This window comes from Paraclostridium dentum, assembly GCF_012922555.1.
Taxonomy (GTDB): domain Bacteria; phylum Bacillota; class Clostridia; order Peptostreptococcales; family Peptostreptococcaceae; genus Paraclostridium; species Paraclostridium dentum.
Map to the genome: position 1 here is coordinate 1 of NZ_WIPK01000015.1, position 46,035 is coordinate 46,035.

General features: G+C 27.0%; 42 protein-coding genes and 1 other annotated feature. Of the genes, 7 read left to right on the forward strand and 35 right to left on the reverse strand.

Going from position 1 to position 46,035, the window contains the following annotated elements:
• From GFJ41_RS15520 to brnQ, 6 genes are all read right to left on the reverse strand, one after another.
• Positions 1-239: hypothetical protein (locus GFJ41_RS15520; protein WP_206001576.1), on the reverse strand; the 239-nt coding region annotated here is incomplete at its 3' end.
• A 198-nt stretch (positions 240-437) separates the two neighbouring features.
• Positions 438-1,112, reverse strand: a complete 675-nt coding sequence (locus tag GFJ41_RS15525; protein ID WP_035118185.1) for a response regulator — start codon at positions 1,110-1,112, stop codon at positions 438-440.
• A 1-nt stretch (position 1,113) separates the two neighbouring features.
• Complete coding sequence (locus GFJ41_RS15530; protein WP_168932595.1) at positions 1,114-2,712, reverse strand: ATP-binding protein; 1,599 nt, start codon at positions 2,710-2,712, stop codon at positions 1,114-1,116.
• Positions 2,713-2,887: 175 nt separating this feature from the next.
• The gene (locus tag GFJ41_RS15535) at positions 2,888-3,859 is read right to left on the reverse strand and encodes a 2-keto-3-deoxygluconate permease (RefSeq protein ID WP_168932596.1); all 972 of its coding nucleotides are present in this window, start codon (positions 3,857-3,859) and stop codon (positions 2,888-2,890) included.
• 12 nt (positions 3,860-3,871) lie between these two features.
• Positions 3,872-5,050 (reverse strand): NAD(P)-dependent malic enzyme, encoded by a 1,179-nt coding sequence (locus tag GFJ41_RS15540; RefSeq protein WP_170075804.1) that lies wholly within the window; start codon positions 5,048-5,050, stop codon positions 3,872-3,874.
• A gap of 279 nt (positions 5,051-5,329) precedes the next feature.
• Entirely contained in the window at positions 5,330-6,622 is a 1,293-nt protein-coding gene (gene brnQ, locus GFJ41_RS15545) for a branched-chain amino acid transport system II carrier protein (protein WP_035118193.1), read from the reverse strand.
• Positions 6,623-6,964: 342 nt separating this feature from the next.
• Here brnQ and GFJ41_RS15550 point away from each other — a divergent pair, with 342 nt between their 5' ends.
• Entirely contained in the window at positions 6,965-8,398 is a 1,434-nt protein-coding gene (locus tag GFJ41_RS15550; RefSeq protein ID WP_170075805.1) for an MDR family MFS transporter, read from the forward strand.
• 115 nt (positions 8,399-8,513) lie between these two features.
• Here GFJ41_RS15550 and GFJ41_RS15555 read toward each other — a convergent pair whose 3' ends face one another.
• The gene (locus GFJ41_RS15555) at positions 8,514-8,942 is read right to left on the reverse strand and encodes a YmaF family protein (protein ID WP_035118210.1); all 429 of its coding nucleotides are present in this window, start codon (positions 8,940-8,942) and stop codon (positions 8,514-8,516) included.
• A 345-nt stretch (positions 8,943-9,287) separates the two neighbouring features.
• Between GFJ41_RS15555 and GFJ41_RS15560 the strand changes: the two genes are divergently transcribed.
• Positions 9,288-10,256: a PQQ-dependent sugar dehydrogenase gene (locus GFJ41_RS15560; RefSeq protein ID WP_332841166.1), complete on the forward strand. Its 969-nt coding sequence runs from the start codon at positions 9,288-9,290 to the stop codon at positions 10,254-10,256.
• A 90-nt stretch (positions 10,257-10,346) separates the two neighbouring features.
• On the opposite strand, the gene GFJ41_RS15565 is transcribed toward GFJ41_RS15560, so the two are convergent.
• From GFJ41_RS15565 to GFJ41_RS15580, 4 genes are all read right to left on the reverse strand, one after another.
• Complete coding sequence (locus GFJ41_RS15565) at positions 10,347-11,279, reverse strand: alpha/beta hydrolase (RefSeq protein ID WP_052169300.1); 933 nt, start codon at positions 11,277-11,279, stop codon at positions 10,347-10,349.
• A 161-nt stretch (positions 11,280-11,440) separates the two neighbouring features.
• The gene (locus GFJ41_RS15570) at positions 11,441-12,277 is read right to left on the reverse strand and encodes an aldo/keto reductase (RefSeq protein WP_170075806.1); all 837 of its coding nucleotides are present in this window, start codon (positions 12,275-12,277) and stop codon (positions 11,441-11,443) included.
• 131 nt (positions 12,278-12,408) lie between these two features.
• The gene (locus tag GFJ41_RS15575) at positions 12,409-12,816 is read right to left on the reverse strand and encodes a bacteriohemerythrin (RefSeq protein WP_170075807.1); all 408 of its coding nucleotides are present in this window, start codon (positions 12,814-12,816) and stop codon (positions 12,409-12,411) included.
• A gap of 182 nt (positions 12,817-12,998) precedes the next feature.
• Positions 12,999-14,054: an ABC transporter substrate-binding protein gene (locus tag GFJ41_RS15580; protein ID WP_170075808.1), complete on the reverse strand. Its 1,056-nt coding sequence runs from the start codon at positions 14,052-14,054 to the stop codon at positions 12,999-13,001.
• Positions 14,055-14,330: 276 nt separating this feature from the next.
• Between GFJ41_RS15580 and GFJ41_RS15585 the strand changes: the two genes are divergently transcribed.
• Positions 14,331-15,005, forward strand: a complete 675-nt coding sequence (locus GFJ41_RS15585; RefSeq protein ID WP_170075809.1) for a zinc-ribbon domain-containing protein — start codon at positions 14,331-14,333, stop codon at positions 15,003-15,005.
• A 141-nt stretch (positions 15,006-15,146) separates the two neighbouring features.
• Here GFJ41_RS15585 and GFJ41_RS15590 read toward each other — a convergent pair whose 3' ends face one another.
• The 4 genes from GFJ41_RS15590 to GFJ41_RS15605 all read right to left on the reverse strand — a co-directional run bounded on the left by GFJ41_RS15590 (position 15,147) and on the right by GFJ41_RS15605 (position 19,001).
• Positions 15,147-16,508, reverse strand: a complete 1,362-nt coding sequence (locus tag GFJ41_RS15590) for an MATE family efflux transporter (protein WP_170075810.1) — start codon at positions 16,506-16,508, stop codon at positions 15,147-15,149.
• A 16-nt stretch (positions 16,509-16,524) separates the two neighbouring features.
• Positions 16,525-16,965, reverse strand: coding sequence for a MarR family winged helix-turn-helix transcriptional regulator (locus GFJ41_RS15595; protein WP_035118223.1), 441 nt, complete (start codon positions 16,963-16,965; stop codon positions 16,525-16,527).
• Positions 16,966-17,122: 157 nt separating this feature from the next.
• Positions 17,123-17,479, reverse strand: a complete 357-nt coding sequence (locus GFJ41_RS15600; protein WP_035118225.1) for a phage holin family protein — start codon at positions 17,477-17,479, stop codon at positions 17,123-17,125.
• Between the two features lie 226 nt (positions 17,480-17,705).
• Positions 17,706-19,001, reverse strand: coding sequence for a WD40/YVTN/BNR-like repeat-containing protein (locus tag GFJ41_RS15605; protein ID WP_226890275.1), 1,296 nt, complete (start codon positions 18,999-19,001; stop codon positions 17,706-17,708).
• A 410-nt stretch (positions 19,002-19,411) separates the two neighbouring features.
• Between GFJ41_RS15605 and GFJ41_RS15610 the strand changes: the two genes are divergently transcribed.
• Complete coding sequence (locus GFJ41_RS15610; protein ID WP_170075812.1) at positions 19,412-20,791, forward strand: GntP family permease; 1,380 nt, start codon at positions 19,412-19,414, stop codon at positions 20,789-20,791.
• A gap of 69 nt (positions 20,792-20,860) precedes the next feature.
• On the opposite strand, the gene GFJ41_RS15615 is transcribed toward GFJ41_RS15610, so the two are convergent.
• The 6 genes from GFJ41_RS15615 to GFJ41_RS15640 all read right to left on the reverse strand — a co-directional run bounded on the left by GFJ41_RS15615 (position 20,861) and on the right by GFJ41_RS15640 (position 27,575).
• Positions 20,861-21,427, reverse strand: coding sequence for a tryptophan transporter (locus GFJ41_RS15615; RefSeq protein WP_170075813.1), 567 nt, complete (start codon positions 21,425-21,427; stop codon positions 20,861-20,863).
• Between the two features lie 145 nt (positions 21,428-21,572).
• Positions 21,573-21,828: a binding site (T-box leader), on the reverse strand.
• A 139-nt stretch (positions 21,829-21,967) separates the two neighbouring features.
• A complete protein-coding gene (locus GFJ41_RS15620; RefSeq protein WP_035118233.1) occupies positions 21,968-23,494 on the reverse strand; it encodes a M4 family metallopeptidase in 1,527 nt (508 codons plus the stop codon).
• Positions 23,495-24,206: 712 nt separating this feature from the next.
• On the reverse strand, positions 24,207-24,959 hold the full coding sequence (locus GFJ41_RS15625; protein WP_035118234.1) for a hypothetical protein: 753 nt from the start codon (positions 24,957-24,959) through the stop codon (positions 24,207-24,209).
• A gap of 249 nt (positions 24,960-25,208) precedes the next feature.
• Complete coding sequence (locus GFJ41_RS15630) at positions 25,209-25,721, reverse strand: DUF3189 family protein (RefSeq protein ID WP_170075814.1); 513 nt, start codon at positions 25,719-25,721, stop codon at positions 25,209-25,211.
• Positions 25,722-25,997: 276 nt separating this feature from the next.
• Entirely contained in the window at positions 25,998-26,633 is a 636-nt protein-coding gene (locus tag GFJ41_RS15635; protein ID WP_170075815.1) for a flavodoxin family protein, read from the reverse strand.
• A gap of 96 nt (positions 26,634-26,729) precedes the next feature.
• On the reverse strand, positions 26,730-27,575 hold the full coding sequence (locus GFJ41_RS15640) for an aldo/keto reductase (RefSeq protein ID WP_170075816.1): 846 nt from the start codon (positions 27,573-27,575) through the stop codon (positions 26,730-26,732).
• Positions 27,576-27,910: 335 nt separating this feature from the next.
• Between GFJ41_RS15640 and GFJ41_RS15645 the strand changes: the two genes are divergently transcribed.
• Positions 27,911-28,333 carry a MerR family transcriptional regulator gene (locus tag GFJ41_RS15645; RefSeq protein ID WP_170075817.1) on the forward strand — a complete coding sequence of 141 codons (423 nt, stop codon included), beginning with the start codon at positions 27,911-27,913 and terminating at the stop codon, positions 28,331-28,333.
• Between the two features lie 258 nt (positions 28,334-28,591).
• Here GFJ41_RS15645 and GFJ41_RS15650 read toward each other — a convergent pair whose 3' ends face one another.
• The 10 genes from GFJ41_RS15650 to GFJ41_RS15695 form a co-directional block, all read right to left on the reverse strand.
• A complete protein-coding gene (locus GFJ41_RS15650; RefSeq protein WP_170075818.1) occupies positions 28,592-29,350 on the reverse strand; it encodes a nitroreductase family protein in 759 nt (252 codons plus the stop codon).
• Between the two features lie 49 nt (positions 29,351-29,399).
• On the reverse strand, positions 29,400-29,846 hold the full coding sequence (locus tag GFJ41_RS15655) for a MarR family winged helix-turn-helix transcriptional regulator (protein ID WP_035118245.1): 447 nt from the start codon (positions 29,844-29,846) through the stop codon (positions 29,400-29,402).
• A gap of 343 nt (positions 29,847-30,189) precedes the next feature.
• Positions 30,190-30,843: an NAD(P)H-dependent oxidoreductase gene (locus GFJ41_RS15660; RefSeq protein ID WP_170075819.1), complete on the reverse strand. Its 654-nt coding sequence runs from the start codon at positions 30,841-30,843 to the stop codon at positions 30,190-30,192.
• 76 nt (positions 30,844-30,919) lie between these two features.
• Positions 30,920-31,669 carry an MBL fold metallo-hydrolase gene (locus GFJ41_RS15665; protein WP_021428014.1) on the reverse strand — a complete coding sequence of 250 codons (750 nt, stop codon included), beginning with the start codon at positions 31,667-31,669 and terminating at the stop codon, positions 30,920-30,922.
• A 134-nt stretch (positions 31,670-31,803) separates the two neighbouring features.
• The gene (locus GFJ41_RS15670) at positions 31,804-32,952 is read right to left on the reverse strand and encodes a toxic anion resistance protein (RefSeq protein WP_170075820.1); all 1,149 of its coding nucleotides are present in this window, start codon (positions 32,950-32,952) and stop codon (positions 31,804-31,806) included.
• Positions 32,953-32,979: 27 nt separating this feature from the next.
• A complete protein-coding gene (locus GFJ41_RS15675) occupies positions 32,980-34,125 on the reverse strand; it encodes a 5-bromo-4-chloroindolyl phosphate hydrolysis family protein (RefSeq protein WP_170075821.1) in 1,146 nt (381 codons plus the stop codon).
• A 272-nt stretch (positions 34,126-34,397) separates the two neighbouring features.
• Positions 34,398-35,168 carry a class I SAM-dependent methyltransferase gene (locus GFJ41_RS15680; protein ID WP_170075822.1) on the reverse strand — a complete coding sequence of 257 codons (771 nt, stop codon included), beginning with the start codon at positions 35,166-35,168 and terminating at the stop codon, positions 34,398-34,400.
• Positions 35,169-35,269: 101 nt separating this feature from the next.
• Positions 35,270-35,749, reverse strand: coding sequence for a 23S rRNA (pseudouridine(1915)-N(3))-methyltransferase RlmH (rlmH, locus tag GFJ41_RS15685; RefSeq protein ID WP_170075823.1), 480 nt, complete (start codon positions 35,747-35,749; stop codon positions 35,270-35,272).
• Positions 35,750-35,764: 15 nt separating this feature from the next.
• The gene (locus tag GFJ41_RS15690) at positions 35,765-36,559 is read right to left on the reverse strand and encodes an MBL fold metallo-hydrolase (RefSeq protein ID WP_021428016.1); all 795 of its coding nucleotides are present in this window, start codon (positions 36,557-36,559) and stop codon (positions 35,765-35,767) included.
• Between the two features lie 86 nt (positions 36,560-36,645).
• On the reverse strand, positions 36,646-38,109 hold the full coding sequence (locus GFJ41_RS15695) for a M1 family metallopeptidase (protein WP_226888296.1): 1,464 nt from the start codon (positions 38,107-38,109) through the stop codon (positions 36,646-36,648).
• A 98-nt stretch (positions 38,110-38,207) separates the two neighbouring features.
• Between GFJ41_RS15695 and GFJ41_RS15700 the strand changes: the two genes are divergently transcribed.
• Complete coding sequence (locus tag GFJ41_RS15700; protein ID WP_170075824.1) at positions 38,208-39,266, forward strand: DnaD domain protein; 1,059 nt, start codon at positions 38,208-38,210, stop codon at positions 39,264-39,266.
• A gap of 25 nt (positions 39,267-39,291) precedes the next feature.
• The gene (locus GFJ41_RS15705) at positions 39,292-40,287 is read left to right on the forward strand and encodes an ATP-binding protein (protein ID WP_170075825.1); all 996 of its coding nucleotides are present in this window, start codon (positions 39,292-39,294) and stop codon (positions 40,285-40,287) included.
• Positions 40,288-40,327: 40 nt separating this feature from the next.
• Here GFJ41_RS15705 and GFJ41_RS15710 read toward each other — a convergent pair whose 3' ends face one another.
• The 4 genes from GFJ41_RS15710 to GFJ41_RS15725 all read right to left on the reverse strand — a co-directional run bounded on the left by GFJ41_RS15710 (position 40,328) and on the right by GFJ41_RS15725 (position 45,786).
• Complete coding sequence (locus tag GFJ41_RS15710; RefSeq protein ID WP_170075826.1) at positions 40,328-41,032, reverse strand: ABC transporter ATP-binding protein; 705 nt, start codon at positions 41,030-41,032, stop codon at positions 40,328-40,330.
• On the reverse strand, positions 41,025-43,589 hold the full coding sequence (locus GFJ41_RS15715) for an ABC transporter permease (RefSeq protein WP_170075827.1): 2,565 nt from the start codon (positions 43,587-43,589) through the stop codon (positions 41,025-41,027). Before GFJ41_RS15715 ends, GFJ41_RS15710 begins: the two co-directional genes overlap by 8 nt.
• Positions 43,590-43,696: 107 nt before the next feature.
• Positions 43,697-45,076: a sensor histidine kinase gene (locus tag GFJ41_RS15720; RefSeq protein ID WP_170075828.1), complete on the reverse strand. Its 1,380-nt coding sequence runs from the start codon at positions 45,074-45,076 to the stop codon at positions 43,697-43,699.
• The gene (locus tag GFJ41_RS15725) at positions 45,070-45,786 is read right to left on the reverse strand and encodes a LytR/AlgR family response regulator transcription factor (RefSeq protein WP_170075829.1); all 717 of its coding nucleotides are present in this window, start codon (positions 45,784-45,786) and stop codon (positions 45,070-45,072) included. Before GFJ41_RS15725 ends, GFJ41_RS15720 begins: the two co-directional genes overlap by 7 nt.
• Positions 45,787-46,035 lie beyond the last annotated feature (249 nt).

Sequence of the window (46,035 nt, forward strand, 5' to 3'; positions counted from 1 at the left end):
CAATTTTTATGATCATTGCACTTATCATAGTTTTCATATCCATAATACTTGTCACAGTTTTTATGCTCATGACACTTGTCGCAATTCTTATGATCATGGCACTTATCATCGTTTTCATATCCATAACACTTATCACAATTATCCCATTTATAATACTTATTCCATTCGTCCCAGTCATAGCATTTATGACATTTATTCCATTTGTAGTTTTCTTCTTTACATTTATTTGAATAAACCATTTTCATATCTCTCCATTATATAAATATTAAGAAATTCTTATTAAAGAACCTCTAGTCCATAATATGCATCAATGTCGAAATATGTTCTATATTGTCAAAATTTATATTAGCTTAAATATATAAAAATTTTAGTTCATAATCCCCTGTATCTATAATATAGTATTATTTTAATATACTTTATTCATTAAAAATTGTTCTTTATAGTTTTCTAAATTTATGCTGTGGCCTGCCTACTTTTCCATACTCAACCAATTTTTCTAACTGTCCTTCTTTTTCCATATAATCTAAGTACCTTCTAACAGTTACCCTAGCAACTTTTATTCTTTCTGATAATTCTTCAGATGTAAAATATTCACCATCTTCTTTTTCTATTTCTTTCCATATCAACTTATAAGTGTGCCTATTAAACCCTTTTGCAAGACCACCGTATTTTTGAATTCCATTTGCATTTATAATCAATTTATCTAATTCATTTTGCTCTATTTCACATAATTTATTAAGTTCATAATATCTTTCTTTAAATTGTATTAACGAATCTTTAAATCTATCGAAATTAAATGGTTTTATTAAATAATCTATAGCCCCATATCTAAAAGCTTCTTGTACCCTTTCCACCGTTTTATCTGCCGTAATTAATATTACATCAATTGTAATTTCTTCACTCCTCAACCACTTTAAAAAATCTATTCCATTTTCATTAGGTAAAAAAACATCTAATAAAATTAAATCTGGCTTTTTTTTAATAATATAATTTTTAGCTTCGGTAAGATTTCCTACTGCTTTATATAATTCAAATCCTTCTACCCTCTTTAGAAATTTTGAATTTATTTCTCGTACCATTGGATCATCCTCTATTATAATTACTTGAATCAAGTTAATCACACTCCCCCATAGGTATAATAATATTCCAATTGACACCATTATTTACTTTAAGTTCAATCTTTCCATTAGCTCTATCGATTATTTGTTTTACAATATACATCCCATGCCCTCTTTGACCTTCTTTAGTAGTAAAACCTTGCTCATAAATCTTATCCATATATTCATCTTTAATTCCAGGACCATTATCAGAAATTTTTATTTCAATAAGTTCACTATATTGAATTATCTTTATGTAAACTTCTCCACTCCCATCATTATCTACCGCATCCAAAGAATTTTCAATTAAATTTCCTACAATTGAGACTATATCCTCTGAATCCATAAATTTGGGCAACTTGCTAATTTTAGAACTTTCATCTATGTTAAATTTAATCCTATTTTCTTCAGCTTTGTTGTACTTTGAAAACAATATCGCTGATAGTGACGGATCTTTTATTTTTTTAGTTAAAATACTACTTATATTATTTCTGTTTTTAGCTACATTAGATATAAACTGTAAAGCTTCATCATACTCCTCTAACTGTATTAAGCCAGATATAGTATGGAGCTTATTCATAAACTCATGATTTTGAGCTCTTAATGACCATGCCATTTTTTTTACACCTGTAAGTTCTTCAGCTAACCTAGTGACTTCTGTTTTGTCTCTAAAGGTTGCAATTGCTCCTATAACCTTATCTCTATCTTTTATAGGTATTTTATTAGTCATAATTACAGTATTATTTATTTTTTGTTCTTCCTCAAATTTACATTTACCTTCTTCTAATACTTTAATTAAATTTGTAGTAGGAAAAATTTCGTCTATATTTTTTCCAATGATACTATTTTTATCTATTTGATTTTCATAGTGTAATATATTTAATGCAGAATCATTAACAAGAGTTATATTGCCATTGTTATCTATAGCTATAAGTCCTTCATAGATTGCATCTAAAATGCCTATTTTTTCATTATAAAGATTTGTTATTTCTTCTGGTTCAAGGCCTAACAACGTATTTTTTATATTATTAGATAAAATAAACGCTCCAACTATCCCAACAGCTAAACTCCCTATTGAAATTAAAATTATATATAGTATTGCCATATGCTCAGATTGTTCAATACTTTTTGTGAGCATACCTACACATACAAATCCTATCTCTTTATTTTTTTCTACATTATATATTGGTACAAAAGCTCTTAGGGACCTGCCTAAGGTTCCAATAGCTTCAGATATATAAACATCCCCCTCTTTGACTACTCTACTTTCATCTCCACCTACAAATTTTTGCCCTATCATATTTACATTGGGATGGGAATATCTCATTCCTTCATTGTCAACCACAATTATATATTCAATTTCATCTAAACTTTTAAGCTGATTTTCAATATAAGGCCCTATAATTTTATCAGGATCTTTTTTTCCAAGTGCATCTATTACTTCTCTAGAGTTAGCTACCATCTCAGCTACATTCATAACATTAGTCTTAGAGGTGCTTTTAATATTTTTAGTCATCCATGATGCTACAAAAAAAATAATTATAGATATTGAAATAAAAACTACAATAATAATTAATATCGTAAGTTTTGTCTGCAATTTCATCTTTTTTTTCAAACCTAACACCTCACCTTTAAATTTGCAAATTAAAAACACGGAATTATGGGAGGTAATTATACCTAAGTAGAAGCTTTAATATAGGTATATATACTTCAATCCTATTATATAGCACTTCTCTTATTATTACCTATCATTTTTTCCGTGTATTAATTCTAACCAATTATATACTTTATCATGAAATAACTCTATTATTTGAATCCTTAATTTGCTTATTTTTGATTAACTTAAATGTATAAGATACAATAAATGGACAAACTATAGCAGATACTACACAAGCTGCTGCAACTTGTGCTGTAGCAACTGCAGCTATAGATACTACAGTAGGATCTATAGCTGCAACTGCCGCTGGAGTTGCAACTGCATTTCCTGCTGTTGATCCTGTAGCTAAACCAATTATAGGTTCTTCTTTAAATAACTTTAATAATATATAAGCTCCTATTCCAGTTAAAGACGCTATTACTCCTAAAAGTATACCTGGTAATCCTGCTTGAACAATAGTTGATAAATCCATCCCAGCCCCTAAAGGAAATGAAAAGAATGGAATTAAAAGCAATTTACTACTTCCAAGAAAAGCTCTCATGTCGGAATCGATATTTCCTAGAATCATACCTATTAATATAGGAATTACTACTGCTACAAGTGACATTATAGGAATTTGAGCTAACCCTGATGCTCCTAATGCAACTAATGTAAAAAACGGTCCATCTTTTAATGATAATATAGCATATGCACCTACATCAGTTTCATCTCCATACTGTGATGCAAGTGATGCATATAATCCCCCATTACAATTTGTTAATGCTGCTAGAATTGCTAATGGTGATAATCCTAATACCCCTGCTGGCCCAAAGACTTTTCCTACAAATATACCAATTCCAGCACCTACTATAAACTTACCAGTAATTAATAATGCACCCTTTTTTAACGCTTTTGGTGCTAACTTAAAGTTAATTTGCGATCCAATTAAAAACATAAAACATGCTAAAATTGTTGAAGATGCTTTAGGTCCAAACAATGCAGTCGTGAATCCTCCAATTTCTAAAAACTGTGGGAAAAATGTGTTAACTAATACACCTAGAAAAAGAGGAACAACCATCATACCGCCTGGAATTTTATCAATGGTTTTCTTTATTGGTATTTGCATACTTATTTCCTCCTAATTATTTTTTCTCGCTACACCGCTATCTATAGCAGCTTTTTTTATTGCCTCAGCTACATTACTTGCAATAGTTTTATCTAAAGCATATGGAATTACATTATTCTCATTTAATTCCTCATCTTTTATCATAGAAGCTATAGCATAAGCAGCTGCTATTTTCATTTCTTCATTTATTTCTTTTGCCCTAACATCTAAAGCGCCTCTAAATATTCCTGGAAAAGCTAATACATTATTAACTTGATTTGGAAAATCTGAACGTCCTGTTCCTATTACTCTTGCACCTGCTTCTTTAGCTTCATATGGCATAATTTCTGGAGTTGGATTTGCCATTGCAAAGAATATAGAATCTTTGTTCATAGACTTTACCATGTCTTTTGATACAATTCCTGGAGCTGATACTCCTATAAATACATCTGCTCCTATTAATGCATCTGCTAAGTTTCCTTGAATATTATCAAAATTAGTAAGCTTTGCTAGCTCAATTTTAGCTTCATCTATGCCTTTCATATCTTTATGGAGAATACCCACTTTATCGCAGACGATTAAATTTGTAACTCCAGATGATAATAATAATTTTGTTATAGCTGTACCTGCTGCTCCAGCTCCATTTACAACAACTTTTATTTCTTCCATTTTTTTATCAACAACCTTTAGAGCATTTATAATACCTGCTAATACAACTATAGCTGTTCCATGTTGATCATCATGAAAAACAGGTATATCAAGTTCTTTTTTAAGCTTTTCTTCAATTTCAAAACATCGTGGTGCTGAAATATCTTCTAAGTTAATTCCCCCAAATCCAGGAGATATTAGCTTAATAGTATCTACAATTTCTTCTACATTCTTTGTATCTAAACAAATTGGTATTGCATCTACATCTGCAAATTCTTTAAACAATATTGACTTCCCTTCCATTACAGGAAGCCCTGCTTTTGGACCTATATCTCCTAACCCTAAAACAGCACTCCCATCTGTTACTACAGCGACTAAATTGCCCTTAGATGTATACTTGTATACGTTTTCCTCATTTTCAAAAATTTTTCTACACGGTTCTGCAACTCCAGGTGTATAAGCTAAACTTAAATCATCCCTAGTCTCAACTTTTACCTTACTTATAACTTCAATTTTCCCAACCTTTTCTTCATGTAAATCTAAACTTTTTTTAAAATAATCCATATATATCACCCTTTCTTTTTAGTCTAATTTATTATGATTTAATAATATCAACAGTCTTGATATATTGAAATATTTTGAAAATTTAAAATAAATTTTGGTCATAAAGTTTTTTTTGATATATTATTAACATTAAGTTTAAATAAAGATGAATACCTTTAAAATAACTTAAAAATGGCAATAAAAAAGTTAACGATATAAAATAATATCAACTAATCCTTTATTAGTATAATTATTTGTATCGTTAACTTTTATAATATTGTATTTAATTAATAATTAGATCTAAGAATTAACATTAGATTTTGATGGTATGAAATTACCAATTATACCTGCAATTACAACTGGTACTATCCAGTTAAATCCTATTTTTGCAAACGGCAATTCATTTATAAACGGTACATTTATACCTTTACTGCTTAAAACTGTAAGTACACTTACTATTAAAGCTACATAAGTTGCACATTTAAATGCATTATCATTTTTAATTTTATTATTAAATAGTGTCATTAATACTAATACTATTGTTGCTGGGTAAATAATTGATAATATAGGTGCTGAGAATTTTATTATTGTACTAACTCCAAAGTTTGCTACTACTGCACTGAATATACATACTCCAATAACTATAGTTTCATATTTTACTTTTCCATTTGATAGTTTAGTAAAATATTGAGCCGTAGCTGAAACAAGCCCTATAGATGTTGTTAAACAAGCTAATGCTACAATTATTGCTAATACAACTTTACCAGGTTGACCTAATAACTGTTCTGTTATACTTACAATCAAAGCTGTTTGATTTATATCACTTGGATTTACACCTTTAAATTGATGAGCAACTGAAGATCCTAAATAAGTAAGTCCTCCGTATACTATAATTAAAGCCACACCTGCAACTAAACCAGCTCTTAAAGTTAATTTAATTTTATCAGATTCTTCTGTGTATCCTTTTTGAACAAGTGACATTATAACAACTGCTGATAAAGCTATAGCTCCTAGTGGATCCATTGTTTGATATCCTTGACCTATACCCTCTGCAAATATTGCATCTATAGCTGCTGGTTCATTTAAATTTCCAAGAGGAGATACAATCCCTACTATAATTAGAAATATTAAAGCTACTAATAATGCTGGTGTTAAGTACTGCCCTATTATATCTACAACTTTAGATGGTTTTATTGTAAGTACCAGTGTTAACCCGAAAAATATTATAGAAAATAATATCGGGCTAAAGCCTCCAAAAATAGGTTGTATTCCCATTTCAAATGTTGTTGCTCCTGTTCTAGGTATTGCTAAAAGTGGTCCTAAGCAAATCATAATTGCTGTTGCTAGTATTATAGATAATGTTTTCCCACTTCTTGATAAAACCCTACTTATGTCTCCATCACATTTAGCAGCTGCTAATATCGCTAATAAAGCTAATCCTACATCAGCGATAATAAATCCACTGAAACCTAACATCCAGTGCTCTCCAGATACAACTCCTAAATATGGTGGAAATATTAAGTTTCCTGCCCCAAAGAACATGGCAAATAAGGCAAATCCTACAACTACAGTATCTACACTTTGTTTTTTCATAAAAACCCCCTGTATTAATTTTATAGGCAATATCTAATTATTAAATTACTTAATTATATGTTAAACTTACTAAATAAATCAACTATTCTGAAAAATTTAACATAATTTTAGCATTTTGTCCCACTAAGTTAAATTTGTGTTAAATTAATTAACTGCTTGTTTATTTATATTTAACAATATAAATAATAATATTCCTAATTTGTTAAATATAATAATATTTACATTTTTTGTGTTTAATGAAGTTTTTTTGTGTAGTATAATGTAAAGATAAAATACTCAGGTTATATAATCTATAACATGGGTATTTTATCTTTTGTAACAATTGAGAAAGGAGTTTTTTTTATGAGCAAAAAAAAGCGGAATATAATTATCGCAATAATGGTTTCTATGTTTCTTGCTGCATTTGAAGGTACTGTTGTAACTACAGCTATGCCTACAATAGCAAAAAGTTTAAATGGATATAATCTTATGAGCTGGGTTTTTTCTTCATATCTTTTAACCTCAGCTGTCTCCACTCCTATTTATGGAAAAATGTCTGACCTTTATGGAAGAAAAAAAATGCTTTCTATTGGTATAGTAATATTTTTAATAGGTAGTGCCTTATGTGGATTTTCCCAAAGTATGATTCAGTTAATAGCATTTAGAGCAATACAAGGTATAGGTGCCGGTTCTATACTCACAGTAACATACACAATTGTTGGAGATGTATTTGATTTAGAGGAACGTTCTAAGGTTCAAGGATGCCTAAGCACAGTATGGGGTGTTTCTAGTCTACTTGGACCATTTATAGGAGGATTTTTCATAGATTACTTATCTTGGCATTGGATATTTTTTATTAATATACCTTTTGGTATTTTATCTATTTTCCTTCTTAATAAAAATTTCGAGGAAAAATTATCAAATAGTAATCCTAAAATTGATTATCTGGGATCAATATTTTTAACAATATCTATAGTTTCAATATTATTAGGTGTATTTACTACGTCTAGTTCAACAAAAATTATATATGCTATATTAACTATAGTTTCACTTATGATTTTCTACTTAATTGAAAAAAAATCAAAAGAGCCTATTGTTCCTTTTGATATATTTTCGAAAGATACAATTTTACTAAATTTAATAGGTTTCTTTGTAGCTGTTATACTTATGGTTATAGAGGTTTACATGCCGTTATACACTCAAAATGTTATGGGTTATAGCGCAAAAATTTCTGGACTTTTAATGGCTCCAATGTCTATAACTTGGCTTTTAAGTTCTTTTGTTTTAGTAAATTTATTTAAAAAATTTGGAGAGAAAAAAGTTATTCTAGGTTCTATTTTAATCTTAGCAATAACATGTTATTTACTTAGATTTACCACTCCAGATACAAATTTAATTTATCTAATTCTTATAATATTCATAATGGGTGCAGGTTTTGGGGGTGTACTTAATACACTTATAATACTTATCCAAAATGCTGTCACTTACGAAAAAAGAGGAGCTGCTACATCAACAAATGCATTAATCCGTACACTTGGTCAAACAATAGGTGTTAGTGTATTCGGAGGGTTGATGAACTCAAGTATATCTTCTTACTTTAAAAATTCAGATATTTCAAATGTAACTGCAGATAATATATATTCATCTGGAGCTAGTACTCATCAAATAATGGAAGCCTTCTTTAATGGTGTTCATAATATATTTTATGCTTTAGTATTTGTTGCTTTAATTTGTTTTATTGCTGGAATATTTATAAGTAAAAAATCTATATTAGAAAAAGATGATACTGAAATATAAAACTTTATAAATACATAAAAAAATAATTAATAATCTTAAAAAGGGCTATTATATAAAAATTTAATAGCCCTTAAGAAAATTTATTAAGTTTTATATATTAAATTATCTTTTAAATTTATACTAAAGGTGCTTCAATTTGTGTAGTAAAAAGAAATTCATGAAAGTGACCATCAACAATAGTAGTTCTTCCAGATATTAAATGAACGTGTTTATCAGTACCTGGTATTGGTATTGCTGGTCCAGTTGTAATACATATTTGATGAAAATGATCTAAAAAATCTGTATTATTATTTTTTATTTTATGAACATGATTTCTTCCGCCATTTATCGGTATAGCTTGACCTGTAACCCCAGCAGTACGGTGATTATGTCTATCATCGCCTTCTTCTGCTAGCTTAACACTTTCTTCAAATTCATGAACATGTGTCATTTCTTCTTCTTCACAATTCATACACTTACACCAATCGTATTTTTTACATTCATCATTCCAATTTTCATAATTATCCCAATAATCTTTTTTGCACTTATAATTTTGATTTGACATTAAATTACCTCTGTTGTATAAGACATATTAAGAAATCCTATAAAGGACCTCTTCATACATACTATGCATTCATTCCATATTTGTTGTCATTTTTTGTATAATTTTATATTTTTTTGTAAAATACATATTCTATTTAAATTTACATATAACCGTAACTTTAATTTTTAAAAATAATAATATATTAATTATATATATAATTTGGAGGTAAATTATATGAAAAAATTTAAATATAATTTTTTATACAATATAGAATTTGCTAATAATAAAACAAAACAATTTAAATTAAAGTCAGTTATGTCAAGACAATTTCCCTATAAAATAGAAACCGTTGCTGAAAACTTATATGTGCCTTGGTCTATAGATATAAGTGATGAAGGTAAGATATATTTTACAGAACGTTCTGGTACAATTAAAGTTATAGAAAATGGTAAACTCAATCCAGAACCTCTCATCACCTTTGGTGGGACTTTTGTAAGTCAAGGTGAAGGCGGATTACTTGGTATTGCCTTAGATCCAGCTTTTTCAAGAAACCATTATATATATGCTATGCATTCATACTTAGAAAATAACAAAATCTATAATCGTATTGTCAGATTAATTGAAAAAGATAACAAAGCATATATTGATACGATTATAATTGATAGTATTCCTGGAGGTCAGATTCATAATGGAGGAAGGATAAAAATAGGACCAGATAATAAATTATATATAACAACTGGAGATTCTGGAAATCCTGCGTTAGCACAAGATCTAAAAAGCACAGCGGGAAAAATACTCCGAATAGAATTAGATGGTAGTATACCTAAAGATAACCCATTTGTTAATTCACCCGTTTATAGTTTAGGTCATAGAAATCCCCAAGGCTTAGCATGGAATTCAAAAAATATGTTGTATGAATCAGAACATGGACAAATAGGACATGATGAAATAAACATAATACATCCAGGTGCTAACTATGGATGGCCTTTAGTCCAAGGAGATGAAGAATCTATAAATATATTAACACAAAAACCTCTAATCAACAGTGGAGAAAGTACGTGGGCTCCTTCTGGTATAGATTTCGTAAACCAAGGACCATGGAACGGAAATTTACTTATTTCTAATTTACGTGGGCAACAACTATTAGATATTTCTCTAAATGAAGAAGGAACTAAAGTAAATAATATAGATTTTTGGCTGAAAAATGAATATGGACGTTTACGTGAAGTTATTCAATCAAAAGATGGATCAATTTATATTGCAACAAGTAATAGAGATGGTAGGGGCAACCCTGATATAACTGACGATAGAATTATTCGTCTTACCTTAAAATAAAAAATAATTTTTTATACATTCATTTTACTGCTATTAAATATTTTCTAATGACTGATTCATATAAAAACTTAATGAATCAGTCATATTAACTTATTTATAATTCATTTTTTCTAGTAAAAATTTGCCCAATATTTCTATTGCTTCTTTGCTTTCAGAAAGAGTTGAATCTACTGCAAACACATGGTCAAGTTTATCCCATACAATAAAATTTACAGTAGTATTATCAAGAGTTGCTTTTCTAGCTAAATTTATAGAATCACTAAGTAAAATCTCACGCCCTCCTGCCAAAATCATCATAGGAGGACAATTTTTCAAATCAGCAAAAACAGGGGATATTAAAGGGTTTGTCAATTCTTGTTTTTCAGCATAGATTTTAGCTGCCCCCTCTAATTGCCTTTTGCTTAATACATTATCAAAATCTTTTAAAGTTTCTATTGTATCTCCTTTTAATGTTAAATCAACCCAGGGTGAAAATAACCCTAAGGCTGCTGGTAAATCTGCTTTTAAATCTCTTAGCTTTATAACAGTTGCAAGAGCCAATCCTCCTCCGGCTGAATCTCCTACAATAACAATTTGATCAGAAGTATAACCTTCTTCTATCAAATATTCATATATATTTTGTACATCTTCTATAGCCTTCGGAAATGGATTTTCAGGAGCTAGTGAATAATTAACTGATAACACCTTAAGTCCTGTAGTATTTGAAATTTGCACTGGAATAGTACAGTAATTATTTATATTTCCATATATATAACAACCTCCATGAAGATATATTATAACCCCTTTATTTTTAATTGAATTTAAACTTTCTATCCAGGCAGCCTTTATCCCTTTTATATCAACTTCATTTAACGAATAATCTTGTTTTAAATCTTTTAATGACTGATTTAAACTTTCATCCATAAAGTTTCTAAAACATGTTATAAAATCACTATCTGAAAAGTACATATTTTCTAATTCCGAATTATATTTTATATGGCTAAATTTAATATTTTCATCGCTATTATTTCTTTCTTGTTCCATAATATTAGCTCCTTTAACTTTTATATGTTTATTTTTATACCTTACTTAAAATATTGTTTCCCTTGATTTCTATAATGTATACTAAAAAATAAATCATTAGTTTATATTAGAACTTAGTTTAAAAATAAAAAACGTATCATTTAATAATGATACGTTTTTTATTATATTAATTCATCATATGTAGTATTAGCTGGTGGTTTAGATACAGATACGTCATATCCCTCATTCAATAAGTCAATTTTTATAATATCTTCAGTAGAAATTTCAAAATCAAAAACTTCTATATTTTCTTTTATTCTATTTTCATTTGATGATTTTGGAATAGGTATAACGCCTTTTTGAATATGCCATCTCAATACTACTTGTGCTATTGTTTTATTATATTTTTCTGCTAAGTTAATCATTAAATCATTAGAAAATATTCTTCCTCTGCTTATAGGACTCCATGCAATCACTTGAATATCATTTTCTTTACAATATCTAATCATTTCACTTTTAATGCTAAACGGATGCATCTCAACTTGATTTACCATTGGCATTATAGTTGCAATCTTTTTTAACTCTTCTAAGTGATTTATTTTAAAATTACAAACTCCTATAGCTTTAACTTTTCCTATAGAATATAAATATTCAAAAGCTTTCCATGTTTCAGCATTTAATTTATTTGGCCAATGGATTAGATATAAATCTATATAATCTACATCTAAATTTTTCAACGAATTATTAAAAGCTTTAATAGTACTATCATATCCATGATCTTCATTCCAAAGTTTTGTTACTAAAAATATTTCTTCCCTATCTATTTCACTCTCTTTTATGCCTTTACCTATGCCTTTTTCATTCCCATAAAATGAAGCTGTATCTATCATTCTATAGCCTATTTCGAGAGCATTTTTTACTATTTCAGATGTATCTTCATCATTACCTGACTTGTATGTACCAAATCCTACAAGAGGTATCTTTACCCCATTACTTAAGTTCGTAAATTGTTTATCCATAAAATAATCCTCCCTTTTGTTATCTAAATCATTTTTTAATATTATATCACTATATAAACTTACATAATATACACTGCTAAAATAAATGAAAAAGGAGGATGTATGTTTTTAATAATACACCCTCCTTTCAATTATTTAGAATTATTTCTTATATGTGCTGCAACCTTTACATCTTCTCTTTTTATATGACTAATTATCCAATTAGCAACTTTACTATTAATTTCACCTACTAAAACTATACTTGTACCTTCTGATAGAAGTTTTTTTTGTATATTATCAACTGCATCAATAAAATGCTTATGATATTTTTTATGATTTTCGTAATCAGGATAATTATATTTTTTCTGCAAAATTTCTTCATGTCCAAAGTGAGTTCTAGTGTAAGAAGATAAGAACTTTACTGTCTTTTCTAATTCAGCTCTGCCCTTACCTTTACTACAAGCTTCTAGTAAATCATTTATTGCTTTTATTAATTCTTTATGTTCTGTATCAATTTGTGTATTACCAGTTAGTAAATCATCAGTCCATTTATATGCCATTTTGTCTCCTCGCAATCCTTTGCTTATTTTGGTAATTTTTAGTAAATTATATCACTTTTTAATTTTTTAATCTATTAATCTAACTAAAATCACTATAGAAAATATCTATTTTAAGTTTACATAAAATTAAATTTAGCAATAATATAATCATAAAAAAAAGATCTATTAAAGACCTTTTCTTATTAATTATCTGATTTTATATTTATCCATGCATTATCATATATTTTCTTAACATCCATTGGAAAATCTTCATAAATTTCACATCTATCCATTATTTCTTTAGGCATATATGCATTTGGATTATTTTTTACATTATCAGGTTGAGCTAATCTAGCTTCTTTATTTGGAGTAGTGTATCCAATTTCATCCGCTATTCTCAACGCACTTTCTTTATCACTAACAAAGTTTATAAATTTCTCTGCTCCTTCAACATTCTCAGCATTTTTAGGGATGCATAAACTGTCTATCCAGAAATTTGCTCCTTCTTTAGGAACTACATACACTAAATTAGGATTCTCATCTTGAAGATTTAACCCTTCTCCTGACCATATCATATTTATATCAGATTCCCCTGCTGGAATCATTGTCGTTCCATTATCAACACCATATATCGGATTTACTGTTTCTCTTTGTTTTATCAACAATTCTTTAGCTTCTTCTATTTCTTTTGGATTTTTTGAATTTAAAGAGTATCCAAGTTTCTTTAAAGCAGCTCCCATAGTATCTCTATACGTATCAAACATAAATACCTTATCTTTATATTTTTCATCCCATAAAATATCCCAGCTATCTACTTTTTCTTTAACTACATCTTTGTTATAAATAAGTCCTACTGTTCCAAACATATAAGGTACTGAATATTTATTCCCTGGATCTATTTGAAGATTTAAATAATCTTTATCCATTTGAGATATGTTAGGTATATTATCTTTATTTAATTCTTGTATAAGTCCTTTTTTAATCATTCTTGGCATTAAAGCATCAGATACTAAAATAACATCGTATTTAACTCCACCTTTGCTAATTTTTTGATACATTGTTTCCATATCGTCAAATGTCTCAACATTAACCTTTATGCCATATTTTTTCTCAAATTCCTTTAATGTTTCTTTGTCTATATTTTCTCCATAATTAAGAAAACTTATTTGTTCAGATGAATCTTTGCTACATCCAACAAAAAATGCTCCCATCAATAAAATACAAATTGATAAGCTTAATAATTTAAATGTTTTTTTCATACTTTAATCCTTTCCTTTAATATAAGATTATTCTAATACCCCAAACTGTAAATAGTCAATCTTATTTACTTTGTAGTTTTTAATTAAATAATATTCATATTAAATTTATAATTCCATTTTATGGGTATTTATCATTGAAAATAATAAAGTTTTGTATTATAATCTAAACTGTTTTGTTACCATAGGTCTAATAATGTTATTATCCTGTGAAATATATTTTATAGGGGAATTTATTTAATTTTTAGGTCGAAAATAAATTTTATAAGGAGGAGTATAATGGAAAAAAATAATGAAACTGTATTTTGTTCTAAATGTGGACATAAAAATTCATCGTCAGATAAGTTTTGTACGAACTGTGGAAATAGCTTAAAATCTATTGAAGATTCAATAAAAGATGCTACCACAAATATTAAAGATACTATTACTAACAATGAAACTTATAAAAAGTTTACTGACATAAGTGGGGATGGTTCTTTAAAGGCAGATTGGGAAAATGATGATATGATAAATTTCATTCAAAAAAATACTGAGTATTACATACCAAAATTTAAAGAAATGCAAGATTTAGAAAAAAGTACATCTTGGAACTGGGCATCATTCTTTCTTACATCAAATTGGCTATTCTATAGAAAAATGTATGGATATGGAGTTGGGCTAATAATAGCTAACATAATATTTGCCTGTATACCATTCTTAGGCTGGATTTTAAATATAGGAACATATATTGTATGTGGATTATATGGAAACAGTTTATATCTAAAACATGTACAAAAACAATTAAGTTCTGTTGATGGGCTTAAAGAAGATATAAAACATAGAGTACTATTATCTAAAGGTGGAACTAACTTAGTATTGCCAATTGTTTTAACTTTCTTAGTACCTATATTAATATTTATACTAGCATTTTTTGGATTAACATTATCTATAATGTCTAGTCCCTATTATTATTAGTTAATTAAAAAGGTTATGCTATAATTTTTTATAGCATAACCCTTTTTTAAATCTATTTATATTCTTTTATTATCTGTTTAATATTTTTCTTACATCTAATTCCGCAACATATCCCTGTACCTGCTGTGGTATTTTGTTTAATTAAAGCTCTTCTTTTAACTCGTAACTATTATTCTCTTTAGGCATCACCTTAAATAATAAAATAGCTGAGAATGTTAACATAATCATATCAGTTATAGGTTGAGCATAAATAAATCCTGAGAATCCAAACACTTTGTTTAATATAATTAAAAGAGGCATATATAATAATCCTTGTCTTGATATAGATAATATAAATGCTACAACAACTTTACCCATAGATTGAGCTGAAGTTGTAGATATCATCTGACCTCCTACAAAAGGAAGTGATATAATTAGAGCTCTAAGTATTATAGCTCCTTTGTTTATAACCTCAGGTTCACTTGTAAATAATCCTATTAAAGAATTAGCAAATACCCCAAATATTAAAGCTAAACTTAATCCTATTATAGAGGTTATTATTATCCCTTTTTTAATAATCTCTTTAACTCTAGGAATATTATTACATCCATAATTATAACCAACTAATGGTTGGCATCCAGCAGAGAATCCCATAAATACAAATGTTCCTATAGTCATTATCTTCATAGCAACTCCCATACCTGCAACAGTTAATGTTCCATAGCCTACTGCTATATTATTTACAATAACAGTTGCTACACCCATTAACATTTGATTTAGTGATGCAGGAACTCCTATTGTAAATATTTCTTTGAATATATTTTTATCGTATTTAAATTTCTTTAAATTTATTTTTAAAGTAGTTTTTCCTTTTAAAAATGCATACATAAAGTAAAGTAAAGTTGATGTTTGCCCTATTATAGTTGCTATTGCAGCTCCAGTTATCTCCATCTTAAGTCCAAATATAAAAACTGGATCTAAAACTATATTTACAACAGTTCCTAATGTAAGACCTATTACAGATTGCATTATATTTCCTTCTGATCTTAAAAGTTGACCTAATGCATAACTACACATAACAGGAATTGCTCCAATAAACATTATAAATATATACTTATAAGTGTAATTGAAAGTGGCATCGTTTGCTCCTAATCCTTTTGCAATATTAGGAGACATAAATATCCCAACTATCATAACGATTATACTCATAATAACCAAAATACCAGTTGCTATCGATATTGTCTTATTCGCCTCTTCATAATCCTTATTTCCTAAACATCTTGATATATATGAAGATGATCCTGATCCTATAATTCCTGCAATAGCCATAAGCATCATAAATACAGGAAGAGATATATTTGCTGCCGCTAATTGATTTGCATCATTTAGCATCCCTATAAAGTAAGTATCAACTAAATTATATAAAACTTGAATCATCATCCCCATAACCATAGGTATTGATAATTTCAGTATAGCTTTTGAAACTTTTTCATCTCTTAAAAGTCTAATTTTTTTATCTTCCATTTTGTCCTCCTATTTGTCACTTTCTTCTATTTTTTATACAAAATCTTGATAGTGTATTTAAAGCTTCATTTATTTCTTTTTTCTCTTCATTTTCCATATTATCAAACATATCATTAATACTTTTATATAAATTTCCTTCTAACTCAACTGCAATTTGTTCACCTTTTTGAGTTAATTCTAAGTTTGTAAATCTCTTATCTTTTTTTGATTTAACTTTTACTACATATCCGTTATCAATTAAAATATCCACGGATGTTGTGAATGCCCCTTTTTGAATTCCTATAAATTCATTAATTTTACTCATCTGCTTGTGTTCATGTTTATGAACAAACAATAAAATTTTTGCATGTGTTTCATTAAGATTAGAATCTAATTCTTTGATTGCTGAGTATTTAAATACATTTTTTGTAAAATGGTGTATAATCATTAAGTTTTCTATAAAATTTAAATTTTTCATAAGTTCTCCCCTTTTTTAGTTTTAAATAGAACTATCTTACTTTTTATTATATACCACCATAAACAACGTTTAATCAAAAAGTTTTATTTAAAACTATTTATATTAAAATAAAAAGCACTAACTACAGTAGTTAGTGCTTTTTATTTTAATATTTTATTTACATAGCTCTAGCAGGGAATATAGCGTCTAAAATCCCTATAACTACAGCTGCTAATAAAGCACCTATAATAGATACACCCATATTAGGTACTAAAAATTGAGCTGCATATATTATTATTGCTGCTATTAAAAATCCTTTTATTCCTTTTCCAAAAGGAGATGCGTCTACTCCCATAAACATTTCTACTAAATAGTCTAATACTGAAATTACAACAGCAGCTAATAAAAATGACCATATCCCATGTATTGTAAATCCTGGTGTTACAAATGATGTTATAACTAAAATAACTGCAACTAATAGGAATCTTCCTAGCCATCTCATTATGCTACTATCATTACCGTTTTCATGTACCATAAAAGTCACTCCTTTAAATAAAGTAATTTTTTATTTTTTACAAATAATAAAGTAGATATAAATAATTAAATTCCTGCTATTTTTGTTTTCTACTTTATAGTCATATATTAACCACTCTATTTTAAAATATCCCTTATATAATTTTTATCTTTTAAATTTTATTTTTTTTGCATAAAAAACGTACTCATTACTAAGTACGTTTTTCTTAAATTCATAATTTACTTTTTTAATGTAGATTCACAAATTCCCAAGTTTTACCTTGATTTTTTGATTTATAAAGAGCTTCAGTATTTCCTTTATAATCACCATCTGGACCTTGTCCAATTGACATATATAAAACTCCATCCTTCTCATAAGGTATGCCTGGCATATCAAATGGCTTTATAACTCCTCCATTATCTAATGTTACTTCCTGTATAGGATATTCTACAGGCTTAAAGGATGCACCTCCATCATCTGTACGATATAATGATCCCTCAGTACCAGAAGGTCTTATTGTAGTTATAAATCCAATATTATCATTTATAAACTTAATTCCTCCAATACTTCCAATTGTCCCATTAAAAGGATTTCCATTTATTACTTCCCATATTTTACCTGAATCTGTGGTCTTACTAAGTGAATATAAACTACTTCCTAATGCTTTATCTACTAAATTAGCTTTATAGCCTACTTCTTTCGTTAGATAAAATTCTTCTTTACTTTTATCTGATCCTCCCGATTCCTGCTCATAATCTTCTGGCTGAGGAAGTAAACATGATTTACTCCAACTTGAATTGTTTACTAAATTATATCTATCAGGAGTTATACCTTCGTTACCTGGTGTAAACAAAGATACAGTATATCCCACAATTTTAGAATCTGTTTGCGCAACACCTGATAATTCTCCATTTTCATTGATATTAATAATTCCATCCGAATTATATCCCCAATTTCTTTTTCCATAGTAAACTAATCCATAACTACCTTGATTCCACTTATCAACAGTCTCCTTAACCGGAATAACTTTAACTGTTTCGATTAATGGGTTTAATAATTTATCATAGTTATATTTAGGATTAGCATAACCATTTAAAATTAATGTAATATCCTTAGACTTATTTTTATCATAGCTTATTAAATAACTTTTTTCTTTCCCTTTATCATCTTTTCCATATATAAATGTATCAAAAGAGGTAATTGTTCCATCTGGTTTAAATTTTAATGAAAAGTTATCTGACATATACAATTCTTTTGGCAGTTTATATTTTTTATTAATGTCTTCAAATATACCTCCAACACCATCTTCATATATATTATTCTTTTCAAACTTTACTTTTCTTTCACTTTTTAATCGTTCTATAACCCAAGATAACTTTCCTCCATAATTTACTGAGCTCTTGTATATTTTAACTCCGTAAAATGATGTTATAGTTAAAATAATTATAATAAAAATGTATTTAAATTTAATTGTTTTACTGTATTTATAGTATTTGTTTTTTGTGACTTTAAATATAGTAAATAAAACTATACATATTATCAATAATAGGCATATAAAAAAGATATAAATATTATTATTCATCCTTCCATACATACATAATGAAGATAATTCATAACAAAATGCCCAATATAAAAGTATCAATATTGGATTTGTTATTAAAGAAATAAATATTTTTTTAAAATTTTCCCTAAATATAATAATCACCCCTAATCAAAATTTGTAAATTGTTTATATATCTTGCATATAAATTATAGCACTATATTTTCCTTATTTTATGACATTGGCTTAATAGAGTATAAAAGTTGCTTTTTAGATTAATTTTTAAAACTAGAAATCATTATCATTATTATTAATGTTTTATATATTTTTTACCGGGTAAAATAAATAGGTATTCATATACCTTATAAAATAACGAAAGGAGATTGTCATAATTTTTATGACATTGATTAATAATGTTTAGCATCTTAGGATTAATTTTATCATTGATAATTATAATGTACCTTGCTTATAAAGGTTACTCAACAATAATAACTGCACCAATAGTTTCTCTATTAACAATAATTCTTACTACAGGATTTGATAGCCATCTAATGGCAAATTATACAGAAGTATATATGGTGGGGTTTGCAAATTTTATAAAAAACTACTTCCCTCTTTTTATGACCGGTGCAATTTTTGCAAAATTAATGGAGGAAGCTGGATATGCAAAATCTATAGCTCATTTTATAACTAAGAAACTTGGAAAAAATAAATCTGTATTAGCTGTTGTTCTATCTGGATCACTTCTTACATATGGAGGGGTTTCATTATTTGTTGTTGCATTTATACTTTATCCAATTGCATCTATGTTATTTAAAGAAGCTGATATTCCTAAAAGGCTTATTCCTGGAACTATAGCCCTTGGTGCATTTACTTTTACAATGACAGCTATGCCTGGCTCTCCAGAAATTCAAAATGTTATACCCATGAAATACTTTGGTACAGATACATTCGCAGCCCCTATTATAGGAATTTTTGCAAGTGTCTTAATGCTAACACTGGGAATGTTATGGCTTACTAAGCGTGTTAAATCTGCTAGAAAAAATAATGAAGGTTACGGCAAGCATAATGATAGTTCTATCGATGAAAATTATGAAAATTTACCTAATATATTTAGAGCCGTTACCCCTATAATTATAATTTTTATTACTAATTTATTCTTTTCAAAAGTTTATTATGAAAATATAAATGGAGAATATTTAAGTAGTTTTAATACTACTTTAAGTAATGTTTCTGGAACTTGGAGTGTTATAATTGCAATAGTACTAGCTGATTTATTTATAATATTAACTAACTACAAAAACATAAAAAATTTAAAATCAGTTCTAGATATAGGTGTTTCTAATTCCTTCAGACCACTTCTTAATTCAAGTGCAATTGTTGGATATGGAAGTGTTATAAAATCATTGGCAGTATTTAGTGTTATTCAAACATTTATTTTTGGTATTTCATCAAATCCAATAATATCAGAAGCTTTATCAGTAAACTTGATTTGTGGACTTACAGCTTCAGCTTCAGGAGGACTTGGAATATCCCTCGATGCTCTTGCACCTACTTATTTACAAATGAGTCATGCTTTAAATATTTCTCCTGAAATTCTCCATAGAATAGCTTCTCTTTCTTCTGGTGGATTAGATACCCTACCTCACAATGGAGCTGTAATTACCACACTTGCTATTTGTGGATTAACTCACAAAGAATCTTATAAAGATATTTTTGTTACTTCTGTTGTTATACCTATTTTAACAACCGCTATAGTTGTAACATTAATTTCTCTTAAATTTGCAGTTTAATTATATAAGAAGAGATTATTACTTTTAAAACATCTCTTCTTATATAAAAATTTTTTCACATTAAAAAGCTTATCTACTTATACTTTTTAAATCCTTGTATCCTATCCTTTTTACAGAAATACTTACTACCTTTATTAAAAACAATCCACAGACTAAATTAATTAAAACTGCAGGAACTACTGCTACTAAAAATAATGATTTGAACGTCCCAGGTAATCCTACTAAAATTAATGCAGATAATAAAAAAGTTGTTCCACTTACTAATGTTCCTATTGGCAATATTATTAAAGATATTATAAAGTCTTGAGTTTTTTCTTTAAATTTTTTTATAAATGGGAACTTATACATAATAAATACTAAAACATATATTGTGTTTGTTGTAATAACTTTATCTAATATATTCGGCAATTGTCCTCCAGGAAACTTTGTAGTCAATGCTGTAAAAATTCCAGTTATAACTCCACATATAAGTGAAGTTTTATAATCGTCTTTATTTAAAATTATTATAGTAAATAACATTATTAATGTCATATCTGGCTGAATTGGCAATCCGATAGTTGGTGTTATTTGATGCAATAGTAGCCCAATCGCTAATAGTAGAGAATTTAAAACTAATTTTCTTGTATTTGTTTTCATAATTATGTCCTCCTAGTTTTTTTAAATAGTTATTATTTTTCATTGTAAATTTCCAATGATATAAATCGCTGTCTTTTGAGATACCTGTTCACATCATATTTATCACCCCCTTTAATTTTTTGAATTAAAAAACTCCGTCCTATATTAATAGGACGGAGTCTATCCGCGTTGCCACCTAATTTACGTACAAAAAATCATTTGTACATCACTCAATTTCAGGTACTATCATACCCTATTCGCTATAACGTGCGACACACGGTAAAGTCTACTCTCACATACTCATGATTTCAATTTACTCCTCAAAGGCCCATTCACTAAATCACTTCTTGCCAAGATTCCACCACCCTCAGCTCTCTATATTGAACCTAAATTTAGCTACTATCCCTTTTCTTAGGATTTATATTAAAGTTATTTAAAATAATATTCTATACAACTTTATTTGTCAATTTATTTTTTAATAACTACTCATATATAAATTAATATGATTTATTTATATGAGTAATATATTAAAAAGTTTACTAATTTATTTTAAGACTTAGATTATTTTACTCCAACTTGATCCCATGCAGCTTTAACATCATTAGCTACTTGATCGCCATAAAGGTCTTTTGCTGATTGAATTAAAGAACTTTTAGCATCTTTAAATTGTGATTGTCTTGTTAAGTATTGAGTAAGAGCTCTATAATATATTTTCTCTGATTTTTCTTTACCTATTTTAGTTATAGTGTTATATGCTGCTTTATTAGGTATACCACTATTTATATGAACTCCACCTCTATCATAATATATACTATAATTTTTATAGTCTTTCATATTTGCTGGTTGTCCATGTTTTGTAGGATCTTGTAAATCTCTTATAGCTTCACCTGGTGTTTTATATAAATCTTCTCCCATTTGCCAGTCATCACTATCTACAAAATAACCAAATACATCTGAGAAAGATTCATTTAATGCTCCTGGTTGGTATTGGTAAACTAAGTCCGCTGATGATGATGTAACCCCATGTGTTATCTCATGTGCAACAACGTCATTCGCTGCTGTAAAAGCATTTTCTGTTGTTTTATTTCCATCACCATAACTCATCTCTACGCCATTCCAGTAAGCATTACTCATACTACTTCCATCCTCTTCAGGAACATGAACATAAGAATTTATATCTGCACCATTTCCATCATAACTCTCTCTATTATGAGTATCTTTGTAGTAGTTATAAACTTGATTTGTAAAATAGTGAGCATCTACAGCTGCTTTATCTTGATCGAAGAAATTTTTTATATTTGTAATAATATTTCCAACTGTTGTATCACCTTTAAAAGCTTCGAAACTTTTAGTTATTATTTGACCTTTATGAGTAGTATCCACTAATTGATATTTACCATTATCTTCAGTTATATTTAAGTTTTTAACTTGTCCATCTGATCCAATTCCAGTACCTGTTGCTTGAGTTGCTTCTTCTAAAACATTTTGTTTTTCAACTATACTACCATTTTCTGCATCTACTTTAATTAACCAATGAGCAGGCTCTGGAACAGAATATGATAAATCTAAAGCATATACAGCTCTATTAGTTTTTTCATCAACAACAATTTTAGCATCTTGGATTGTATCTTCACCTGATAAGTTTTTAACTTCATCACGTGATTTTTCTATTGATTTAAAAGCTAACTCAATAGCTTTATCTTTATCTATTTTAGTTTCATTTTTAACTTCCAATTTACCTTGATCTAAATCCCCATTTACAAAAACAACTTTTCCATCTTTATCTGTGTGTATCTTAACCTCAGCTTTTTCTGCAAAATAACCATCAGCTTTAGGTTTTAGAGTATAGTGAGTAAATCCTAAGTCGTCTTTTTCTTTTTTAACTAATTCATATTGATCTGCATTTTCTTTTACTTTGTAATCTTCAGATACATTTTTTAATACATCTTTTAAATCTTTATCTGCTGTAACATTGTAAGCTTGAGGCAATTCTTCCTTAGTTTGACTATCTGCAAAACTTACTGTAGGTGCTAAAAACCCGCATGATAACCCTGCAATTGTTAAAATAGCTAAATTTCTTTTAAACATTAAAACCCATCTCCCTTGTTAAATTTTTAATTAATACTTTTGAAAATTTTAACCCTAACTTAAATAACATTAAATTAATGCATAAAAAATATCAGTTAAGCCTTCAGACTGTCAATTTTGAAGTTTTTGTTTTTGTAAAAATTTAAGAGGAATGTTTTTAGAATACAGTTTATAAAAAAATAATATAAATATTGTCTATATTTATTATATAAACAACAAATTAATACTTAAAAAATTATCTATTTTTATTGGTAAAAAATTGAAAATAAAAGATTTGTTTCTTTTTGAAAATGATTTTGTATACAAAATTTTGGTTCTTACTTTAACATAATTATGTTCTTTCTTTCAATATAGATATTATATACGTATAGTTAGATTGTCAACTATTTCCAGAAAAAAAGTATTTAGATTACTAACTTTTGATATAGATAGTTAACCTGAAAATGGCTTATACACTTAAGTACAAGCCATTAAAATCAATTGTTAAATTTTCCAAAATTCCCTATTAAAATTTAATTTTTCATCTTCACCCTTCATAAATTTATTATAAACTCGACCCTAAGGGTGGAGTCAATTTTCATTTTAAAATTACCAATTTATTGGTTGATTTAATTACTATTGTTCAAATTATATATATACTATTAAAAATTTAAAAAGTAGAAGAGTTATTATTATTTGATAACTAGCCTTCTACTTTAAATACTTAAAATTTTTATATTAAATTAAACTCTTTTAAAACTATTTCTTTTTCTTCTCCAAACATTTCTTTCGTCCTTATAAGCGGATATCCTACTTCAAGTATAAGATCAAAATTATTATCAATATTTTTTTTATGAGTAATTAACGCATAGCTATGACTTTCAATCACTTCTTTCACTAGTTTAACAGCACCCCAATGACTATTTTCTAATCGATGTTGGAATCCACATATAAAATCATCTACTGTATATACAAGTGCATAAACTGAAGGAGATGTGTGGAACATATCAGCTAATCTATTCTCATTTGAATCGTATAAATATCCATTTTGACTTAATATACATTGTAGTTCTTCATAATATTTAACCTTACTTAATTCTTCTATATAATTACTAGAAAACATATTATCACTATCGATCCTAATATGATAAATATATTTATATACATCTATTAATTTTTCTATATAACTATCTCCATCATCTGTAAAAATTATATTTTCAGGAAGTTTTGGATATTTAGATAATGCATCAAATATTAAATTTTCACTTTCCTTTGCATATCTCACCACACATTTAAAGTCTTGATTAGTTTGATTCATCAAACTTTTTCCCGTATATTTCATAAATATTTCTATTCGATAATCAATCCATTCTTTTGTTTTTGATTGTTTTTTCACATCAATAAATCTATCATCAAATTCTGGCCAAAACGGATTTGTATCTGTATTAAAGGGTATGTCTACAATCATAGCAGTTTCCATATTCATACTTATTCACTCCTCAACAAAAACATATTTCGCATAATATAAACATTTATTAGTATAGTATGAACTATACTAATAAATGTTTATATATATTATTTTGTTTAATAAAATATCTATAGTTTATTTATGTTATTAAGCTTTTTAACAATAATTATACAAATTTTATTAAATTAAAAAAGTTTAAATTCATTTTAATATTTACAAATATTTTTCATATAAAAATAGCTCTAATCCTTTAAATTCGGATTAAAGCTATTTTTTCTTCATATCTTTATTATCTAAAATAATTACAGTTTCTTTATCTTCATTTGCTATACTCTTTGTATCATTTACAAGTTGTATAACATCTTTATATGATTTTTTTACTCCCTTTATAAGTAAAGGAACTCCTATAAAATCAATTTTTAGCCATCTGGAGAATAACCCTCCAAGTGTCATTGGTAATGGAACTGTTGGTGAAGTGTTAGAAAATATTATTTTTTCGTTTAATAAATTTTGTTTATGTAGCATAGATGCTAAATTATATAATCCAGGAATTAAAATCTTAGAACGCCCTCTTCCCATAGCATAAACTTCATTTCCATCTTTATCACTTCCATAGTGAAAAAGTTCTCCACGATTTCCATATACCAACTTATTAAAGTTAGGTAAATTCAATATTTCCTCCTTAGTTGGTTCTCGATTCTCATCTAACATCTCTAAGTGATACGCAACTGCAATTATAGAGGAATGAGTTCCTCCGTAACAATTATATATGTATATCATTAAAATCACCTATTTTCTTATTTTCTACTCTATTTCAATAAAAGTAGTATGTGGATTAAATGTTAATTTTATACAGTATATAAATAATTTTTTTAATGTTCTTAAACACCTTTACTAATACTCATCCATATACAACTTCTTTTTTTAAAACTCTAACATAATCTCCCAATAACTTTAACTTGAAATTTGAAGGTGCTATAAAATTATTTTACTGGAAACTATTTTTTAATAAATATTAAAAGACCGTATCTATTATTTTGATACGGCCTTTTTTATCTATCTTATAAAGTTTGTAAATACCTTATCTTCTTTTTCATTTTCTTTAATTTGAGATTTTCCGGCTTCAAATACCTTCATCATCCAAGACATATTCTTACCAAGTACTCTCATTATTTGCATACCTTCTTCATCTTGAGTTACTTCTCCAGGCTCAGTTCCATAAGCTACATTCCAATAATTAGATGTAGGCATTATCATTTCTGAGTAATTAATGTAATTATTTAATTGATCAAATACAGGTATTCCTCCTGATCTTCTCACTGCTACTACACTTGCTCCTATTTTATGTCTAAACATTCCTCCATTTGAAGAGGCTACAAAAAATGCACGATCTAAAAATGATTTCATAGTACCAGCTATTGCCGAATAATAAACTGGTGAGCCTAGAATTATTCCATCAGCTTCTTTCATTTTTTGAATCCATTCATTTACCCCATCAGTTTCTATAACACATCTTTCATTTTGATTTCTTGAACATCCACCACAAGCTAGACATCCACGTACTAATTTATTTCCTACGTGAATAATTTCTACTTCTATTCCTTCCTTTTCTAGTTCTGCTGCAACAGTTTCTATAGAATTATAAGTATTTCCCTTTTTATTAGGACTTCCGTTAAATGCAACTACTTTCATATATTTACCTCCAGTCAATAAGTATTTCTATATAATTATTATATTTAAATCCTACATACCTTTATTATTAATAATATCTTATACTATCAGATAACTTTAGAAGTCCACTTCATCAGGATGAAGCCCTGAACTTCCACAATCAGTTAACCTATCAATTTTCTCAACATCTTGTGCTTTAATTTCAAAGTCAAATATATCAAGATTATTTTTAATCCTCTCTGGTGTAACAGACTTTGGTAATGGTATGATACCTTTTTGAATAATCCAACGTAAACTAATCTGAGCCACAGATTTTTTATACTGATCTGCAATTTCCTTTAACACTGGATTATTAAAAATCTGGCCATTTGAAAATGGAGCCCATGCCTCAACTAAAATATTATTTCCCTCACAAAACTTTACAGTTTCTTCCTGCAACATTCCAGGATGGATCTCTATTTGGTTTACCATTGGTTTAATCTTAGCAGTTTTTAGCAATGGATCTAGGTGATGCCCAAGGAAATTACTAACTCCAATTGCTTTAACTTTACCCTGTTTATAAAGCTTTTCTAAAGCTCTCCAACTCTCACTGTTTGCCTCCTGCCAGTTATTTTTTGATGCCTTTGCAATAGGCCAGTGAATAAGATATAAATCTAAATAGTCAAGTTGTAAATCCTCTAATGTTCTATTAAATGCTGCTAAAGTATTTTCATATCCTTTGTCATCATTCCATAGTTTACTTGTTATAAATAATTCTTCTCGTGCTACACCAGATTTACGTATAGCTTCCCCAACACTTTTTTCATTTCCATAAGCAGCAGCGCAGTCAATATGTCTATATCCTGATTTAATTGCATCTATCACAGATTTCTCTGTTTCTTCTCCACTAGGTGTACGAAATGTACCAAATCCTATATTTGGAATCTTATAATTATTGTTTAATAAATAAAATTTTTCGTTCATGTTATTATTTTCCTTTCAGGTTTATTTTTTATAAATTTAATCCAATTATGTTATCCTTTTACAAGAACAAATACTTTCTCTTTTCTTATATAAAGTGTATATGCCATTAACATGGAATATTTTTCACTTGTTTCTTTGCTACAATGCAAGTATAGACCCTACACTTAACTCTAAGTCAATAGCATATATAAAAAAATTTTATATTTATAAATTCATAGCATTTTATATAACTCTACAATAAATGAAATTTTAAACTTAATAATTTGCATAATCATCCTTGACTTAGATTTAAGTGTAAGTTATATAATATATAAAAACTACTTGAGGTGATAAGTATGAACTATTCTATAGCACAAGCTGCTAAAAAAATGAATTTAACAACATATACATTAAGATATTATGATCGTGAAGGATTGCTCTCTAATGTTAAAAGAGATAAATCAGGTAAGCGTATTTTTACTAAAGACGATATGGAAATGCTTTCTCTTATATGCTGTCTTAAAAATACGGGAATGCCCATTAAGGAAATAAAACAATTTATAGATTGGCAAAATGAAGGTAATAATACCCTTCATGACCGTAACAATATGTTAGGAAACCATAAAGAAGATATTTTAAACCAAATAGAAAATTTAAAAAGATATCTTCGTCTAATTGACCGAAAGCTTGATTATTACCATGATGCTTGCGAGGCATATGATACAAACTCCCCAATTCCAACTTGTTGCGAATATACAGATAATGATTCACAATTTTAAGCTTAAATATATAAATTTTCAATTTTATATTACAAGTTTAAATCAAATACAATTAAATCTTAAAGCAGAAAAAAGGAAGGGTATTCGTCTTATTCGTACGACCCTTCCTTTACTAAATATATTATTACATCTTCCTAGTTATTTGAAAACAAAACAAACTGGATGAAGTATTTTTACTTAATCTAACTTTATGATAATTATCCTATATATTTAAAATTCGTTTTTCCCGATGTTTTTATTTACTTAAATTTTTTAATCTTATATATAAATTTTTTCACCATTTATATAGTTCCAATTACCACTATGATTTTGACTTTTTGCACCTAACTCAAAGTGTAACATAGATATTCCTAAATCAATATCTTCATATCCATACTTATTTGATACTTTATAAGCCTTTACTTCATTATCTAAAAAAGAATAGCCTACTGGCTGCTTATTTAATGCAGAAGGTGCTTTTATTATAAACTCAATGCCTTCCTTTATCCAACTTGGTAATAAGTCAGTGTCTTTTTCTAGTAATACTTGATCAAATGATTTTTTACTTTTATTCATTTTAGAAATTAATTTTTCTCTTATACTCTTATCTTCTAAAACTTCACCCACTGCTATCACACAAATTAGCTCTTCATCTTGATTTATATCTATATATTTTTTACATTCATTTTTATCGTAAGTTCCACCTATCCAACAAGTTCCTAAATTCATATAAGTTGATTCTAGTACTAACATTTCTCCATAATATCCAACTTTAGTTTTATAATTATCTATATTTTTATTTCCTACTAAAGCTATACATGAATTTAATCCTTTTATTAATCCATATGATGCTGAAAATCCTTTGAATAACTTTGAACAATCTTCTATAAATTGAAAATTCAATCCAGTTTCTTCATTTATTTTATAAATTAATTCTTTTAATTTATTTATATCTTTTATTTCTAATTGCTTATTTATATATGCTCTTCTTGAGGTTCTATAGTTTACAGCATCTATCCAATTTTTATTAAATTCCATTTTTGACCACCTCTGTATAAGTAATATAATAATACTTATTTACATTTATCTATTTAATATATTTTTCTATACAATCTAATTTTTTTACTAACCCATCAAACTCATGAAGATATTTTATATAGTCCTCTTCTGCTAAATTAAGATTTTCTGCTATTCTTCTTGGAATATCTTTTGCCTTGACTTCAATTTCTAATCCTTTTTTAGTAACAACTATATAAATTTTTCTATCATCATTTTCATCTTTAACTTTTTCTAAATATCCGTTGCTTTCCAACTTATTTAAAATAGGAGTCAATGTACCAGTCTTCATTTTTAACTTAGAACTTATTTCTTTAAAAGGTAATTTTTTATGTTCCCACAGAACCATCATAGTTAGATACTGTGGATATGTTAAATCTATCTCTTTTAATAAAGGTCCATATATTCTAACTATACTCTTAGATACTGAGTATATTTTAAAACAAAGTTGATTTTCTAATTTTAAATTTTCGTGCATGGTACATCCTCCTAAAAAACTATACTATTTTTTATTTTTATAACTTCATCACTCTCTTTTCTTTTAGTGAAGTTATACTTTGTGAACTGTAAATTGATAAATATACAGTCTAATTTTATAAATTATGATACTCTATATATTTTGCCTCAACTGGCACTCCTGTATCCACTAGTATAACTTCTTTTCCAGTATGTATCAAATAATTTTATAGTACTGATTCATAATGTTTTTATAAATTTTCAGTACATTATTTTCAACTTTTGTTATTAAATTTATATAGAAACAAGTAAGCTAGATGAAGTATTTTTTAATCCATCTAGCTTTATTATTTTTATAAAATATATTATTTTACCCAATCAACTACTTGATCCATTGATTGTCTTAGTTTTTCTTCTGGATTATTAACTCTATATCCAAATGCAGCACATAATACAATATTGAACTTGTCTGTGTCTAATAATCCTCTATCCACTAGTATTTTTTCTACTTTATTGTGATCTATACCACCAATAGCGCAAGAGTCTATTCCTTGCATAGCTGCTACACTCATCATATTAGCTAATGCAATATGAACTTGTTCTGAAGAATAATTTTCTAAATCTTTATCATCTCTAAATCTAATTTCCTCTATAGATTTCATTATACCTTTATACTTATTAGCAATATCTTCTGGTAAATGTTTAACGTCTTTTAATAAATAATCTATATAGTTTGAATCAAATCTTAATTCTTTGGTAGTTCTCCCTAAATATACTACTAAGTGGCTACATGTTGGCATTTGTGTTTTTCCACCCCAACAAACTTCCCCTAATTCATTTTTTAATTCTTGGTTTTCTATAACTAAGAATTTCCAAGGTTCGATTCCCATAGAACTTGGAGAAAGTCTTCCTGCTTCAAGTATTACTTCAAATTCATCTTGAGTTATTTTCTTATTAGAATCAAATTCTTTGCATGCGTGTCTAAAATTTAAAACATCTAGTACCTCTTTTTTATTCATTTTAATACCTCCTGTTTTTACCTTATATAGTTTTATATCCTCTATATGATTCTTGATTATATTTATATATACCTCTCTAAAGTTCCATAACTTTATTTTCTTTTAATGATATTAGAGCTTCAGGTGTATGAGTTGATAAATATACAGTCTTGTTTTCTTTTACAAATTCTCTAACATTATTTAAAGTTTGTTTTGCTAACTCTTTATCTTCAAACACTACTGATAATGCATTTTGTCTAAGTGCTTCATCTGTATAAGTTACATCACCATGGAACATATAGTGTAATCCTCCAAACTCTGCTACTACTATAGAATTCCCTTTTGTATGTCCATACGCAGGTAGCATGAATATGTTGTCAGTAATTTTTTGACTTTCTTTAAAGTTTTTGTACTCTCCATCTTCAAAGTTAACTCTTACTATATTGTTACCCTTTAAGTCCATTGCTTGAGCTTCTATTTCTGATATATATATTTTAGAATCATCAAATAATCTAAGTTCTCCTGTATGGTCTTGATGTTTATGTGTAACTATAACTTTATCTATATCTTTTGGTTCATATCCTGCTTTTTTTAATGCATCTACAAAATTATTAACTTTTTCACCAGTGTATATCATTTGTTCAGGTTTTGGTTCTACATCTTTTGTCTCAACTGGTACTCCTGTATCCACTAATATAACTTCTTTTCCAGTATCTATTAAATAATTTTGTAAACTTGATTCGTAATTTTTATTTGGATCTATTTTTTCTTTTTCAACTGATCCTCCAAATGCAAGTGCTTCTTTCATAAATCCATTTTTATAAAATTCTAATGCTATTATTTTCATTTTTAAATTCCTCCATTCTTTTTATCGTATGCGATTAATCTTATACGATTATTATATTCGCATTTTTTTAATATGTCAATTATAATTTTCACAAAAAAATAAAACCGCATCACTTACTTGTGATACGGCTTATATTAATATTTAAATTCTATAAGTTTATTTTTTAATTGATTTTCAATACTTATTAATTCTGCTTCTGCTTCTCTACGTTTTTGACGTCCTTCTGTTTGTATATTAAGTATTTCATCAAGAGTTGAAATTAACGACTCATTTGTAGCTCTAAGCGTTTCAATATCAACAATTCCTCTTTCAGATTCTTTTGCAGTCTCTATAGTTGAAGTTTTTAATATTTCTGCATTTTTTCGTAAAAGTTCATTTGTCATATCTGTTACTTCTCTTTGGACTCTTGCAGCATTAGCAGCATGAGCAACCCCAAGCGCTAAAACCATTTGATTTTTCCAAAGTGGAATAGTATTTATAATTGTAGATTGTATTTTTTCAGACATTAATGAATCATTATTTTGAATTAAACGAATTTGAGGAGCCATTTGTAAAGAAATCATTTTAGTTAATTCCAAATCATGAATTTTCTTTTCAAATCTATTACAAAGAGCAACAAAATCATTTAATTCCTGAGCATCCTGAGGATTACCACTAGTTCTTGCTTTTTCCTGTAGTTTAGGAAGTTCTTCTTTTTCTAATTTTTGAAGCTTCTTTTTACCCGCTAATATATACATATAAAGCTCTTTAAAATATGCTTTATTTATTTCATACATCTTGTCTAACATAGCAATATCTTTTAAAAGCTGTATTTGATGAGCCTCAAGAATATTGCACATTTTCCCTATATTGTTGTCTACACTCTCATATTTTATTTTCATGTAGGAAATCTTATCCTTACCTTTTTTAAAGAAACCTAAAATTCCTTTTTTCTCTTCAGATTCTTCAAATGTCTTTAATTCATGAACTACACTAGATAATATCTCTCCAATTTCACCTAAATCTTTTGTCTTTACATTATTTAATGCTGACTGTGAAAAATCAGAAATTTTCTTTTGAGCACCCGCTCCATATTGTAAAATAGAATTTGAGTTATTTATCTGTATTTTATCTACAAATTGATCAACCATTTTTTGTTCTTCTTCTGTAAGTTGCATTTCATCAACTATTTTCTCTTCTATTTTTTCTTCTTTTACTTTTAAATCAATAATTTCCTCTTGAAATGGTTCAAAAGTTAATTCTGGCTTTATATCAATAGATTGTTCTTTAAATTCATCACTCATTCTTAATACCTCCCTTTTATTTAAAACTTACTTTTTAAAATCCTCTTCTACCAATCCTTCTTGTTTAAATAATGTTTTAAGAACAGAAATATCTGTAGAAACATCTAAAACAACATCTTCAAATAAATCATCTAGTAAGTTTTCAAAAGCACTATTAATAAGATCAATACTTTTTTCAATTTCATTTTTAGCATTTTCTATATTCTCACCTTGAACTACTTGATTATTTATATCTTTGTATGAATTAATTAATTTTATAGTAATAGGAAGGTAATGATTTATAAATTTATTAACTTCTTGTATCTTATTAGGATTCTTTTCAACCTGACTAAGGATTTGGGTTGCAATATTTCCTAACTTATCTAATTTAATAGCTATTTCTTCTTTACAAAGATCATTTCTTATATTTCTTATTTGCTCAATATAACTTCTTCCTATTTTAATTGTAGCTTCTATTTTTTCTTTCTCTAAATCATAGATTTCTTCATTTAATTTTTCATCGTTACTTTCTTTAGCTATTTGCTGATTTTTTAAATTTAAATAGTCGTTATAAACTTCATCATTTATCATGAAGTAAATTTTTTCTTCATCTATGTGTCCTTCTAAAAACATACCTTTATCTATCATTTTGCTTAATTCTTTAACGACAAAGCTATCTTTCTCTTTTGCAAATCTTGCTAAATCACTAATTAAAAAATAACTATTGTTGCCAATAAATCTTACATACTTCTTAAAACGCTTTACTCTTTTTCTTAATGTTATTCCCCTTAATAACAGCCCTAAACTTATTACAGAAAATAAAAGCGCAACTCCAAACATAATATTGCTGCCTGTAATAACAACACCACTAAATAGTATCTTAAATATTAAAAAGGTTGCCACTGATGAACCATAAACTAAGCTTCCACTTACTCCTAAAAATATGTAAATTATTCCGGATATACTTCCAGCTGGTTTTTTACTAATATATGTTGATATATCATTTTTAGGTTTTTTATTTAAATTCATGTACTTTTCACTATATCCATTAAATTTTGATTTAAATTGATTTAATGTATCCTCAGTTTTATCTGTAATATCCTTTTTAACATTAGCAAAATCTATTGCTTTAAGTGTATTGCTAACTGTAGACATAATTTGATCTTCTAAATCAGAAAAATCTTTTTTACTCATTATCTTGCCTCCAGGTTATTTTAATTGTAATTAACATAAATATATATATACTATTATGTTAATATTTTAAGTTTATTATATCTTATAATTTAGCTAATTGTAACCGCTAAGTTATAAGGAAAATAATACATATACTAAATATATTCTTATTTATAAAGATAGCCTTAGGCAATTTTTATAAATGCCTAAGGCTAAAACTACACTTATTTATTATAGTGAATTTCAAACAGTACATCATTGATCACTTTATTATTTTATCATTTGTTCTTACCTTATTTTTTTCCGTAAATAACCATAGCATTCCCTAATACCTTTTTATGTAATAATATCGGTGGCAACTTAATTATATTTTCAAGCTTTTCAACTTTAATTTCTGAAATTCCAAGTGAACTAATTCTATTAAAGAACTCATCATTTTTCCCAAATATTTTTTCATCAAGGAGTAAATCTAGAAATACAAACTCTCCATCTCTTTTAAGAACCCTTAAAGCTTCTTTCAATACTTTGATTTTGTCAGCCTCGTCTTTTACTTCATGAAAAGTTAAACAACTTACTACTATATCAAATTCATTTTCACTAAATGGTAAGTCAGATGCACTTGCTTGTATAAACTTAATTCTATCTGCTACACCTTCATATTTAGCATTAGTTTCACATATTTGTTTTGAATATTCCCAGTCATCTCCCCAATAATCAATTCCTACAAGAGATGCTTTGGTAAATGATTTAGCTAACTTAGTTATAAGTGAAGCACTACCAACACCTATATCTAATATTTTTACATTTTCTTTATAACTAATCTTATTTATAATCAAATAATGTATTTTTGATTGTAAATTTCCACCTCTATCTGAAAATTGATAATAAGAATATGATATTATAAATAAAATATATAAAAATGGTAAAAGTAAAACACTAGCACTAATACGTAAATATAAATTAATTGGTAAAAATGATATCAATATTAACAATATAGAAATTGCTAAAAAAGTCATTATTTTATTTATTCTTATCCATGTTTTATAAATTGGTTTCTTATTCATAACTAACCTTCCTGAGTATAAATTTAGTACTCATAAAAAGTAACCTTAATCAGCTAAATTAAGGTTACTTTTTTATTTTTTTATTTTAAAACCTAACGACTCTACTTGTGATACGGTTCATTATTATTTATTCTATATGCTCTATAAACTTGTTCTAATAATATTAACTTCATCATTTGATGAGGAAATGTCATCTTAGAAAAAGATAACTTATAATCCGCTCTTTTTAAAACATCATCTGCTAGACCTAATGATCCACCTATGATAAAAGTAATATGGCTATTACCTCTAACAGCTAATTTACTCATAGTTTCTGCTAATTCTTCAGATGATAAATTCTTTCCATCTATAGCTAAAGCTATAACATAACTATTACTCTTTACCTTTGATAAAATCTTTTGGCCTTCTTTATTTTTTACAATTTCCATGTCCTTTTCACTTAAACTTTCTGGACACTTTTCATCATCTAGCTCTATCATATCAAGTTTACAATACTTAGATAATCTCTTTTTAAACTCATCTATTCCTAGTTTTAAATACTTCTCTTTAAGCTTTCCAACGCTTATTATAGTTATATTCATAAATGTCTCCTGTTTCTATAGTCTATATATATCTGATGCATCTTCTCTTAAAAGAACATCTAACTTAAGATCTTGTCCAACTATCATGTTGTTTTGTAATAAAATCCCCTTAGTTGTTTCATACGCTAATTCTGGAAAATTATTTTCTTTACTTAAATGTGCAAGTAGTATAGATTCTGTTCCTTGGTTAATTAGTTCCACGCAAAACTTAGCTGCTTCTTCATTTGATAAATGTCCTGTTTCAGACATAACCCTCTTTTTTAAAGCATATGGGTAAGAACCCATCATAAGCATGTTTGGATCATAATTAGATTCCAATACTACTAATTTAGATTTATATAAATGTTTCTTTAAATTTTCTGTTATACACCCTATATCTGTTGCAATAGATATTTTTTCTTGTTTATCATTATAAAAATTATATCCCACAGAATCTGCAGAGTCATGAGATGTTGAAAATGGTCTTATTATTAAATCATCTAATGAATAAGTTTTATCATTTTCAAAAACTTTCATATTTTTATCTTTTATATCCCCTATTTTATCCTTCATTGCACACCATGTTTTTACATTAGCAAATATAGGTATATCAAATTTCCTTGATAATATTCCAGCCCCTTTTATATGGTCTGAATGTTCATGTGTTATAAATATTCCCTTTAATTCATTTGCATCTATATCTAAATCTTTTAAATTAGTTGTTATTCTCTTTCCGCTAAGGCCTGCATCAACTAAAACCTTAGTGTTCTTACATCCAATATAATGACAATTTCCACTACTTCCACTTCCTATAGAACTGTATTCTATCATGTGGCACCTCTTTCTTTTACAATCATAAATTATATTATACCAAAAAAATAGAGCCTTAAAATATTTTTTAAGGCTCTACCTAAATTTTACTTACATTTCTTTATTATATTATCTATATCTACTCCATTTTTTCTCCATAACTCCATAAATTGGGATCCATTTGCATTTTTAAACTTATATGTTTCATAGTATTCTTTTAATACTTTAAAAAATACTTTATCTCCTACTTCTTCTCTTATATTATGGAATACTACTGCACCTTTAGTATATACGTTTAAACTATAATCCATTGAATTTTTATATTTGCTTGAAGGTTTAAACATATCTTGACTAGAGTAAGATTTTGATTGTTTTTCCATAGTGCTCATTAATCTTGTAGCTGTTTCTTTGCCATATTTTTTTTCAAAATAAAGTACTGTAGAATATTCAGTTAAAGCTTCATCTAACCAAGGTTCATTAACTTCATCATTTCCAACTACACTATACCACCATTGATGTGCTGTTTCATGAGCTATTACATATTCTAATAAAAATTTATTTTTAGAATTATATAGGCTTTTATCTATCATAGATAAAGTCGGATATTCCATACCCCCTATGTAAAAATCACTTGCTATAACAGAATATGTATCATATGGATATTTACCAAACATATCGCTAAATATGTCTATAGAATCTTTTGCTATAGTTGTAGATAAATCAGAGAATTTTTTATCTAAATTATAAGTTAATATTTCTGTATCTTTTGTATAATCTTTTTTAACATTAAATTTATCACTTAAAACGAAAGCAAAATCTCTTACTTTATTTGCTTCTATATTGTACATGGATTTTTTATCACTTGATTTTGATTCTATCACCTTTCCAGTAGTCCCAAATTTATATTTAGATGGAGCTAAAAGAGTAACTTTATAATTACTTACATCACTATAGAATGGATCACCTATACTTTCATAGCTTTTTGTGTTCCATCCTCTATCATCATACACACAAGCTATAGGGAACCAATTTGTAACGTTTATAGTATCATTTCCATATCCAAATCTACCAACTGAATTGGGGATCTTTACATTAAATTTCATATCTATAGATACAGATTCATTTTGCTTTAAAGGTTTGTCCAAGCGTACTTCTAATATGTCTTCTTTATTACCATCAATATTAAATTTAACTTTTTCTCCACCGATTAATATATTTTGAATATCTATGTAACCTTCATTAAATCCATTTGGGTATGCTTGTTTCATTTGAGATTTTTCAAATGGAGCAAATTCTTCTTTTGAAAATGCATTTGGGTATATATGAAAGTAAATACTCTTTAATTCATTTTTAGTATTATTAACGTATTGTACATTTTGATTGCACATCAAACGCTTACTTTCATCATCTAATATTACATCCATCTTATAAGAGCTCATATTCTCTGTTTTTATATTTGAAACAGGCTTATCAGCTTCTTTATTAAAGTAAAATAGCCCTCCTAGAAAAATAATACCTATGATCATAAAAGATATAATTTTTCTATTTTTCCTTCTAAAATCAATAATCAATTTTAAATCCCCCTTTGTAGTTAAATGAATATTTTTTTTAATTCTCTACATCATAATTTGTAATAGATTTTATGTTATAATCAATCTGAGGTGATAAAATGTTCTTTAAAGAAGTCAACGAAATAGATTTAGGACAAACTACTATTGATAACATATTTATAGATATATTTATGCCAATGGCTAATGGATTATACGTACAAGTTTATCTTTTAGGCTATAGATATGCATGTGATGAGACTTCTAACCCTAAGTTTAATAATAATTCTATTGCAAAAAATTTAAATGTACCATTATCTGATGTATTGGCAGCTTGGGATTTTTGGGAAGACAAGAATTTAATAAAAAAACATAAAAATGATGGGCTAGATGATTTTAGTTTTTCAATAGAGTTTTTAGATTTGAAAAAAATATATATTGATAATATACTAAACGCAAATAATTCAGTTAAATCTGATGTTAATACTATCGTTACTATAAATGATAATCCTGAAATTAGAAAAATGTTTAATTCTATAAATCAAATTATAGGTAGACATCTTCAATCTAATGAAAAGATTACAATTATGGATATGATAGATAAATATAATATGAGCACAGAAATGATAGTATGCGCTTATGAACACGTTAAAGAACAAACTGGAGTTGCTAAACCTGTTAGTTATGTAGAAGGTATAATTAGAAACTGGTATGATGCTAGTCTTTATACTGTTGAAGATGTTAAAAATAGCTTTGCTCAAAGAAGTAAGCGATTTATGATGTATAAAACAGTATTTAATGAACTCGGATTTTCTAGACAAGCTACAAAAGCTGAAAAGGAAATTATGGATGTATGGTTTGATAAATATAAATTTGATATAGAACTTATTTTAGAAGCATGTTCTAAGTCAAAAAATATTTCTAATCCTTCTATAGCTTATATTAACGGAATTGTTAAGAGTTGGAATGATAAAAATATTAAAACGTTAGAAGACTTAAAAGCGTCAGAAGAAGAATTTAAAAAACAGTCAGAAACTAAAAAAGTTAATTCAAAATCTTCTAATACTGCTCCTAAACAAGTTAAAACTAGATTCCATAATATAAATCAGACTTTTACTAAATATAGTCCTGATGAATTAGAAAAAATACTTCAAGAAAGCCAAAAAGGTAAATTTAGATAAATAATTTTAGGTAGGTGATTAATATATGAAAGAATCAACATTGAGAGATATTCTTACTTCTTATGAGCGAAAAAGAGATCAATCTGAACGTGATTTACAAGAAAGAAAAAAGAAAGTGTACTCTAGAATACCTGAAATTAAACAAATAGATGAGGAAATAGGTAAGATAGGATTAAAACTTGCTAAATTAATTCTTTTAAATCCTAAAGATAAAGAGTCTATATTAAATGAAACTAAAGATCAAATGAACGAATTAAAGAAAAAGAAAGAAAGACTCTTATCAGATAATCGTGTACCTAATGGGTATTTAGAAGTTAAGCATGATTGTTCTATGTGTAAAGATACAGGATTTTTAGGAAATGGACACAAGTGTAATTGCCTTAAGCAAAGAATAATAAATGAGGCTTATCATATGTCTAATTTATCTAGAGTTCTTCATCATCAAAACTTCTCTACTTTTGATGAGTCTATATTCTCTACTCAAAGAGAAGATTCTTCTGGAGTATCTCCTCAAGAAAATATATTAGAGATATTATCTATATGTGAAGGTTTTGTTATGAACTTCGATAAAGATAATGATGAAAATATGCTTTTCTATGGAGACACAGGTTTAGGGAAAAGTTTTATGTGTAACTGTGTTGCAAAAGAACTTTTAGATAAGGGTTACTTAGTTATATATCAGACTGCTTTTAAAATGTTTGAAATCATAGAAGAATATAAGTTTAAAAATTCAGATGATCATATAACAAAAGATAATTATAATAATTTATTTGATTGTGATCTTTTAATAATTGATGATTTAGGAACAGAGCTTACTAACTCTTTTACTAATAGTGAATTATTTAATATTTTAAATACTCGTCTACTATCAGGAAAGAAAACTATAATTTCAACTAACTTATCACCTATGCAATTAGGGGATATATACGCACAAAGAATATTCTCTAGAATATTTGATAGATTTAGAATGGTTAAGTTTATAGGTAATGATTTAAGATGGGAACAAAAAATGACTAAGTAGAAAATCTCCGTATTTTCTAACTTAGTCATTTTTTTAATTACTAGACAATCTTCTTATCCATATATAATTTTCCATCTTTAATTTCAATACAAATATCTGCCATATTAGCAATTTCATTATTATGAGTTATCATAACTAATGTTTGTCCAAAATCTTTCACACAACTTCCTAATAAAGCCATAACTTCTTCTGTTGTTTTACTATCTAAATTTCCTGTTGGTTCATCTGCAAATATTATTTTAGGTTTATTAGCCAAAGCTCTTGCAATAGCTACCCTCTGTTGTTGACCTCCACTTAACTCATTAGGAAATTTATTAATTTTATCTTTAAGACCTAACTTATCAATTATACTGTCTATGTATTTTTTATCTACTTTTTTATCGTCTATAGATATTGGAAGTATTATATTCTGATATACATTTATAACTGGGATTAAGTTAAAACTTTGAAATATAAATCCAAATTCTTCGCTTCTTAATTTAGATAATTTATTTTCATTTAAAGTTGAAATATCTTTACCTTTTAACATTACTTTGCCTGATGATACAGTATCTAGTCCTGCAATACAATTTAAAAGTGTACTTTTACCGCTTCCACTCGGACCTATTATAGCTGTAAATTTGCCTTTTTCTATAGATAAAGTTATATCTTTTAATGCTTGTACTTTATTGTCACCTTTACCATATATCTTATTTAAATTTGTTATCTCTAATATATTTGTCACAAAATCCCCACCTTTATTCATTTGTACTTAACCCCTCTACTATACTCATTTTTTCTATCTTCTTTTTACATAGAAATACTGCTATTAAACACATAATTATAGATACTATTAAAAATTCTACACTTTCAAATATAGGGAATGTAAAGTTCATAGCTTTTTCACTGCCCGATAGTTCTTTACTTATTTCATTTGAAAGTTTTGTAAATTTATAAATACTCTGAGTAGCAATTATACTTGCCAATATAGATGCAAAAACTGCATACATTATATTTTCTTTTACAATCATATTTTTAAGTTTTTTAGGACTCATTCCTATAGCTCTTAATGTTGAAAGTTCATTCATTCTAGTCATTATGTTAGCTTTTATTATGCATAATACATTTATAGATGATATTAATAATATTAAACCTACGATTACTAATGTTTCTTTTGTAGTTCTTTCACTTTGCTTTATGTAGTAATTTTTATAATTGTATTTACTTTCAAATTTTGAAAATGAATTATTTTTTATAACTTTTTCTATTTCACCTTGAGCTTTTTTATCAGTTCCTTTTTCAATTTGAATATTTAGTTTATTATAATTTTCTCGTCCACTTATATTTTTAAAATCATCTTCATTTAATACAATTTTTAACCCAGTTGATAATCCACCTTCTCTTAAAACATAGTCTCCGTTTAAAATTCCAGCAACCTCTATCTTTTCATTTTTATACTCTACTTTATTGTTTTTTGTAACAGGAATTTTTATATTTATTAAATCGCCTACTTTCATATCATTTAATAACTTTGTATTAGGTGATGCATTAGAGTAAAAATAATTCGTTACTAAAGCTTTTGGATACTTACCTTTACTTTTATCATTTATATTTTTCCCTTTTTCAATATATTGGTCTATGTTTTTTAAACTCTCATTGTTATTTCCTTCAATATCTACATATTCTTCTAAGTTTTTATTTTCATCAACTATCCCATTTACACTTTTATACTCTTTGGTTAAATCTTTAGAGTTAGTTATAAAAATTCCATTTAACTCAATAATTGGCTTTACACTTTTTACCTCTTTTATTTTTGATATTTTTTCTATTTCATCTTTACTAAATTTTGTGAAATTAAAATCTGAATTATTAGGATTGTGAGATAATTTTATATTACTATTTCCCATCATCATAAGAGGCATAGTAGTATTATCTAAGCTTTTATCTTCATTTTTTGACATTGCAATCGTATCTATAAAAAGTACTCCTCCCAAACTTATGGATATAATACAAAGTATTGTTCTTATTTTATTTCTCCAAAAGTTTTTGTAAGCCATTTCTCCTGAAAATCCAAAAACCTTTCTTATTAATTTATAATAAAATCTATTTTTCTGTTTTTTATTAAATTTATCACTGCTTCTAATAGCCTCTACAGGAGAAATTTCCCCACTTTTATATATTGGTACTAAACTTGATATAAATACAGCTATAGTAGCCATTAACATAGGCTCATATATACTAGCTTTACTTATGTAAAGATTTACAAACCTCCCATAAATAATGTAAAATCCAGCATATGAAGCTAACGTTCCTATCAAGAATCCAAATATAAGACCTAATGCTAATACGCTAATACTTTCTATCGCAATCATAAATCTTACTTTCTTTTTAGATAAACCAATTGCTCTTAATATACCTATTTGTTTTGTCATATCTATAAGAACTATACTAAATATATTACATATAACTAAAGTTGCCGCTAACATTGGATATAACTTTCGCTTCATTGTGTATGTTGTTCCCTTTGACATTGAATAATCATCTAAAACTTGTGTTAGTGATGCATTTACCATGAAATTTGAATCATTTAATCCATATTTATTTATAATTTCATAAGCTTTTCCAATATCTGGTCTAGATGAGTTTAAATATAAAGTTCCACCATGAGTTACTAAATTGTTTGGTAAAATAGATTCATTGCTATTATCTTTAGTAAAAGCCTTTACTCCATAGTACTCATTTTCACTTGCATAACTACTTGAGTCTTCATAGTAAGCATCTGGCTTTTTTACTACCCCAACAAGTTTGAACTTTTTATCTTTACTAAATATTTGATTTTCATTATTTTTATCAACATAATACTTTACAATTTTAAAATCAATTTCTTGATTTAAATCATCACTTAGGCCCATTTCTTTTAATGCTTTTTGCTCTATAACTATTTCATTTGAATTTTTAGGAGTACTTCCTTTCGATAATTGATATCCATATGAATCTATAAATTTATCGCTATATGAATTTAATTGAATTGATGTTCCGTTTTTTCCTACAATTTTACCTAACCCCAAAATGTCATTAATTTCAGTTACTTCCTTATCTTTTTTTAACTTATTAACTATATCATCGCTTAAGTTACTATATTCAACATGATAGTCACTATAATTTTTATATGCTTCTTTTATTTCTAGTTTACTTTGTGTTTCTGGTATTACATTTAATGAGAATACTAGTATTACAGCTAACGCTATACTTGTTATTAATGCGATAGTCCTTCCTTTTTGCTCTTTCATATAAGCAATTGCTAACTTAAAACTAATCTTCAAAATATACCCTCCCTTTTGTAATTCATATTTATGCCCCTAAAATCAAAAAAATAAGGTGTTATCTTTTACGTTTAAAAGATAACACCTTTGATTTTCACCTTCAATATTTATAGTACAACTGGTACCTTTGTAGCCCCAACTGTCATGTTTTCATCTATAGGTATATAAATTTGTAATAAAAATTTATTTTTAAAATCCTCTATTTCTAAATCTCCATTATATTTTTTAATTGAAGATTTAACACTTTTTAATCCTATCCCATGAATAAATTTATCTTTCTTGCTAGTTATAATTTTACTATTTTTTATTTCTAATTTATTTGTTTTAGAATTTTCACAGCGTATAACATAGTATGATTTAACAAGTGTTCCCCTTATTTTTATATATTTTTTATCCATATAAGTTTTATTGCACGCTTCTATTGCATTATCTAATATATTTGAAAATATGCTACATACATCTGTCATTTCTATAAAATTACATTTAGAAAAATTAACATCACAAGTTAAATCTATATTATTTTCATTACAAATATTTTGTTTTTCGTTTAATATAATATCTAATATCATATTTCCAGTATTATGTATTTCTTTGAACTCGTTTAATTCCTTACTCATTTCATCTATATATTTATTTACATCTTCTTTATCAGAGCTTAAATTTTTTATACAAAATATATGATTATTTATATCATGATAAAGCTTTTTTACCTTATTTTGAGATTCTTGAAGACTTAAATAATACTTGTACTGCATATCTATTTTTTCTTTTAATAGACGTTCTTCACTTTTTTCTTTAATATCTTTAATAGTTTTAAAAACTATCATCAAAAGTAAAAAGCTACTTGTAAAAGACAGTTTAGGAGTTACATTTATATTAAATACATTAAGATGATCATAAGAATAGTTCATTCTAAACATATATGTCCATGTAGGCAGGCTGTTCATAATAGCTACTGTAAAATTACTTATTACACATCCTATTATAATTATTACACTTACTTTTTCTTTCTCTATATATTTAAATCTTTTAATTATATTAATGTAACTTATATTAATACATATAGTGATTGAACTTCCTATAATAGATATTACACTATAGTTATATTCCGATGTAGTTGAAGCATACTGAGAATGTCCTGTTACAAAAAAGAAAACTATATAATATACCCATTGCCAAATCACATATTGTACTGTATTATAAGTTAAATAATATAACAATACTTTATAATTACTTATTTTATAATTTAACTTTATAAGTAAAATAAAAGATATCCATTTTAAATTATTTATAAAACCATAATATTGTGTTTCTCTACTGAATAAAATTATAGAGTCTAAAAATCCAATTAACAAAAATACTATATCCAAATATCTCTTTTCATATCTTCTTTCTTCTAAACAATTTAATATTTTTATAAAAATAAAATATTCAACAAACGTAGATATCCCTATAGTTAGCCTTGACATTAATTCACTTATTAACATAATTTTTCTCCTAAAGAACTTAAAAATTTATGCTTGAAATCTTTAAATCTATGCCTACTAACTAAAATCTCTTCTTTATTATCTAATATAGCTACATATTGTTTTATATTTTCTACATAATTTATATTTACTAAAAAACTTTTATGACATCTATAAAATTTATGATTTTTTAATTCCTTTTCAATTTTATCCATGGTCATTTTAGTTTCATAAATTTTATTTTCTGTGTGTATAGTCATATCTTTTCTTTGAATTTCAATATAAGTTATATCTTCTATATTTATTTTGTAAGTTTCATTTTTATTTTCAACTAACACAAATTTATCTCTTTTATTTATAACTTCATCTATACAACTCAAAATATGTTTCTTAAAATCATCATATTTTATAGGTTTTAGTAAATATCTATAAGCCCTTACTTCGTATCCTTCTTGTATGTATTCAATAAGTGATGTTGTAAAAATTATTTCTGGTTTATTTTTATCTATTTCTCTTATCTTTCTAGCTACATCCATTCCAGTTATCTCGTCCATCTGAATGTCTAGTATAAATATATCCGCACCTTGATTATAATTCTTAAGTAATTCTTCCCCAGTTGAATATATGTTTAAATTGTAATCAATATTTTTTTCACATAATATATTTTTTAAATTTCTTTCTATATTTTTTTGATGTTCTATTTGATCTTCGCATAAAATTATTTCTATCATAATATCCCCTGTATATATTTTTTATATGTTTATATAACTATTATACATAATTTGTAAATACTTCTTAAGTTATAATACATTTTTATACTAAAAACTCGGTTTTCTCTGAATTCATTATGTATATATAGCTTTTTTGAACACAAAAAAACTCTTAGATAAAATCCAAGAGTTTACTGGTGGGATTAACAGGGCTCGAACCTGTGACCCCCTGCTTGTAAGGCAGGTGCTCTCCCAGCTGAGCTATAATCC

What these genes read in the sequence shown, in the direction of transcription:
- GFJ41_RS15535 (WP_168932596.1), bottom strand. Translation starts at nt 3,859, where the DNA reads ATGCAAATACCAATAAAGAAAACCATTGATAAAATTCCAGGCGGTATG.
- GFJ41_RS15635 (WP_170075815.1), bottom strand. Translation starts at nt 26,633, where the DNA reads ATGAAAGTAGTTGCATTTAACGGAAGTCCTAATAAAAAGGGAAATACT.
- GFJ41_RS15675 (WP_170075821.1), bottom strand. Translation starts at nt 34,125, where the DNA reads ATGAGTAAAAAAGATTTTTCTGATTTAGAAGATCAAATTATGTCTACA.
- GFJ41_RS15725 (WP_170075829.1), bottom strand. Translation starts at nt 45,786, where the DNA reads ATGATAGAAATAATTTTATGCGAAGATCAAATAGAACATCAAAAAAAT.
- GFJ41_RS15565 (WP_052169300.1), bottom strand. Translation starts at nt 11,279, where the DNA reads ATGGAACAAGAAAGAAATAATAGCGATGAAAATATTAAATTTAGCCAT.
- GFJ41_RS15620 (WP_035118233.1), bottom strand. Translation starts at nt 23,494, where the DNA reads ATGTTTAAAAGAAATTTAGCTATTTTAACAATTGCAGGGTTATCATGC.
- GFJ41_RS15550 (WP_170075805.1), top strand. Translation starts at nt 6,965, where the DNA reads ATGAGCAAAAAAAAGCGGAATATAATTATCGCAATAATGGTTTCTATG.
- GFJ41_RS15610 (WP_170075812.1), top strand. Translation starts at nt 19,412, where the DNA reads ATGTTTAGCATCTTAGGATTAATTTTATCATTGATAATTATAATGTAC.
- GFJ41_RS15705 (WP_170075825.1), top strand. Translation starts at nt 39,292, where the DNA reads ATGAAAGAATCAACATTGAGAGATATTCTTACTTCTTATGAGCGAAAA.
- GFJ41_RS15595 (WP_035118223.1), bottom strand. Translation starts at nt 16,965, where the DNA reads ATGAAAAATTTAAATTTTATAGAAAACTTAATGATTATACACCATTTT.
- rlmH (WP_170075823.1), bottom strand. Translation starts at nt 35,749, where the DNA reads ATGAATATAACTATAATAAGCGTTGGAAAGCTTAAAGAGAAGTATTTA.
- GFJ41_RS15580 (WP_170075808.1), bottom strand. Translation starts at nt 14,054, where the DNA reads ATGAAAAAAACATTTAAATTATTAAGCTTATCAATTTGTATTTTATTG.
- GFJ41_RS15570 (WP_170075806.1), bottom strand. Translation starts at nt 12,277, where the DNA reads ATGGATAAACAATTTACGAACTTAAGTAATGGGGTAAAGATACCTCTT.
- brnQ (WP_035118193.1), bottom strand. Translation starts at nt 6,622, where the DNA reads ATGAAAAAACAAAGTGTAGATACTGTAGTTGTAGGATTTGCCTTATTT.
- GFJ41_RS15600 (WP_035118225.1), bottom strand. Translation starts at nt 17,479, where the DNA reads ATGGTACATGAAAACGGTAATGATAGTAGCATAATGAGATGGCTAGGA.
- GFJ41_RS15625 (WP_035118234.1), bottom strand. Translation starts at nt 24,959, where the DNA reads ATGAATATGGAAACTGCTATGATTGTAGACATACCCTTTAATACAGAT.
- GFJ41_RS15585 (WP_170075809.1), top strand. Translation starts at nt 14,331, where the DNA reads ATGGAAAAAAATAATGAAACTGTATTTTGTTCTAAATGTGGACATAAA.
- GFJ41_RS15660 (WP_170075819.1), bottom strand. Translation starts at nt 30,843, where the DNA reads ATGAATAAAAAAGAGGTACTAGATGTTTTAAATTTTAGACACGCATGC.
- GFJ41_RS15690 (WP_021428016.1), bottom strand. Translation starts at nt 36,559, where the DNA reads ATGATAGAATACAGTTCTATAGGAAGTGGAAGTAGTGGAAATTGTCAT.
- GFJ41_RS15710 (WP_170075826.1), bottom strand. Translation starts at nt 41,032, where the DNA reads ATGAATAAAGGTGGGGATTTTGTGACAAATATATTAGAGATAACAAAT.
- GFJ41_RS15590 (WP_170075810.1), bottom strand. Translation starts at nt 16,508, where the DNA reads ATGGAAGATAAAAAAATTAGACTTTTAAGAGATGAAAAAGTTTCAAAA.
- GFJ41_RS15670 (WP_170075820.1), bottom strand. Translation starts at nt 32,952, where the DNA reads ATGAGTGATGAATTTAAAGAACAATCTATTGATATAAAGCCAGAATTA.
- GFJ41_RS15650 (WP_170075818.1), bottom strand. Translation starts at nt 29,350, where the DNA reads ATGGAATTTAATAAAAATTGGATAGATGCTGTAAACTATAGAACCTCA.
- GFJ41_RS15630 (WP_170075814.1), bottom strand. Translation starts at nt 25,721, where the DNA reads ATGATATACATATATAATTGTTACGGAGGAACTCATTCCTCTATAATT.
- GFJ41_RS15555 (WP_035118210.1), bottom strand. Translation starts at nt 8,942, where the DNA reads ATGTCAAATCAAAATTATAAGTGCAAAAAAGATTATTGGGATAATTAT.
- GFJ41_RS15680 (WP_170075822.1), bottom strand. Translation starts at nt 35,168, where the DNA reads ATGAATAAGAAACCAATTTATAAAACATGGATAAGAATAAATAAAATA.
- GFJ41_RS15640 (WP_170075816.1), bottom strand. Translation starts at nt 27,575, where the DNA reads ATGAACGAAAAATTTTATTTATTAAACAATAATTATAAGATTCCAAAT.
- GFJ41_RS15720 (WP_170075828.1), bottom strand. Translation starts at nt 45,076, where the DNA reads ATGTTAATAAGTGAATTAATGTCAAGGCTAACTATAGGGATATCTACG.
- GFJ41_RS15540 (WP_170075804.1), bottom strand. Translation starts at nt 5,050, where the DNA reads ATGGATTATTTTAAAAAAAGTTTAGATTTACATGAAGAAAAGGTTGGG.
- GFJ41_RS15615 (WP_170075813.1), bottom strand. Translation starts at nt 21,427, where the DNA reads ATGAAAACAAATACAAGAAAATTAGTTTTAAATTCTCTACTATTAGCG.
- GFJ41_RS15665 (WP_021428014.1), bottom strand. Translation starts at nt 31,669, where the DNA reads ATGAAAATAATAGCATTAGAATTTTATAAAAATGGATTTATGAAAGAA.
- GFJ41_RS15575 (WP_170075807.1), bottom strand. Translation starts at nt 12,816, where the DNA reads ATGGCATATAAATGGACTGATGATTTACTAACTGGTAATACACAAATT.
- GFJ41_RS15700 (WP_170075824.1), top strand. Translation starts at nt 38,208, where the DNA reads ATGTTCTTTAAAGAAGTCAACGAAATAGATTTAGGACAAACTACTATT.
- GFJ41_RS15655 (WP_035118245.1), bottom strand. Translation starts at nt 29,846, where the DNA reads ATGCACGAAAATTTAAAATTAGAAAATCAACTTTGTTTTAAAATATAC.
- GFJ41_RS15645 (WP_170075817.1), top strand. Translation starts at nt 27,911, where the DNA reads ATGAACTATTCTATAGCACAAGCTGCTAAAAAAATGAATTTAACAACA.